Origin of the sequence: Acidipropionibacterium thoenii DSM 20276 (genome assembly GCF_000423445.1) — a bacterium.
Lineage (GTDB): Bacteria > Actinomycetota > Actinomycetes > Propionibacteriales > Propionibacteriaceae > Acidipropionibacterium > Acidipropionibacterium thoenii.
Genome location: NZ_AUHZ01000009.1, coordinates 57672 through 115342, shown reverse-complemented (window position 1 = coordinate 115342; position 57671 = coordinate 57672). Strand labels below are relative to the sequence as shown.

Sequence of the window (57671 nt, the reverse complement as noted above, 5' to 3'; positions counted from 1 at the left end):
GAAGAGTTCGGGGACTGCCGTCATCGGTCCGTCGTACTGGGTTCCCGACATCGGGTGGGAGCTGACATATCGCGACAGGTCCAGACCCCTGCCCTGCAGCTCGGCGAGGACCGCCGACTTCACCGATGCGGTGTCGGTGATCACCGCATTGCGGTGCCAGCGCGACCTCTCCGCGACCGTGGCGGCCACCGCGGCCGGCGGCGTGGCCACCACCACGAGTCGGTAGTCGCGGGGATCCCGCGGTCCCAGGATCCCGGCTCCGCGCCCGGCGGCCACCATCCCATTGGCCGGGTCGAGATCCCACAGATGCACCTCGACCCCCTGACTGGTCAGGGCGCATCCGATGGAGGCCCCGATCAGCCCGGTGCCCACGATCAGCACCGGGGACAGGTCTGCGATGTCGTCGGGGTCGGCGACCGGCAGCGGGCTCATGCCGCGTCCCAGAAGGTGCGGACCCGATCTGCGGCCAACCTGCGGAAGGTCCGCCGACCACCGGTGCGCGGGTCGAGGATGGAGACCTCGAGCTGGTCGGGTACCGGCTCCGAGGAGGCGGTGAGGGCCGCGGCTGCGCAGCGCACGGCGTCATCGAGTGGCGTGGTATCGATGAGGAACTCCTCGACGGTCTCCCGACGGTCAGGGCTCATCGGCCCCAGCACCATCGGCGCGGTCCCCTCCGTGATGGAACCGTCCCAGCTGATCTTGAATATCCGGTCCTGGCTTCGGACCAGGCCCAGCTCGGCGACCGCCAGCTCCACCTCATAGGGCTTCTGGCCCATCGTCGCGAAGGCACCTCCGATCACCTGGGCGTAGGTGGTGGCCAGCGACAGTCCGGTGACGTCGAGGCGGTCGTAGGCATAGCCGCGCAGATCGGCCAGTCGGATGCCGGCCACCCTCAGCTGTTCGGACTCGTCGAATCGGCCCACCGACGCGAACCCGATCCGGTCGTGGATCTCGGAGGTACGGTGCAGGGTTCTTGACGGGTTGAGGGCCACCATGCAGATCCCATCGGCGTACCGGGCCACCACGACGGCATGCTCATCCTCGATACCACGGCGGGCATAGTCGGCCCGGTCACTCATCCACTGATCGGGTGAGACGTAGGCGGGCGTGGTCATGCTGATTGTTCCTCTCGGGGAGCCTGGTGCCGGTTGCGGCTGATCGATGGTCCGGATGGTGGCACCGCCGGCTCAGGCACTCTCGTTGGACCGGGTGACCTCGTCGAGGATGCGTTTGGCAACCAGGGCGACATTCTCGGTGGAGATCTTCGTGACGCCGTCCTCATCGGCGATCAGGACCACCGGGTAGATTCCCCGGTCCAGGTCCGGGCCGGCGGTTGCGGCATCGTCATCGGATGCGTCGTAGATCGCACGCACCGCCAGCTGGACCGCCTCATCGCGGTCCATGTCGAGGCGGTGGAGTTGCTTGAGGGTGGCCTTGGCGAAGATGTCGCCGGAGCCGGCGGTGGAGAAGGCGTACTCCTCGTAACGCCCGCCGGTGCCGTCATAGGAGAAGATCCGCCCGCGATGATGGACGGCGTCCCATCCGGCGAAGACCGGGATGACGGCGATCCCCTGGACTGCCATCGCCAGGTTGGAGCGCACCAGGATGGACAGCCGTGCTGCTCTGCCCTCCAGACTCAGCGCACGTCCCTCGATCTTCTCGTAGTGCTCCAGCTCGGTCTGGAACAGCCGGACCAACTCGATCGCCAGCCCGGCGGCACCGGCCACCCCGATCACCGAGGTGTCATCGGCACCGAAGACCTTCTCGATGTCGTGCTGGACGATCAGGGTGCCCATCGTGGCCCTCCTGTCACCGGCCACCACCACTCCCGAGGAGTACTTGAGGGCGACGACGGTGGTGCCGTGACGCAGCAGCTCAGGCATGCTGGTGTCCAGCGTGGTGGGCGGAAGCAGATCTGGGGCGACGGTTCGGGTGAACTCTGCGAAGGAGTCATTACCGGCCGCCAGGAAGGGCGCCGGAAGCATCGTTCCCCACGGCTGGATCATCGTCCTCCTCGCGTTCATCGCAGACGCCGGCACGGCCGGGTGGCCGCAGCATCCCGCCCCAAGAGTAGCCAACCGGAACTCCCGACGCCCGCAGCGGTATCGTCGGGCTCGCGGCTTGCCCGTTGTCGGGCCAGTCCTCGCTATCCCATGACAGGCAAGGGGGCCCTGATGAGCCACAGTGATGGAACGGCCTCAGGCCAGGTCCGCCTGGTGGTGGTGATGGACATCCTGGCGGTCGTGATCTTCGGGATCATCGGGCGGTTGTCCCATCACGAGAACCTCAGCCCGGGTGGGCTGCTGCGCACCGTGGTGCCCTTCGCGGTGGGGCTGGTGGTGGGCTGGATCATCGTGGTGGCGGTGCGGTTGGTCGCCTCGGGCTGGCCGGCCGGACTGGTGGTGTGGGGCGCCACCCTGGTGCTGGGGATGGTGATCCGCCATCTCACCGGTCAGGGGATCGCGGTCTCCTTCATCATCGTCGCCGGGATCTTCCTGACAGTGGAGCTGATCGGCTGGCGGATCGTCGCCGGCCTCATCCGCAGATTCCGGGCGGCCAGGACGCCGTCCAGACAGTCCTGACGCAGCGAGGTCGGATCAGCAGCCCGCCTCAGCGCTCCTCCTTGGCGGGGCGCCACTGGTCGTGCTCGGTGATGTTGAGCGGCCGGGGGCCGTGGTAATCGGGCCCGTAAGCCCCCGGGGCCGGTCGGCGTTTGCGCATCGGCGCCAGCACTCCCGGGGCCAGCCGCCGTGCGATCACCAGGAACCCGGTGTGCCCGGTGGACCCGTGCGAGGGGCGGATCGACAGCCCCTCGGCATGCCAGTCGCGGATGGTGGTCTCAGTGGCGCTCGGCTCGGTCCAGCCACCCTCGGCGCGCAGGGTGTCCATCACCCGACCCATCTGGGTAGTGGTGGCGACGTAACAGCACAGCACGCCGCCGGGCACCAGCACCCGACCCACGGCCTGGACGCACTCCCAGGGGGCCAGCATGTCCAGCACGGCCCGATCGATCGGTTCGGCGGAGATGTCGGTGGCCAGGTCGGCCAGTCTCAGGTTCCAGCAGGCCGGCTCGGATCCGTAGAAGGTGACGACATTGGAACGGGCCACCTCGGCGAACTCCGGACGCCTCTCGTAGGAGGTGAGTCGGCCGGTCGGCCCGATGGCTCGCAGCAGCGGGATCGACAGGCCGCCCGAGCCGACCCCGGCCTCCAGCACTCGCGCGCCGGGGAAGATGTCGGCCATCATCAGGATCTGCGCCGACTCCTTGGGGTAGATGATGGCCGCCTCCCGGGGCATCGTCACGGTGAACTCGCTGAGGATGGGACGCATCGCCAGGAAGTCCATCCCGCCCGCAGAGGTCACCACCACTGCCTGGGGTGAACCGATCAGATCGTCGTGGCGCACCATCCCTTTGGTGGTGTGGAAGATCCCGCCCTCGGCCAGCACGATGGAGTGGCGGCGTCCCTTGGAATCGGTCAGCGTGACCCTCTCGCCGGGCCGCAGCACTCCACCACCACCGGCAGACATCGGAGCGGCGGGCTGGCCGGCCAGGTGCCACAGCTTGACCAGGTCGGCGAGCTGGAGGCCCTTCAGGTCGTGGCGATGGACACGGTTGGGTCCCGGCGGCGGGGTGGCCAGACCATCCAGGGTCAGGACCCGGGCGCCGGCGGCATGACCTGCCTGGGCTCCTGAGGGCGAGTCCTCGATCACCAGGCAGTCGGCGGCGTCGACCCCCAGCTCTGCGGCGGCCCTGAGGTAGGGGTCGGGTGCCGGTTTGCTGTGGCCCTCGGGAAGGTCGTCGAAGCAGACGATCGAGGAGAACAGGCCCTCCTCGAAGTGCTCGAGAATCGGTTCGATGACCGAGCGCGTGGAGTTGGTCACCAGGGCGCACGGGATTCCGGCGGCCCGCACCTGCTTCAGCAGGTCGTAGGAGCCCGGGCACCAGGGCACCTCCCGTTGCTGGTGGTACTGGCGCACCTGGGCCACCAGCAGGGCGGCGATCTGGTTGGGGTCCGGGTCCCCGCCCAGACCCTCGCTGATCGCGGTGCACGTCGGAGTCATCGGGGTGCCGACGAAGGCCAGGGAGTCCTCCTCCGTCCATGCCAGGCCGTGTGATGTGGCGATCTGGATCTCGGCCTCGATCCAGCGCGGCTCGGTGTTGACGAGAGTCCCGTCCAGATCCCACAGCACAGCTGCCGGGGTCAGCATCTCGGGTTTCCCGGGAGTGGACGGCACCGTTGTCGGCGTCTCATTTGGCGTTGAAATAGCTGGCCTCCGGATGGTGGACGACGAATGCGTCGGTGGACTGCTCTGGGTGCAGCTGGAACTCCTCGGACAACTCGACGCCGATCCGTGAGGGTTCCAGCAGGGCGGCGACCTTGGCGCGATCCTCCAGATCGGGGCAGGCCGCGTAGCCGAAGCTGTAGCGACAGCCGCGGTAGGTCTGGTGGTCGATGGCGGCGGCGATGTCCTCCGGGTCGGCGGCGATACCGAGCTCCTGGCGGATCCGGTGATGCCACATCTCGGCCAGTGCCTCGGCCAGCTGCACCGACAGTCCGTGCAGCTCCAGGTACTCCCGGTAGGCGTTGGCCTCGAAGAGCTCATTGGTGGCCTTGGAGATCTGTTGGCCCATCGTCACCAGCTGGAAGGCGATGATGTCGGGGCCCAGCTCGGCGGCCTCTCCGGCGTCGCGGAAGAAATCGGCCAGGCACAGCCGGCGTCCACCCTGCTGGCGGGGGAACTCGAAGCGGGTGAGCTCGTGGGAGGTGTCGGCCGGATCCAGCACGATGAGGCGACGGCCCTCGGCGACCACCGGCCAGTAGCCGTGCACCACCGCGAACTGGCCGAGGTTCTCGGCGCGGATCTTGTCCAGCAGCATCCGCAACCGCGGCCGGCCGACCTCGTTGACCACCTTCTCGTAGGACCCGTCGGAACGGCTGCCCTTGAGCCCCCAGCGGCCCATGAAGGTGGCCCTCTCGTCGAGCCAGGCGGTGATGTCCCCCAGCGCGATCCCCTTGGTGACGCGGGACCCCCAGAACGGCGGGGCCGGGACATCGACGCCGCCGGCCGGGGTGGGCCGGGCGACATCGGCACGGACATCGGGGGCCGGCACCGCCTCCCGAGCGTCCGGAGCGGCTGCTCCCCCACTTGCACCGGACCCCTCGGTCGCGGCCGCCCTGGCCGGGCGCACCGCGACCCGCCGGGCCCGGATGGCTGGCAGTGCGGCGCCGGGCACCCCGTGCTTGACGGCCATCACGGCATCCATCAGCCGCAACCCCTCGAAGGCGTCCTTGGCGTAACGGACCTCGCCGTCGAACATCTCGTTGAGGTCGTGCTCGACGTAGGAGCGGGTCAACGCCGCGCCCCCCAGCATCACCGGATACTTGCGGGCCAGCCCCTCGTGATTGAGCTCCAGCAGGTTGTCGCGCATCACCATGGTGGATTTCACCAGCAGGCCGGACATCCCGATGGCATCGGCGTCATTGTCCTCGGCGGCCCGGATGATCGCCTGGGCCGGCTGTTTGATGCCCAGATTGACCACCGAGTAGCCGTTGTTGGAGACGATGATGTCGACCAGGTTCTTTCCGATGTCGTGGACATCGCCCTTGACGGTGGCCAGCACCAGGGTGCCCTTGCCGCCGGCGTCGGTCTTCTCCATGTGCGGCTCCAGATGTGCCACCGCGGCCTTCATCACCTCGGCCGACTGCAGCACGAAGGGCAGCTGCATCCGCCCCGAGCCGAACAGCTCGCCGACCACCTGCATGCCCGCCAGCAGGTCCTCGTTGACGATGTCGAGAGCAGCCTTCTGCTCCATCGCCTCGTCGAGATCCTCGACCAGGCCCTTGGCGTTGCCGTCGATGATCCGCTGCTTGAGCCGCTCCAGCAGCGGAAGAGCGGCCAGTTCCGCCTCCCTCTCGGCCTTCATGGAGGCCGTCGTCACCCCTTCGAAGAGCTCCAGGAAACGGGTCAGCGGATCGTAACTCTCGGCTCCGCGGGGAGCCGGCGCGTCGGTGCCGCGGCGGTCCCAGACCAGGTCCAGGGCGACCTCGCGCTGCTCCTCCGGGATCCGGTCGATCGGCAGGATCTTGGCGGCGTGCACGATGGCCGAGTCCAGCCCGGCTTCCACCGCCTCGTGCAGGAATACCGAGTTGAGCACGATCCGGGCCGCCGGGTTGAGCCCGAAGGAGATGTTGGAGACCCCCAGGGTGGTCCGCACCCCTGGGTAGCGCGCCTTGAGCTCTCGGATCGCCTCGATGGTCTCGACCCCGTCACGGCGGGTCTCCTGCTGACCGGTGGCGATCGGGAAGGTGAGGCAGTCGACCAGGATGTCGCCCACTGCCATCCCCCAGTTCGCTGTCAGGTCGTCGATGAGTCGCGAGGCCACCCGCAGTTTCCAGTCCTTGGTACGGGCCTGGCCCTCCTCATCGATGGTCAGCGCCACCACCCCGGTGCCGTACTCGCGCACCAAAGGCATCACCTTTCGGAACCGCGAGTCCGGTCCGTCACCGTCCTCGTAGTTGACCGAGTTGATGATGCAGCGCCCGGCCAGGTGCTCCAGGCCGGCGCGCAGCACATCGGGTTCGGTGGAGTCCAGCACCACCGGAAGGGTCACCGCGGTCGACATCCTGGCAGCCAGGGTGGCCATGTCGGAGGCTCCGTCGCGTCCCACGTAGTCGACGCACAGGTCCAGCAGGTGGGCCCCGTCGCGGGTCTGGGCCTTGGCGATGTCGATGCACTCCTCCCAGTTCTCGGCCAGCATCGCCTCGCGGAAGGCCTTGGATCCGTTGGCATTGGTGCGCTCCCCGATCGCCAGATAGGCGGTGTCCTGGGACAACGGGACCTCGGAGTAGAGGCTGGCCACGGCGTCGACGTGGACCGGATGGCGTTCGGCCACCGGACGCCCGGACAGGGTCTGGGCGATCATCGCGATGTGCTCGGGGGTGGTGCCGCAGCAACCTCCCACCACCGACAGGCCGAATCGCTGGGAGTAGTCCGACAGCGCCTCGGTGAGGTCCTTGGGGCCGAGCGGGTAACGGGCCCCCTCACCGCTGATCACGGGCAGCCCGGCATTGGGCATGCAGGTGACCGGGATCCGCGCACCGCGCGACAGAGTGCGCAGATGCTCGGCCATCTCGGCCGGACCGGTGGCGCAGTTCATCCCGATGGCATCGATTCCCAGCGGTTCCAGCACGGTCAGCGCCGCAGCGGTCTCCGATCCCAGCAGCATGGTGCCGGTGGTCTCCACGGTGATGTCGACCATCACCGGCAGGTCCACCCCGCGGGCGGCAGCGGCCCGGTGGGCAGCGATCACGGCAGCCTTGGCCTGGAGCAGGTCCTGGCAGGTCTCGATCTGGACGGCGTCGGCACCCTGGTCGATCATCGCCTCGATGACCTGCTGGTAGACATCGCGGATGGCGGCGAAGCCGATGTGGCCCAGGGTGGGCAGTTTGGTCCCCGGCCCGATCGAGCCGACCACGAAGCGGGGTCGATCGGGAGTGGACGCGGCATCGGCGCAACCGCGGGCCATCCCGGTGGCAGCGGCGGCGAGTTCCACGGCGCGATCGGAGATGTCGTACTCGCCCAGGGCTGACAGGTTGGCCCCGAAGGTATTGGTCTCGATGAGATCGGCCCCGGCGGCCAGATATCGGTCATGGATGTCACGAATGACATCAGGCCTAGTCACATTGAGAATCTCATTGCACCCGTCGAGGCCGGCGAAGTCGTCATTGGAGAGATCGGCGGCCTGCAGCATGGTGCCCATCGCGCCGTCCAGGATGAGGAGCCGAGATCCCAGGGCGGAGCGAAGAGCCGAAGTCATGGGCTCCAGCCTAGGGCTTGCGGACGACAGAACGGGGATTGCGCCGCCGACTGGACTACTCTTGCGCCATGGCCCGGCACAGTAGTGATCGTCCCTGGGTGATCGTCGGATACACGGGATGGAATGACGCAGGAGGCGCAGCCTCCGAGACGGCGGCCCGTGTCATCCGCCACACTGACGCCACGGAGTGGCGGGTTCTGGACTCCGAGGACTACTACAACTTTCAGGACACCCGGCCGGTGGTCGCGGCGATGGAGGGGATCGAGCTGATCACCTGGCCGGCCACCACCATCTGGAAGGGTCAGTCCGAGGGTCGCACGGTCGTGGTGGTCACCGGTCCCGAACCCGACATGCGTTGGCGGTCATACTGCCGCGAACTGCTCGACACCCTCACCCGACTGGACCCGGTCGGCATCGTGGTGCTCGGCGGGATGGTCGCCGATGTTCCCCACACCCGACAGCTGCCGGTCTCCGGATCGGCGTCCCACCACGATCTCGCCGAGCAGCTGGGACTGGAGGGGATGGACTACACCGGCCCGACCGGGATTCCCGGGGTGCTGGTGAGTCTGGCCGCCGACCGGGGCATGAACGCCGTGGGACTGTGGGCCAATGTCCCCGAGTATGCCTACGAGCCGCCGTGCCCGCCGGCCGTCCAGAGCCTGCTGGTGAGGGTCGAGGAGCTGACCGGGATGTCGGTGCCCCAGGAGGACCTGGTCGAGAGCCGCCAGAAGTGGGTCAGCGACGCCGATCAGATGGTCACCGACAATGACACTCTCAGCGACTACGTCCACGCCCTGGAGCGCCAGCGTGATGCCGAGCTTCCCGAGGGCATCACCGGCGACGTGATCGCGATGGAGTTCCAGCACTACCTGCGGCACCGCTCCTGACCTCCTGACCTGCGGCGGCGTCCTGGCCGGCTCAGTGCTGGCGCTGCTCGGCGAGCATCCGCAGCTCACGCACCATGGCATCGGGATCATCGGAGGAGTAGACCGCCGAGCCCGCCACGAAGGTGTCCGCGCCGGCCTCGGCCGCCCTGCCGATGGTCTCGACCGAGACCCCGCCATCGATCTGCAGCCAGATGTCGGCCCCGGTGGCGTCGATCAGCTGACGGGTGCGCCGGATCTTGGGCAGCACGACGTCCAGGAATGACTGGCCGCCGAAACCTGGCTCCACGGTCATGATGAGGATCTGATCGAACTCGGTGAGGATATCGGCCAGCTGCTCGACCGGGGTGGCGGGCTTGAGGGCCACCGCGGGCCGCGCCCCCATGCCACGGATCTCCCGGGCCAGCCGGACCGGAGCCTTGGCGGCCTCCAGATGGAAAGTCACCGACTCGGCGCCGGCCTCCACGTAGCTGGGTGCCCAGGTGTCGGGATCACTGATCATCAGGTGGATGTCGAAGGGGGTCGTGGTGACCTTGCGCAGGGACTGCACCATCGGCAGTCCCATCGTGAGATTGGGCACGAAGTGGTAGTCCATCACGTCGATGTGGATGCCATCGGCCGAGGGGATCGCAGTGACCTCCTCACCCATCCTCGCGAAATCGGCGTTGAGAATGCTCGGGGTGATTCTGGCGGTCATGCCGTCAGCCTATCGGGCCACCGAATCCGATCCCTCAGCGCCGGCGCAGCAGGGCGCAGAACATCGCATCGGTGCCATGCCGGTGAGGCCACAGCTGGAGGCATCGCAGTTGTGGGCCGGTCGCGGCGCCGGTCACCTCGGGCAGTGCCGCGGGGGTGTCCAGCAGATCCACCTCGAGGTTCGCCAGGGCCCAGGCGATGACGTCGAGGGTCTCGGAGACCACCGGGGAGCAGGTGACGTAACCGACTGTCCCGCCGGGCATGGCGGAGTCCACGGCGGCTGCCAGCAGCTCCTTCTGGAGGGTCTGCAGGTCGGTGATGTCACCGGCGGCACGTCGCCAGCGCGATTCCGGGCGGCGTCTCAACGACCCCAGTCCGGAACACGGCACGTCGGCCATCACCGCGGCGAAGCTGCCAGGGCGCCAGGGCGGACGCCGTCCATCGGCGGTGAGGACCTGGTGGTCGCCGGGGATCGGGGCCAGCGCCTCGCGGACCATCGCTGCCCGGTGCGGGTGGAGTTCGGCGGCCACCAGCAGCCGCCGATCGCTGGCGGCCATCCCGGCGAGCAGGGCAGCCTTGCCACCGGGTCCGGCGCACAGATCCAGCCAGGGGCCGGAGGTGCCGGCGGCCTGTGCGGTTCGCGCCAGGGCCAGCGAGACCAGCTGGCTGCCCTCGTCCTGGACGCCGGCGCGGCCCTGGGCGACCGCCGGGACGTCGGCGGGGTTGCCGGGCCGGGTGGCTCCGTAGGGCGAGTAGAGACAGCCGGTGGCCCCGCACTCGAGGAGCTCGGAGAGTTCGGCCAGGCCCGGGCGTACCACCAGGGTCGGCACCGGTGCCAGATTGTCGGCCTCCAGGGCCCGGGCGGCCTCCTCGATGCCCAGGCGCTGGACGAACTCTGCGGTGATCCAACGCGGGTGACAGCTCAGCAGAGCCAGATCGGTCAGTTCGTCACCGGTGGCCAACTCCCCCGCCCAGCCTGGCAGATCGCGTCGGCCGATCCTGCGGGAGACCGCGTTGACCAGGCCGGTGACCCGTTCGCCGATCTGCCGGCGGGCCAGGTTCACCGAGGAGTCGACGGCTGCCCGAAGAGGAACCCGGGTCGCCAGGATCTGCTGGCAGGCCATTCTCAGCACCACCCGGACGGCGGGCTGAAGGTCCTGGGGGCGGCGCCCGGAGGCTGCCTCCAGGATGGCGTCCCAGCTGCCCTGGCCCCGCGCGGTGCCATCGACGAGCACGGTCGCGAAGGCGGCGTCGCGAGGGCTGAGCTGAGCATGGGAGAGGGCCTCGGACAGCGCCAGGTTCGCGTAGGCCCCCTCGGACTCGACGGCCATCAGAGCCCGGAAGGCGGCGGTGCGGGCCGGATCAGCGGGGCGCGGGGGTCTGCGCGGTCCACCGGACCGACCTCGGCGGGGGCCGTTCCGGCGTCCTTGGCGGGAGCGTTCGTGCTGGTGGTCGCCGTGCTGGGGATCTGGCACGTTCACTCCAGGGTGGCGCCGACGGCGGGCTGGGCGCCGCGTGCCCAGTCGGCACCCGACATCGCCCTCTTGCCGAAGGCCTGAACGGTGACCAGCTCGACGGTGCCCTGGCCGGTGCCCATCAGCAGGTGCTTCTTGGTGGCCTTGAGCTCGCCGGGGGCCAGCCCCTCGTCGGCGTGCCATATCCGGGTGAGAAGCACCTTGAATCGCTCACCGGCCAGCTCCCCCCAAGCACCGGGGGCCGGTGAGCTGCCACGCACCAGGTGGTCGACGTCGGAGGCCGACCAGGACGGGTCCAGGCGGGTGTCGTCGGGGGTGATCTTGGGTGCAGTGGTGATCCCGGCGAGCGGCTGAGGGGTCGGTTCGATCCCCTCGGCGATGTCTCGCAGTGCCGCGGTCACCATGTCGGTGGTCTGCTCCGCGAGCCGTCGCAAGAGGGTTCCGGAAGTGTCGGTGTCACGGATCGGATAGCTGCGGGTGTTGTAGACCGGTCCGGCATCCAGCTGTTCGACGAGTCGGAAGACGGTGGCGCCGGTGGTGGTGTCCCCGGCCATCACCGCCCGCTGCACGGGGGCGGCGCCGCGCCACCGCGGAAGTACCGAGAAGTGCAGGTTGATCCAACCGTGCCTGGGCCGCTCCAGCAGGTCGGCGGGGATGAGGGCACCGTAGGCCACGACCACGGCGACGTCGACGTCCATCGCCGAGATGACCTCTCTGGCCTGGCCCGATCGCAGCGAGCGGGCCTTGAGAACGGGGATCCTGCGCTGGCTCGCCTCCACGGCGACCGGTGAGGGTCTGGGGGTGCGATGGCGACCCTGGGCGGCGTCGGGCCGGGTCAGGGCGGCCACCACCTCGTGGTCGGGGTCCTCGTCCAGAACCGCCAGGGTGGGGCATGCGATTGCGGGGGTGCCGGCGAACAGGATTCTCACCGTTCCACCTTATCGGGGCCTGCAGCGGGGCAGGCGTCCGACGGCGATCCAGTGAGCCGGATCGCCGCGTCGTCGACCCCGGATCCGGCGGTCACAGCTGGCCGACCGGATTGATGCGGACCCGCAGCGGACCGCCCTCCCCGCGCAGGCTGTGGTCGGACCGCAGGGTGCGCAGCATCGGGACCAGCTGAGCTGACAAGGAGGTGTCTGCCCGGATCACGAGTCGGCTCTGGGCCGACTGGGACAGGCCCGAACCCGGCCCGGTGGGCTGACCGCCCTCCGGGGTGACCGGCCCGAGCAGGGACACCTGGCCCTCGGCGAGGCCCGCCTCGGACAGCCGGGTGCCCAACCGTTCGGCAGCTGCCTCGACCGCCTGGGTGCTGCCGTCGATCAGGGCCGCGAAGGCCGCCGGAGGGAACTGGGCTTCGGCACGCTCGGCCATCTCGACCTGTGCCCAGCCGACCGGATCGTTGCGGATCATCGCCTGCACGGCACGGTCCTGCGGAGGTGCGACCACCACCAGCTGACCGTCCTCGTCGCCGGAGCGGACCAGGGAGGCCACCTGGAACCAGTGGTCGAGCACCTGGCAGACGGCGTCCAGGCCCGGGCGTGCCAGCGCCTGACCCGCGTCCAGCAGGATGGCCGCGGCGTACCCGGAGACCGCTCGCGGCTCGGCGCGCGGGGTGGCGACCACCAGGGTCGGTTCGTCGCCGACCTCGGCACGGATGTGATCGGCCGAGGAATCGATCACCGGGACCGAGGGGAAGGACCGGCCCAGCTCGACCGCGGTGGTGCTGGCTCCCACCACACCCGAGCGGACCACCGTGCCCCCGCAGTGGGCGCAGGACCAGCCGTCGATGCGGTGGCCGCACCAACTGCACTCCAGTTCGGTCTGCCCGCCGGCCAGCCGCCTGCCCTTGACCGGGCCATTGCAGACAGGACAACCGATGGGTTCTCGGCAGTCGGCGCAGCAGGGCCGAATCAGGTCCCCGGGTCTGGGCACGCAGACCAGTACCGGGCCCTGCAGCAGGCCTTGCGAGATGGTCCTCATCACCAGGTCCGGCAGCCTGACCCGGGTTGCCAGTGGGTCTCGCTGGATGGCGATCTCGGAGTCACCGGGGGCCCGGACCGGGGCGCACAGGGCCCGTAACCGCCCCCGGGGTGTCTGGATTCCGGCCAGCCAGCCCGAGTCCAGCCAGCCCGCGACCCGAGGGGAGCAGGAGTAGCCGGCCAGCAGCAGCGCGCACTGGTCGGTCTGAGCGCGCAGGGCGGCGACGTCGCGGGCGTTCGGGTAGGGGGCCCGGGGGTCGTCATGGAGGTTGGAGCCCTCGTCCCAGACCACGATGACGCCGAGGCGGGTCATCGGTGCCAGCACCGCAGAGCGGGTGCCGACGACGATGGAGGCCTGGCCTCGCACCACCGCCAGGTAGTTGCGCCAGCGGTCGGCAGTGCTCTGGTCGGCGTGCAGCACCGCCACTGTGCCGGCGCCGAAGGCCTCGCCCAGGGACGCCGCCAGCGCCTCGGCCTGGGCGACGGTGGGCACGCAGCACAGTCCCTGGCGCCCCGATTCCAGCGTGGCTGAGACCACCTGGATGACGCCGAGGCGCCAGTCCCCCAGCCGGTCCCGGTCTGCCGGCCCGGCCACCGGCGCGACCCTCCAGAAGGCTCGCGGCCTGCCTCCGCGGGCGATCAGGTTCAGGTACTGGGAGCCTTCATCGAGCGCCTCCAGGGCACCTGGGATGTCGGCGGGGCGTGGTACCGGCCAGGGCCGGGGCTCGGCCTTCTCGGTGGCGGCGTGCCGGGTCGGCACCGCCCAGCGCAGCACCTCCTCGAGGGTGCCGGCCCACCGGCCAGCTACAGCTCGGGCCATCGCCAGCTGCTCAGCGGTCACCACCACCTCCGCAGAGACCACCCGTTCAAGGGGTCTCAGAGTCACGCCGGCCTGGCGGTCGTGGTCGACGGCGAGCACGATTCCGTCCAGCAGGCGCCCTGCCAGCTTGACCCGGACGCGGACACCGGGGTGGACGTCGGCGGTCATCTGGTCCGGGACCAGGTAGTCGAAGGCACGGTCCAGATGCGCCAGACCGGAGAACACGCAGACGTGGGCCACCCATTCGGTGGGTTCCAGCAGCGCCTCGGTCATGCTCCGATGCTAGAGGCAGGACCCGACAGTTCCGGGTCGCCGGGGTCGGCCGGTCTAGATCCGGCGGTTCGCCAGCACCGGCAGGCCGGCCCGGACATCGTCGACCTGACTCGGGTCGATGTCGATCACCTGTAGTTCCGCAGCACCGCCCAGCTCGGTCAGAACTCGCCCATCGGGTGCCACCACCATGCTGTGTCCGATGCCGGTGGGGGCGCTCGAGGACTTCCGGTCCCCGGCCTCCGAGGCGATCGCGGGGTCGGCCTGACCCACGGCGACGATGAAGCAGGTCGAGTCCAGGGCTCGTGCTCGCACCAGCAGCCGCCACTGGTCCAGCTTGGCGGCATGCTCCTGGGGAGTCGTCCCGGCCCCCCAGGAGGCCGCCACGACGGTGACCACGGCGCCCTGCTCGGCGAGCGTGATGAACAGGTTCGGGAAGCGGATGTCGTAACACACCGCCCACCCCACCCGGGTGCCGCCGATGGTCGTCACGACGGGTCGGGTGCCGGGGGTGACGGTGTCGGACTCGGCGAAGCCGAAGGCGTCGAACAGGTGGATCTTGTGGTAGTCGGCGAGGACTCCCTGCGGGCCGGCGACCAGCAGGGTGTTACGGACGCGCCGCTGTTCTCCGGGGGTGAAGATGCCCACCGCGATGGTGATGTCGCAGCGTCCGGCGAGCTGCTGGACGGCTGTCGCGAACGGCCCGTCGAGGGGCTCGGCGATGTCGGTGAGCCGATGGCCGAAGGCCCGCATGGTGGCCTCCGGGAAGACGATCAACTCGGCCCCCTGAGCCGCGGCGCGCTCGGTCCAGCTACGCACCAGTTCCAGGTTCTGGGCGACGTCCCGGCCGCTGATCAGCTGTGCGAGTGCGACTCTCATGTCACCATCCTGCCGCACCGCGGGAGGAGGTCAGGCAGCGGCGACCTGGACGGTGCGGCCCCCCGTGAGTTCGACAAGCTGCTCGAAGGTCAGCGGCATCACGGTGTGCGGCGTCCCGGCTGCCGCCCAGATGGTCGGATACTCCTGCAGGGCCTCGTCGATGACGGTGGTCACCGGTGCCGGATGGCCGATCGGGGCCACGCCGCCGATGGCCTGACCGGTCACCGCGCGCACCTCCTTGGCCCTGGCCATCGTGATCGAGACCTTGCCGAGCTCGGATGCCAGCAGGTCGGTGTCGACCCGGTGACGCCCGCTGGTCATCACCAGCAGGGGTTCGTCATCGGCGATGAACACCAGGCTGCTCGCGATGGCACCCACCTCACAGTCAAGGGCCGACGCCGCCTCCAGAGCAGTGCGGGTGGACTCCGGCAGTTCGCGGACGGCGATCTCGTACCCGCGATCGCCCAGCTCCTGCTGGATGAGTCGGCTGCGTTCAGGAAGCCCGCGCGTCTCGGTCATCGCCCTGTCCCCTTCGTCGTGCGCACCCACCGGATCGACATCAGACTAGGCCCACTCACCGCTGGCAGACCGGGCACCACCAGATGACCCGCTCCTGGTCGGGCAGGTCGGCGGGACCGAGCCATCCGTTGCGGATCAGGGTCCCGCAGCGCAGGCAGGGCTGGTGGTTGCGGCCGAAGACGAAGGAGCGGTGGCCGGGGCGGTTGTCGCCGGTGCTGGAGCGGAACCGGTTGGTCCGATTGGCCTGCATGAGCCTGGCGACGGCGTCGATCACCACCGCGACGTCGACCCCGCCGGTGGGACGCCTGGGATCCAGCCCCGACAGGAAGCAGACCTCGGCCCGGTACTCATTGCCGACCCCGGCCAGCACGGACTGGTCGAGCAGGGTGACGCCGATCGGACGCCCAGGATCCAACTCCGCCCGGCGGACCGCCTCGTCGCGTCCACTCGGCAGCCACCTGCCCGGCCGGCTCCAGTCGGCCTCCAGAGGATCGGGGCCGAGCCATCCCAGCCGTTGGTCGAGCAGTCCGGCGGGCCACAGCTCCACCAGGCCGAGGTCATGGCCGACCAGTTCCACCTGTGGTCCGCCGGCTCGCGATCCCTCCACTCTCAGCACGACCCGGGCGGTGTGGCCCGGCACACGCCACCGCTGACCGGCCGGGTGCACTCTCCAGCTGCCCTCCATCCTCAGGTGGGTGTGCAGGATCCACTCGCCCGGTTCGGTGAGGTCACCGATGGTCGTGGCTCCCGGGCCGGGGGCGAAGGTCATCAGGAGGTGCTTGCCGTGGGCCCGCACCGCGCTGAGCGTGGAACCGGTCAGATCGGCCACCGCCAGTCGGGGTACCCGCAGCTGGCACCCGGTGACCAGACGTCCGCAGGCCGCTTGCAGCCCCTCGGCGAGCCTGTGGACCGAGTCACCCTCGGGCATGGTCGGCGCCTCTGTCATCAGCTTCCAGCCGCAGCCCCCGGGGGGTGATCGCAGCACCGGCGGCCCTCATCGCGGATGCCAGGTCCAGTCCCAGTACCGGTTGCCCGTTGAGCTTCTCCACGGTGATCGGACGGGTGCCCGACAGACTCAGCCAGCCTCGCAGTGCCCAGGTCACCATGGCGGTGACCTCGCCGGCGTCCACCCCTTCTGGCAGCGCATCGCAGAACAGGCTGAGCCGACGCCCTCCCCGCGACAGATGGGCCAGCAGGAGCCCGTCGGCGATCACCACCAGGGCGCCGGCGGAACGGGAGGGCGAGGCTCCCTCCTGGGCCGGCCATTCCAGCACCGAACCGTAGGGGCTCGCCGGGTCGACCGCGGCCAGCACGCTCACCGGCGGCTGCGAGGCGCCCGAGGGCCACCCGGAGGTATCGGGACCGTCGGCGAACCGACGCAGCCGGTCGACCACCGAGGGGGCGGCGAACTGTGCTCCTCCCAGTCCCTCGACGAGGTATCCCCGGATGACCTTGCCGGCCTCCTCGGCACTACGCAGCACCTGGTAGATCGCCGAGAAGCCACCCTCGACGGCCTCCTCACCGGCGACTCCCCGGGTGATGATGCCATGGCGGTCCAGCATGAACTCGACCAGCCCGGTGAGCCGCTCCGCGGTGGTCCCGGTGCCCGGTTCACAGCGGTGCCAGCGGCCGGCCAGATCCGGCGGGAGGGCACTGGCTCTCGTCCCCGAGCGCAGCGAGTAGCGCGCCATCCGCGCTCGTGATCTCATTCCTCCTCGGCGTGACCGGTGGGCCGCTGCCCCGGTGCGACCGCCGGAGGCGGCACCGACCAGGTGGGCGCGCAGCGGACCGAAACCATCGGGGGCGATGAGGCCCTCGCCGACCAGTCGCCACACCGCTTCGCGGAGCCGGGACCCGGTGAGTCCGAGGCCGCCGACTGTGGCTGGTGCGCCACCGGGCTCCTCGCCACCGGTCCGGTTCAAGGACTCGGCGACGGGGCCCAGCAGCACCGATCCCGTCCCGATCCGGTCCAACAGGGACCGTCCGTCATCGTCGGTGGGACGCGGCAGGTCGATTGGGGAGCACAGTGCCAGGTCCTCGGCGGCGACCAATCGGATCAACGGGTCTGCCGCACCTGAGCCGACGGCCGGCACCACCAGGACCTCCCCGGCGGCGGTGAGCTCGTCCAGCATCGCAGGTGAGTAGTCGGCCACCCGGGTGGGCAGGACAGCCGACTCCCAGGCCGAGGCCGGCAGAGCCACCCCGGCCAGCGTCCCGATCACCTCCAGGACGCCGTCCGCGCCTCGCGGCCGCGGCCTGGCTCCGACCGGTGCCACGCCGTGCCAGTCCAGACTGAACCGGCTCAGGGCGCTGCCCGAGACGGGTTCGATCTCGGAGCGTGCCCGAGCCAGCGCACGGGCCCGGATCCGTGACAGCACCCGGGAATGGCAGTACTGGATGTCGTCGCCGGGTACGAACCGGCCGCGCACCAGTTCTGCCTGGGCCACCAGGCGCTCGATCACCACTGCGGCGGTCGCCACCCCCAGCCCCAGAGCCTCCGCCAGCTGCCCGGCGGCGAAAGGCCCATGAGTGCGTGCCCATCGGGCGATCAGCTGGGTCACTGGGTCACGCCCGGTGGGCGCCACCACCGGATGCCCTGGCGGCACCGGCACCCCCAAGCCGTCTCTCAGCAGCCCCAGATCCTGTCCGGCAGCCAGCTGCGGCAGGCCGGCCAGCCGTACCACCGCGACCCGTTCCCCGAGCCGCTCGATGGCGCCATCCAGATCACTCGCCAGCTCGGGGTCACAGCGCAGCGGCAACTCGTCGAGGGGCACCGGTCCCAACCGTGCCACCAGGTCGGCCAGCCCCTCCTCGTCGCGGGCCCGGCGGTCCTTGCGGGTGTGCTGGAGCTCGGCGACCACCTCGGCGATGACCTCGGGATCGAGCAGCTCGCGCAGATCCACGGTGCCCATCAGTTGGGCGAGCAGCTGAGGGTCCAGGGACAGCGCGGCGGCGCGGCGCTCGGCCAGCGGGGTGTCCTCGGTGTACATGAAGGCGCCGGTGTAGCTGAACAGCAGCGAGGAGGCCAACGGGCTGGGCGCCGATGTCGTCACCTCGGCAACCTGGACCCGGTGGGAAGCCAGAGCTGCCATCAGTTCCTTGAGGGCGTCGAGGTCGTAGACATCGGCCAGGCACTCGCGGGCGGTCTCCACCACGATCGGGAAGTCGTGCTGGTCGCGCACCGCCTCCAGCAACTGGCCGGCCCGCAGCCGCTGCTGCCACAGCGGAGCACGGCGTCCCGGATCCTTGCGGGGCAGCAACAGGGCCCGTGCCGCGCACTCCCGGAACCGCCCGGCGAACAGCGCAGTGTCCCCGATGTGGGCAGCCACGATGTCGGCGATCTCAGCGGGCTCGAAGACGACCAGCTCGGCACCCGGAGGCTGGTCGGTGTCAGGCAGTCTGAGCACCAGCCCGTCGTCCCCCGCCACCGGCTGGGCGTCGATGCCGAGTCTCTCGGTGAGCCGCTGTCCGATCGCCAGCGCCCAGCCGGCGTTGACCGGGCGGCCCCAGGGGCTGTGCACCACCAGACGCCAGTCCCCGACCTCGTCGTGGAACCGTTCCAGCACGATGTGCCGGTCATCGGGCAGCACTCCGGTCGCCTCGGTCTGGGCGTCCAGGAAGGCCAGGATGTTGCCTCGGGACCGCTCCTCCAGGCAGTCCATCCGCGCGACCAGATCGGGATCCTCGTGGGCCTGGCGGGTGAAGGCTCCGATCGCCCGGCCGAGCTCTGCGGGACGCCCCTCGCCCTCCCCCTTCCAGAACGGCAGCCGTCCGGTGTGGCCGGGGGCCGGGGTGACACGCACCTGGTCGTGGGTGATCTCGGCGATCCGCCAGGAGGAGGCGCCCAGGGTGAAGACATCGCCGACCCGCGACTCATAGACCATCTCCTCGTCCAGCTCACCGACCCGGCGACCCTCCCCCTCCCCGACCAGGAAGACGCCGAACATGCCACGATCGGGAATGGTGCCCCCGGAGGTGGCGGCCAGCCGCAGCGCCCCGGGCCGGGCGAGCAGCACCCCATCTGCCAGCACCAGCCTGGCCCGAAGGTCGGACAGGTCGGCCGAGGCGTAGCCGCCGGTGAGCATCGCCACCACCTTGTCCATCGCCTCGGCGGGCAGCTGGGCGTAGGGCCTGGAGCGGCGCACGGTGGCATACCACTCCGCCACGTTCAGCCCGTCGGGGGCCGAGACCGCGGCGGCCACGGTCTGCTGGGCGAGCACGTCGAGCGGGTTGCGGGGGATGTGAAGGGCCTCGATGCGTCCTTCCAGCATCCGGCTGGTGACGACTGCGGCATGGATCAGGTCGAGCCGGGTCTTGGGATACACCGACCCCGCCGAGACCGCGCCCACCGCGTGGCCGGCCCGCCCGATCCGCTGCAGGGCGCTGGCCACCGACGGCGGGGACTCGATCTGGATGACGCGATCGACCAGGCCCATGTCGATGCCCAGCTCCAGCGAGGAGGTGGCCACCACACACCGCAGCTCCCCCGAGCGCAGCCCCTCCTCGGTGCGCTGGCGCTCCAGTTTGGACACCGACCCGTGATGGGCCCGGGCGATCACCGCCGGCGCCCGTCCCACCTCGTCGGCCGGTGGCATCATCTCGGCGGGCAGCCGCCGGGTCGGCGCCGCCAGCGAGTCCGGGTCGTGTTCTGCGGCCCACAGCTCGTTGAGCCGACTGGTGAGCCGCTCAGCGACCCGTCGGGCGTTGACGAAGACCAGCGTCGAGCGGCCGGCCTGCACCTCGGCGTAGACCTCCTTCTCGATCCACGGCCACAGCGACGCCCGGGTGGGCAGGGCCGAGTCGGAGACATCGGTGACCAGGGTGTCGGTTCCGCCACCGGCCAGCAACGGGTCGGCGAGCAGACCCTGGTCATCGGCCGGTGAGTCCGGGAGATCGGACATGTCATCGACCGGCACCTTCACCTGGACATCCCAGTTCTTGTGAGCCGGTGGGTGGACGACGCTCACCGGTCGGTCGCCGGCGAGGAAGGCGGCCACCTCGTCGATCGGGCGGACGGTGGCCGACAGCCCGATCCGTTGGACGTCGTGACCCGCCAGGGCGTCCATGCGCTCCAGGGACAGTGCCAGATGGGTGCCGCGTTTGGACCCGGCGACGGCATGGACCTCATCGACGATGACAGTGCGGACACCCGCCAGCACCCTGCGCACCTGGGAGGTCAGCATCAGGTACAGGGTCTCCGGTGTGGTGATGAGGACATCGGGAGGCCGCCGTGCGATCCGGGCCCGCTCGGCCGGAGTGGTGTCCCCGGTGCGCACCGCCACGCTCACCGGGCGGTACGGCCGGCCCAACCTCTCGGAGGTGTTGCGGATCCCGGCCAGCGGGGCCCGCAGATTCTTCTCGATATCGGTTCCCAGGGCCTTCAGCGGGGAGATGTAGAGCACTCTGACGCCGTGGTCGGGCTGGCCTCGCAGGGGCTCGACGGGGTCTGTCGGGCGGTCCGGATCCGTCAGCCGGTCGAGGGCCCACAGGAATGCCGCCAAGGTCTTGCCGGAGCCGGTGGGCGCCACCACAAGGGCGTGGCTGCCCTGGGACACCGCCTGCCAGGTGGCGACCTGGACCGGGGTGGGAGCGGTGAAGACGTCGGCGAACCAGCGACGCACCGGCTCGCGGAAGGCCTCCATCCCCTCGATCATGGGGCCCACGCTAGTCGGGGCCACCGACAGTTCCGCGAGGGCGGATCCGACGATGGCCCCGAGGCGTGAGAACGGCGGCTCAGACAGCCGAACGAAGGGCGTCCACCCGGTCGGTGATCTCCCAGCGCACCCCGGGCAGGGTGCGCCCGAAGTGGCCGCCGGCCACCAACTGGGCGTAGATCGGATGACGCAGGTCCAGGTCGGCGATGATGGCCGCTGGGCGCAGATCGAAGACCTCGCCGACCGCCCTCTCGATGTCGACCTCGGGGACCGTGGAGGTACCGAAGGTCTCCACCCGCAGGCTCACCGGGTGGGCCCGGCCGATGGCGTAGGCGACCTGGCACTCGCAACGCGAGGCCAGCCCGGCGGCGACCACATTCTTGGCCACCCAGCGCATCGCGTAGGAGGCCGAACGGTCCACCTTGGAGGGATCCTTGCCGGAGAAGGCGCCGCCGCCGTGGCGGGCCATCCCGCCGTAGGTGTCGACGATGATCTTGCGGCCGGTCAGGCCGGCGTCTCCCATCGGACCGCCGATCACGAACTTGCCGGTCGGGTTGACCAGCACCTCCAGCCCCTCCGCCGACAGCTCGTAGCGCTCCAGCACCGGGTCGATGACGTGGCGGCGCAGGTCGGGCGCGATCGTCGACTCGATGCTCACACCGTCTCGGTGCTGGGTCGAGATGACGATGGTCCTCACCCCGACGGGCCGGCCCGCCTCGTCGTAGCCGATGGTGACCTGGGTCTTGCCGTCGGGCCACAGATAGTCCAGGGTGCCGTCCTTGCGCACCTTGGTGAGCTGCAGGGACAGCGCATGGGCCAGGTCGATCGGCAGCGGCATCAGCGAGGCCGTGTCGGTGCAGGCGTAGCCGAACATCAGGCCCTGGTCCCCGGCGCCCTGGGCATCGATGGCATCGGTGGAACCGTGCCGGGCCTCGTATGCGGTGTTGACCCCTTGGGCGATGTCGGGGCTCTGGGCGTCGATGGCCACCGACACCCCGCAGGATGCCCCGTCGAATCCCTTGCGGGAGGAGTCGTAGCCGATCTCCAGGATCTTGGCCCGGGCGATGTCGGCGATACCGACGTAGGCCTCGGTGGTGACCTCGCCGCAGACCATCACCTGACCGGTGGTGACCAGGGTCTCCACCGCGACGTGGGACTGGGGATCGTCGCGCAGCATGGCGTCGAGAACCGAGTCGGAGATGGCGTCCGCGATCTTGTCGGGGTGGCCCTCGGTGACCGACTCGGAGCTGAAGAGCCTGGTCGCTGGACCGGTGGCGCTGTGACTGGACATCTGTACTTCCTGACCGCGCGGCGAAGAGCCGCGCATTGTGGCCCCGAGTCGGGGCCGGGTGGGTACCTGCTCAGGACTCCGGTGAATCAGCGGTGCCGATGGCAGGGGCCAGCAGTGAGCGGGCCTCGTCCAGGACCGCATTCGCGGCCAGGATCTTGGAGCCCATGACGCGCCGACCGGGTCCCTGCTGGCGGACCACGGTGACGTCGGTGTCGACCTTACCGAAGACCTTGCCGGCACTCACATCGTTGACCACCAGCAGATCACAGCCCTTGCGCGCCAGCTTCGCGGTGGCCAGTTGGAGCAACTCCCCCCGGTCGGAGGCGGTCTCGGCGGCGAAACCGACGATCACCTGCCCGTCCCTGCGGTGCGCGCTGATCGAGGCCAGCACATCGGGGGTCTGTGCCAGGTCGATCCGGGTGCCGAGGCCCACCGCATCATGGCCCTCGTGCTTCTTGATCTTGACCGGGGAGCTGGCCGCCGGGGCGAAGTCGGCGGCCGCCACCGCCATCACGACGATGTCGCAGCCCGGAGCCAGATCCGACATTGCCTGGGCCAGATCCTCAGTGCTGGAGATCTGGACCGAGTCGACGCAGGAGGGGGCCGGCACCTCGACATGGGCGCTGACCAGGGTGACATGGGCGCCTCGGGCGGCCGCCAGCTGGGCCAGGGCGTGGCCCATCCGACCCGAGGAGGAGTTGCCGAGGTAGCGCACCGGATCGAGCGCCTCGCGGGTCCCACCGGAGCTGATCACCACCCGGCGCCCGGAGAGATCCTGGGCGGCCAGCTGGTGGGCAGCCTGCGGATCCTCCAGCAGGAAGGCGGCCATTTCGGCAAGTTCCTCGGGTTCGGGAAGACGCCCCGGACCCGAGTCGGGGCCGGTGAGCCGGCCGACCGCAGGGTCCTTGACGACGATCCCGCGGCGTCTCAGGGTGGCCACGTTGTCGCGGGTGGCCGGGTTCTGCCACATCGCGGTGTGCATCGCGGGGGCCACCAGCACCGGGGCACGGGTGGCCAGAATGGTGGCGGTGAGAAGGTCGTCGGCGGCGCCGCAGGCCACTCGGGAGAGAAGGTCGGCGGTGGCCGGTGCGACCACCACCAGGTCGGCCTGCTCGCCGAGGCGGACATGCTCGACGCCGGGGACGTCGTCGAAGACGCCGGTGTGGACCGGGTGGCCCGACAGCGCCTCCCAGGTCGGCCGGCCAACGAACCTCAGGGCGGCCTCGGTGGGCACCACCCGCACGTCGTGGCCGGCTGCGGTCAGTCGGCGGACCAGGTAGCACGACTTGTAGGCGGCGATACCGCCGGCCACGCCTACCAGAACTGTGCTCATGGACGACTCACAACGTGTCGACAGAACGCCTCGAACTGGCCGATCAGGCCGGCGGGGTGAGGTCGGCGAAGGGGTCGTCGAGTTCGACGGCGGGTGCCTGCTGAGCGGCCGCGGCCTCGGCGGCGACCTCCTCGGGGTTCATCTGGTGAGCCTCGATGACGCCGGCCTGGATCTCACGCAGCGCAATCGACAGCGGCTTCTCCTGATTGGAGACCTCGACCAGCGGGCCGACGTTCTCCAACAGGCCCTCGGCCAGCTGGGAGTAGTAGGCGTTGATCTGGCGGGCCCGCTTGGAGGCGAACAGCACCAGCCGGTACTTGGAGTCGACGTGCTCAAGAAGCTGATCGATCGGGGGGTTGACGATGCCCTCGGGGATGCTCTCGCTCAAGGAATGTCCTCACATGTTGATGGGGTGCGGCCTGACAACACCGGTGGGCGTTGAGATTGGACGCACCAAGTCACAGACCTAGTAAGTCTACCAATGCGCTGACGGCATGGTCAACGGTGTCGTTGACGACCACAGCGTCGAACTCGCCAGCTGCGGCCAACTCCTTGCGGGCGGTGCGCAGTCTGCGGGCCTGCTGCTCGGGAGTCTCGGTGCCCCTCCCGATGAGTCGGCGCTTGAGCTCCTGCCAGGAGGGCGGGGTCAGGAAGATGTGCTCGGCCTGCGGATAGCTGGTGCGGACCTGGCGGGCCCCCTGCATGTCGATCTCCAGCACGATGGTGCGGCCGGCCGCCACCGCCTCCTCGACGAGCTGGCGCGGGGTCCCGTAACGGTGACTGTTGTGAACCAGGGCCCATTCCAGCAGTCCGTCGGAGGCGATCAACTGGTCGAACCGGGCATCGGAGACGAAATCGTACTCGACCCCATCGGTCTCACCGGGGCGTGGCGGCCGGGTGGTCGCCGAACGGGAGACCAGGATCTCGGGATGGGCCCGCCTCAGTGCGGCGACCACGGTTCCCTTGCCGACCGCTGTCGGGCCGGAGACCACCGCCACGCTCACCGGCTCGGGATGTCTGAGCCCTCGTGGCTGCGGAATCTCGGGTGCCGGGTCCGGATCGATCTCCATGGCGGCCACCCTAGAGCATCGGGCCGGTGCACCGACGAGCACCTCAGCCCGGGAACTCGCTGCGCAGACCTTCCTCCTGATGGCACCCCAGCCCACGGATCCGCCTGTTCTGGGCGATGTCGAGACGGTCCATGATCTCGGCGGCGCGCTTGTCGCCGACCCTGGGAAGGGCCTTGAGCAGGTCGACCACCTTGACGTGGGCCAGCACATCATTGGCGGCGGCCTCGTCCAGGGCCTGGCCGAGGCTGATCTCCCCGCTGCGCACCCGCGACTTGAGGTCGGCCCTGGCACGCCGCGCCTGGGTGGCCGCCTCGCGAGCGGCGCTAAGCTGTTCCGGGGTCAGGCTTGGGATGGACACGTCAGCTCCAATCTGATGTCAGTGGACCTGCCATAGGTCCCCGGGCGTCGACGGTTGCCTCATCGTGCCCGTGCCTGCACAGTAGACCCTCAGCTAGGGGTTCCGCTGCTGGTCAGGCCAAACTGAGTAGCAGATTTCAGCTGCGCTCCCGATCCCCCGATCCATCGGTGTGATCGGCCGCCGGTGCGGGCTGCTGCTCGTCCGGCGAGGAGGCGTCCTCGGTGGTCTGCAGATCGGTGCTCCCGCCCGTCGCGGAGTCGGCCGGGGCCACCGCCTCCGCGGGCTCCGTTTCGGGAAGGGTGCCGGCCCGGGATGCCTCGGAGATCCCGGTGAGCAACCCGTTGAGAAAGACCGCCGAGTCGTCGGTGGAGAACTCCCCACCCAGCTCCACCGCCTCGGCGACCGCACTGGGATTGGGGACGTCGGTGTGCAGGATCTCGTAGCTGGCGATCCTCGCCAGGATCCGGTCGACCCGGGGCATCCGCTCCAGGGTCCAGCCGGTCGCCAGGCAGGAGGCGATGACGGCGTCCAGGCTCGACCGGTACTCGCTGACGCCGCGCACCAGTCCGGCTGCGAAGTCACGCACCGGGTTGTCGACGACGGTGGGGCGAAGGGCCAGCACGTCGATCGGGTCGGTACCCATCAGGTCGGCCTCGAAGAGGATGTCGAGGGCCTGCTTTCGGGCCTTGGACCGCGTGGACAGGTCGGCATGCTTCTGGACATCACCGGAGATCCTCTCGACCTCCAGCTCGCCGATCCACTCGGTCTGGTGTGCCGGGACCTGCTGCGGCGTCTCGCCGCCGGACTGCTGACTCACTTGTCGGAGATGCGGCCGAGGTAGTCGCCGTTGCGGGTGTCGACCTTGACGACCTCACCCTCGCTGATGAACAGCGGCACCTGGATCTCGCGGCCGGTCTCCAGGGTGGCGGGCTTGGTGCCGCCGGTGGAGCGATCGCCCTGCAGGCCGGGCTCGGTGTAGGTGACCTTCAGCTCGACCGAGGCGGGCAGATCGATGTAGAGCGCGTTGCCCTCGTGCAGGGCGATGGTGGCGGTCTGGTTCTCCAGCATGAAGTCCTTGGCGTCCCCGACGGTCTCGGCGGGGATCGGGAGCTGCTCGAAGCTGCTCTCGTCCATGAAGATGTAGTTGTCGCCGTCGTTGTACAGGTACTGCATGTCGCGGCGGTCCACCTCGGCGGACTCCACCTTGGTGTCGGAGTTGAAGGTGCGGTCGACGACCTTGCCGGACAGCACATGCTTCAGCTTGGTGCGCACCACGGTGTTGCCCTTGCCCGGCTTGTGGTGCTGGAACCAGATGACGTTCCAGAGCTGGCCGTCGAGGTCCAGCACGGTGCCGTTCTTGATGTCATTGGTGGAGATGACCACAGGTCGCTGCCTTTCGAGATTCTGATGTCAACACTCATATGTCAACGCACGGGCCGTCGAACGGCCCAGACTGCCCGATCCTACCGCAGCCGACGACTCCGGCTCCACACCGCAGGCGCTGCACGGCGATCCCTCGGCCGGCCGCCGTATCCTTCGGCCCATGGTCAGATCGACGAGGCGCGTACCGGGCCCGCGAGCTCCGGCTGCTGCCAGGTTGCCGGGGTCGTTGCAGGTTCGCCCCGATCAACCGCCCCGGCCCGATGAGTTGATCGAGGACGCCGAGATCACCGGCGCGCAGTGGTCGGACGCCGACTTCTCCGGGTGTGTCCTGGAGCTGCCCGAACTGTGGAGGCTCAGGTCAGTCGACCACCGGGGCCAGGGTCGCGAAACACTCCTCGAGCTCATGTTCGTCGGGGCCCTCGATCATCGCCACATGACCGGGGGCGCTGATCCCCACGAACCTCAGCATGGTGCCGCGGGTCTTCTTGTCCAGGTTCATGGTGGCCCGCAGCTTGGCCCACTCGGTGCCCTCGAAGGTGGTGGGCAGGCCGAGCCCGGCCATGATCTCGCGGGTGCGGTCGACGACCTGGCGGTCCAGTCCGAGCTCACGGGCCGACAGCTCGGCGGCGAAGATCATGCCGACCGCATCGGCCTCGCCGTGACGCCAGGTGAAGTGCTCATGGGCCTCGATGGCGTGGGCCAGGGTGTGTCCGTAGTTGAGCCGCTCGCGGCCCACGTCGGTGCCGCGCGAGGTGGACTCGGTGAGGTCTGCGGCGACCACCGAGGCCTTGACCTGAACCGCTCGCGTGAGGACCTCGTGGAAGGCGTCGGAGGCAGGGTCCAGCACCGCCACCGGGTCGTTCTCGACGATCGACAGGATCCTCGGGTCGTTGATGAACCCGCACTTGACGATCTCGGCCATCCCCGAGCGCATCTCCCGCAGCGGCAGATGGGCCAGCGCATCGGTGTCGCACAGCACCGCCTTCGGCTCATGGAAGGCGCCGACCAGGTTCTTGCCCGCGGTGATGTTGATCCCGGTCTTGCCGCCGACGGCGGCGTCGGCCATCCCGAGCACGGTGGTGGGCACCTGGATCAGGGTGACGCCGCGCATCCAGGTGGCGGCGACGAACCCGGCCAGGTCGGTGGTCGCTCCCCCTCCCAGCCCGACCACGACGTCACCACGGGTCATCCCCTCGGCGGCCAGCCGGTCCCAGCAGGCTGCCAGCACGGTGGCGGTCTTGGCGGCCTCGGCATCGGGCACCTCGATGTCGAAGACTCTGTCCAGGCTCTCGCGCAACGGCCCGGCCATGAACTCGACGGAGGCCGGATGGATCAGTGCCACCCGCGATCCGACGGTCAGATCCGCCAGCCCGCGGGAGACCGCGGCCCCGATCCGCACCTGGTAGGGGGATGGTCCGTTGACCTCGACGACACTCATGACTGCTCCTTGTCCTGGAGTCCGGCGATGATCTCGTCGACCACCTGTGCCGGGCTCAACTCGTCGGTGACCACGTGGATGTCGGCCAGTGCCGCGTAGACCGGACGCCGGTCGGCCAGCAACTTGACCATCCGGGAGTGCACATTGCCCAGCAGCAACGGGCGGGTGGCGCCGTTGAGTCCGACCCGTCCCGAGGCGGTGCGGGCGCTGACCTCCAGCCACACCGTGGTCACCGCCATCAGGTGCTCGCCGATCCGGGGGGTCAGCGGGGCACCACCGCCCAGCGACACGACTCCCCCTCCGCCCAGGGCGGCCAGTGTGTGGCGGGCCTCGATCCGACGGAAGTAGGGCTCCCCGTCGGTACCGAAGATGTCGGTGATCTCGCGCCCCTCGGCCGCCGCGATCAAGGCGTCGACGTCGACGAAGTCGACTCCCAGCCGGGCTGCCAGCAGCGGGCCGACGGTCGACTTGCCCGATCCGGGGGCGCCGATGATGGCGATCACCGGGGCCGGTTGCGGAGTCAACCCCTCGGGGGCGGGTCGGCCTGACTCACTCATGAGGGGCGATCTCCAGATGACGCTCATCCAGACGTGCCAGGTAGGAGTCCAGATTGCGCCGGGTCTCGGCCACCGAGTCGCCGCCGAACTTCTCCAGGGCGCACTCGGCCAGCACCAGGGCGACCATCGCCTCGGCCACCACCCCGGCGGCCGGCACCGCGGTGATGTCGGATCGCTGATGGTTGGCCCGAGCGGGCTCCCCGGTGGCGGTGTCGATGGTGCGCAGCGCCCTGGGCACGGTGGCGATCGGCTTCATGGCCACCCGCACCCTCAGCAGCTCGCCGGTGCTGATGCCCCCCTCGGTACCACCGGAGTGGTCGGTGAGTCGGTGCACCCCGGCAGGGGTCGGCTCCATCTCGTCGTGGGCGGCCGAACCTCGCACCCCGGCCAGGGCGAACCCATCGCCGAGTTCGACCCCCTTGATGGCCTGGATCCCCATCAGCGCGCCGGCCAGCCGGGAGTCCAGACGCCGGTTCCCCTGGGTGTGGGATCCCAGGCCGGCCGGCAGTCCCCAGGCCAGTACCTCGACGACACCACCCATGGTGTCCCCCTCGCAACGGCAGGCCTCCACCTCCTCGATCATCCGGGCAGAGGTCGCCGGGTCCGCGCAGCGCACCGGGTCGGCGTCGATCGCCGCCAGGTCCTCAGGGCCCGGACGAAGCCCGGCAGGAGTGGTGACCGGGCCGAGCTGGACGACATGGGAGAGCACCTGGATACCGAGAGCCTGCTGAATGAACGCCTTGGCGATCGCTCCCAGGGCCACCCGGGCGGCGGTCTCGCGGGCCGAGGCCCGCTCCAGGATCGGCCGGGCCTCGTCGAAGTCGTACTTCTGCATCCCGGCGAGATCGGCATGTCCGGGCCGCGGCCTGGTCAGCGCCTCACCGCGGGCCAGCCCGGCCAGGACCTCGGGATCGACCGGTCCGGGGTTCATCACCTGCTGCCACTTGGGCCACTCGGTATTGCCGATCCGAAGTGCGATCGGGGAGCCCAGCGTCTCGCCGTGACGGAAACCGGCCAGCATGGCCAGATCGTCGGCCTCAAACTTCATCCGGGCGCCGCGCCCGACGCCGAGCCTGCGCCGCCTCAGTTCCTCGGAGATCTGCTCGGCACCGATCCGGACGTGGGCCGGGATCCCCTCCATGGTGGCGACCAGGGCCTCGCCGTGGGACTCCCCGGCGGTGATGTAACGCAGCATGTCCTCTACTCTTCCAGAAATCAGCTCAGGCTCGCGATGACCCGGGTGAGACGGTCAGGTCCGGGCGCGGGCCGCGAGTTCATCGCGGCCGGCCGCCCACAACAGCTCCATCGGCACCTGGTGGCCGGTCATCAGGGCGATCTGCCCGACGGCCTGCCCGGCCAGCAGGTCCAACCCATTGATGAGCGGGCGACCGGCCGATGCGGCGGCCCGGGCCAGCGGGGTGGGCCAGGGATCGTAGATGACGTCGAACACCGCCTGCGCCCGGGCCACCAGCGCTTCGGCCAGGCTCTCCAGTGCTGCAGCGGGCACCGTGGAGATCAGCAGATCCGACTCGGGCAGGTTCTCGGCGGTGTCCCGGTCCAAGGGCAGCCACTGGCACTCCATCCCCAGCTCGACGGCCAGACCCAGGGCCCGGCCGGACCGCTCCAGGGACCGTGAGACGATAGTGGTGCTGCTGGCTCCCATCAAGGCTGCGCCCGCCAGGGCGGAACGAGCGGTCGCTCCGGCTCCCACCACCACCACGCGATCGATGGCCTCCACCCCGTGGTCGCCGCAGGCACGCACCAGTCCCTCGACATCGGTGTTGGCGACGATCGCGCCGTCATCGGTACGCACCCAGGTGTTGGCCACTCCGAGCTGGTGAACCGTCCGGTCGGGAGTACCCAGCTGAACCAGATCGACCTTGTGCGGCATCGTCACCGACAGCCCCCGCCAGCTGGCGTCCAATCCGTTGACGAATGCGGCCAACCCGCCGGGGGCCACGTCGACCACCTGGTAGTTCCAGTCCAGTCCCAGCGCCCGGTAGGCCGCCCGGTGCATCACCGGTGACAGTGAATGGGCGACCGGGTGACCGACGACGGCGCAGGTCCGCCGGCCGGCGTGCTCCCCCGCTGGCTCAGCACTTCTCGGCGGCACCCCTCAGCACTTCCCCTTGTTGGCCTGGCACCAAGCCTGGAACTTGGCGACATTCTTGTTGTGATCGGTGATGGTCGTCGCGTAGGCCGTGGTGCCCTTGGAGGGATCGACGACCACCCAGTAGAGGTAATTGCTCTTGGTGGGGCTCACCGCAGCCTCCATCGACGCGGCACCGGGATTGTTGATCGGGGTGGGCGGAAGACCCTTGACCAGATAGGTGTTGTAGGGCGACTTCTTCTTGCGCTGGGCATCGGTGGTGGTCAGCTTCGAGGTCGCGTTGTTGGCGAACAGCACGGTGGCGTCGGACTGCAGCGGCATTCCCTTGGCCAACCGGTTGTAGATGATCCCGGCGATGACCTTCTTGTCGTTGGGCGTCTTGCCCTCCTTCTCCAGGATGGAGGCGACGATGAGGGCGTCATAGGGAGTGCGCTTGATATTGCCGGCCTGACCGGTGAAGTTCATCGTGTTGGACACCTTGGTGAACTGCCGGGTCTGCTGCTGGAGGATCCCCAGTGCGGTCGGCTTGTCGGCCACCTCGTAGGTGTCGGGGAACATGAACCCCTCGGGGTTGCCCTTGGCCCAGTTGGGAAGGCCGAGTTTGCTGGTGTTCGAGATCGCCTTGGTGAACTGGGCCACCGGCAGGCTGGTGCCCTTGGCCAGCACGGTGGCCTGCTCGGCGACGGTCAGACCCTCGGTGATGGTGACCCTGGTGTGCTGGATGTTGGCCGGGTCAGAGAGGATCTCCAAGGCGTTCTCGGCGCTCATCTGGGTCTTCAGCTTGTACTGGCCGGCCTGGATGGTGGGGTCGCTGCTGGCGTTGCGGACCGCTGCCTTGAACGCCTTCATCGACTTGATGACATCGGCGTCCAGCAGGATGTCGCCCACCTCGGTGACCGAGGCACCATCGGGGACCCTCACCAACACCGGGGTGACGCCGTCGCCCAGGTAGTCGTCGGTGGACTTGTAGGCGATGTAGGCACCGTGTGCCCGGTCGGCGACGAACCAGCCGCCCCCGACCAGCACCGCCAGGGACATGATGACGGCGACGGCCGACCGGAAGCGGTACCAGAACTCCTTGCGCGGGTCGCGTTCGGGATCATCGCTGAACGGTCCACTCATGCGCCGTCTCCTCCCTCGCCCGTGGTCCGGGCTTGTTCCAGTACCTGCTCCAGAATGGCCACGGCGGCGGCCTGGTCGATCACCGAACGCTGGTGGCGGGCATCCCGGCCGACGTCGTGAAGGGCTCTGGCGGCGGTTCTGGTGGTCATTCTCTCATCGACGAAGCGGACCGGCACCGGTGCGATCGCCTCGGCCAGGCGGGCCCCCTGCCGACGGACATCACGGGCAGCGATCTGCTCGGTCCCGTCCAAGGCTATGGGCAGCCCCATAATCACCTCCACGGGCTCGTACTCGGCGACGATCGCCGCCAACCGCTCGATGGGGCGGTCCCGGGTGGCCACCGTCTCGACCGGGTAGGCCAGAATCCCACGAGGATCGCAGGCTGCCACCCCGATCCTGGCCTTGCCCCAGTCGACGGCGATGCGGGTGCCGATCAGGCTCATGTGCGCTGGTCTCTCAGTCCTCGGCCGACAGTCTGGCTGACAGCTGGGAGGCCACCAGCCGCAGCGCGGCCTCGATGCCACTGGCATCGGTGCCGGCACCCTGGGCCATGTCGTCCTTACCTCCGCCACGGCCATTGATGGGTGCGACGGCCGATCGCAGCAGGGCACCGGCCCGGGCTCCCAGAGCACGGGCGGCGGCGGTGGCGGCCACGATGATGGCAGGCTTGTCGGAGGGCCCCCCGATCAGCACCACGACACCCGGCCGATCTCCCAGCCGGGTGCGCACCTCGGTGGCCAGACTGCGCAGATCCGACCCGCTCACCCCGGGCACCTTGCCGGCGACCAGGTCGAAGGGACCGGCCGCCACCACCTTGGCCAGCAGCGACTCGGCCCGGCCCAGCACCTCACGGGAGCGGGCCGCGGCCAGCTTGCGGTCGGCCTCCTTGAGCTCGGCGACCAGCTTGGCGACCCGGTCGGTGAGCTGATCGGGCTGCACCTTGAGGATGCCGGTGAGCTCGTTGACCAGGGCTCGTTCGGCGGCCATCTGGTGGAAGGCGTCGGTGGAGACCAGCGCCTCCACCCGCCGGGTGCCCGAGCCGACCGACTGCTCACCGAGCAGTTCCAGCAGTCCGATCCGCCCGGTGGAGGCCACGTGGGTGCCACCGCAGAGCTCTCGCGACCAGGGCCCGTTGAGCTCGACCATCCGCACGATCGGCGGGTACTTCTCCCCGAACATCGCCATCGCACCCATCGCCTTGGCCTCCTCCAGGGGCATCTGGGTGTCGCTCACCTCGAAGTCGTCGTGGATCGCCTCGTTGCAGCGCTCCTCGATCTCGGTGCGCAGCTGCGGGGACAGTCCCTCGCGGGCCGAGAAGTCGAAGCGCAGGTAGCCGGGTTTGTTGTAGGAGCCGGCCTGGGTGGCGGTGGGGCCGACCAGTTCGCGCAGGGCTGCGTGGATCACGTGAGTGGCGGTGTGGGCCTGGCAGGCGCCGAACCGGTTGACCGGGTCCACCTCGGCGTCGACCGCGTCGCCCACTGCCAGGTCTCCGTCGAGACGGACCTTGTGCACCACCAGGCCTGGCACCGGGCGCTGGACGTCGAGGACCTCCAGGTCGAAACCGGAGGCCTTGATGATACCGGTGTCGGAGTCCTGGCCGCCCATCTCGGCGTAGAACGGGGTCTCGGCGAGTACCACCTCGACCACCGAACCCGAGGGTGCGCTGGTGACCGAGACCCCGTCGGAGATGATTCCGGTGACGGTGGTGGGCACCGACAGGTCGGTGTAGCCGAGGAACGGCGTCTCGCCCTTGGTGCGCAACTGGGTGTAGGCCTCGGTGTCGGTGATGAGGCCCTTCTTGGCGCGCGCGTCGGCCTTGGCGCGTTGCTTCTGCTGGGCCATCAGCGTGGTGAAGGTCTCCCGGTCGACGTCCAGGCCCTGCTCGGCAGCCATCTCGAGGGTGAGGTCGATCGGGAAGCCGTAGGTGTCGTGGAGCTGGAAGGCCTTCTCTCCCGACAGTGTCCTGGAGCCGGCGGACTTGGTGGCCTCGACGGCGGTGTCCAGCATCGTGGTACCGGCCGACAGGGTGCGCCGGAAGGTCTCCTCCTCGGCGGTGGCCGCGTCGATGACACGGTCCCACTGGACCAGGATGTCGGGGAAGGTCGACGACATCAGGTCGCGGGAGACCGGCAGCAGAGCTGGCAGCACCGGCTCGTCGACGCCGAGCAGTTTCATGGCACGCACCACCCGGCGCAGCAGCCGGCGCAGCACGTAGCCGCGGGCCTCGTTGCCGGGGGTCACGCCGTCGGTCATCAGCATCAGTGCGGAACGAACGTGGTCGGCCACCACCCTCATCCGCACGTCATCGGCATGGTCGGCGCCGTAGCGCTTGCCCGACAGCTCCGCGGCCTTGGCGATCACCGGGTACACCTGGTCGATCTCGTACATGTTGTCGACTCCCTGCAGCAGCAGGGCGATTCGCTCCAGGCCGGCGCCGGTATCGATGTTGAGGCTCTTGAGCGGCCCGGCGATGTCGAAATCGTCCTTGGCGCGCACCACCGAGAGATCCTCGGTCTCGAAGACCAGGTTCCAGATCTCCAGGTAGCGGTCCTCGTCGGCCTCCGGGCCACCCTCGCGGCCGTACTCGGGGCCGCGGTCGATGTAGATCTCCGAGCAGGGGCCACCAGGGCCCGGGATGCCCATGTGCCAGTAGTTGTCCTTGAGGCTGCGGCCCTGGATGTGGTCCTCGGCGACGCCGACCTTCAGCCAGGTCTCCTTGGCCTCGATGTCCCCCTCGGGGTAGTCGGGGTGGAAGCCGGGGCCGAGCACGGTGACCCAGATCGACTCCGGGTCGAAGCCGAAACCGCCCTGGTCCTGCGGGGTGGTGACCAGCTCCCAGGCGTAGGAGATGGCCTCCTTCTTGAAGTAGTCGCCGAAGGAGAAATTGCCGAGCATCTGGAAGAAGGTGCCGTGCCGGGTGGTCTTGCCGACCTCCTCGATGTCGAGGGTACGGACACACTTCTGAATGCTGGTGGCCCGTTTCCACGGCGAGGGCTCGACGCCCATCAGGTAGTGCTTGAAGGGCACCATCCCGGCGTTGACGAACAGCAGGGTCGGGTCGTTGTAGAGCAGCGAGGCGCTGGGGACGACGGTGTGGCCCTTCTTCTCGAAGAAGTCGAGGAATCGCTGTCCGATCTCCGCAGTTCTCATACCCGTCCTAGCTCAAGTGGTGCTACGTCCGCCGGCACGGCGGAACCGGTGGGCAAGCCTACCGCGCCACTGGCGGCTGCCCGGCGGTCCGCCCGGTGGATGAGTTGTCGTCCGGTGTCTCAGCCCTGCTCGTCCATCCCCAGCCGGGCGCGCAGCTCGGACTGCTTGGCGGCTGACTCGTCGGAGACGATCCGGACGAAGTCACGGGCCTGTGATGCCAGATCGGCGACCTGTTCGCCCAGCCTGGCCAGCCCTGCCGAGACCGCGGAGCCGGCCCCGTTGGTGGGACGCGCAGCGTTGCCACGGAGTACCGGGAGCCGCGATCCCGCCAGCTCACCGGTGCGTCCGGCGCCCAGCTCCCCCGACCGGGCGGCCCGGACGACGGCTGCGGCGACGGTACCGGCGACTGCGGCGCCGGCCGCGGCCAGCAGCCAACCTCGTGCGCTCATGCTGAGTGGTCCTTTCGTCCCAGATTTCCAGACCTTCGGACGGCATTGGCCCTGCGGACCCCGTGGGCCAGTCCGGCGACCTTGATCATCGGGGTCGCGACGGTCTCGGTGACGACCTTCGACAGTTCATTGGTGCGGGCCGACATCTCGGTGACGTGCTCGGAGACGGTGTGCACATCGGAGGTGACGTCTCCGATCTTGGCGATCTCCTCATTGGTGACGGTGACAGTCGCCTTGAGCTCCTCGAGGATCGGCACCGTGGAGTCGTCGAGGTTGCGCACCGCTGCGCGCAGCTGATCGAGCACCCCGCCGAGTTTGAGCAGCGGGATGGCCAGCAGCCCCACCAGGGCCACGACGGCCAAGGCTGCGATGAGAGCCGCGATCTGGCCAACTGTCATGGGGTCTGCTCCAATCAGAGGGGGGACGACGCCGTCACACTCTAGTCGGGCTCACGGCCCAGCAGGTGACGCAGCTGGGCCCATCGCTGCCCGATCTTCTCCTCGTTACCGTGGTCGGTGGGACGGTAGTAGCGCGCGCCGGCGAGGCTGTCGGGAAGGTACTGCTGGGCGGCGACGCCGTGCGGGAAGTCATGGGCGTACTTGTAGCCGATGCCATGGCCGAGATCTGAGGCGCTGGAGTAGTGGGCGTCTCTGAGGTGCAACGGCACCTCACCGCCCTTGCCGGCGCGCACATCGGCCAGGGCGGCGTCGATTCCCAGGATGACCGCATTGGACTTGGGGGCGGTGGCAGCGGCGATCGTCGCGTGGGCCAGATTGATGCGGGCCTCCGGCATCCCGATGAGCTGGACCGCCTGGGCTGCGGCCACACAGGTCTGCAGGACGCTGGGGGCGGCCATCCCGATGTCCTCGGAGGCCAGCACAATGAGACGCCGCGCGATGAAGCGGGCATCCTCGCCGGCCTCGATCATCCGGGCCAGCCAGTGCAGGGCGGCGTCGGCGTCGGAGCCGCGGACCGACTTGATGAAGGCACTGATGACGTCGTAGTGCTGGTCTCCATCCTTGTCGTAGCGCACCGCGGCGCGGTCCACGGCGGTGGCAACGATCTGCGGGGTGATCGTGTCGGTGCCCGACGCGGTGGCCCCCGCGGCGGCCTCCTCAAGGTAGGTGAGTACCCGGCGGGCATCCCCGCCGGCCATCTGGAGCAGGTCCGCACGCCCCTGATCGGTGAGCTGGTAGTGGCCGTCGTCCGGGGTGTGGAGCCCCCGCGGGTCCTCCAGGGCTCGGTCGACCAGGGTGGAGATGTCCTCAGATGTCAGCGGCTTGAGGGTCAGCAGCAGCGACCGCGACAGCAGCGGGGAGATCACCGAGAAGGAGGGATTCTCGGTGGTGGCCGCGACCAGAGTGACGATGCGGTTCTCCACCGCTGGCAGCAGGACGTCCTGCTGGGCCTTGTTGAACCGGTGCACCTCATCGACGAAGAGCACGGTGGGACGTCCCATCGCCAGCTCCCGGCGGGCGGTCTCCAGCTCGCGGCGGACGTCCTTGACCCCGGCGGTGACCGCCGACAGTTCCACGAAGCGCCGGTTCGAGGCGTGCGAGATGACGCTGGCGATGGTGGTCTTACCGACTCCAGGAGGTCCCCACAGGAAGACGCTCATCGCCGCGCTGCCCTCGGCCAGCCGCCGCAGCGGGGAGCCGGGGCCCAGCAGGTGCTGCTGGCCGACGATCTCGTCGATGGTGCGCGGCCGCATTCGCACCGCCAGCGGCGCCGACGGGTTGAGGGCGTCCGACAGGGAACCGCCGGCGGCGGGTGATCCGGACCCAGCGATGCCGTCGCCCACCGGGTTGCCGAACAGATCCTCACTCATCGCGTGCTCGGGCCGGCTCTCAGTCGGTCAGCAGATGGGATTCGAGGACTGCCTGGTCCTCGGCCGTCCAGCCGATCCGGTCCAGGTAGTCGGCGACGCTGCCGTAGCGGTCGTCGATGTGGGCCAGCAGCCCGGCGATGATCTCGGGCGGGCAGGTCTGCTCGGATCCCGAGTAGGCCCCTTGGCTGGCCGAACCGGCGGCGGCCGCCTCGCCGAGGCTGGCCATGATCCGATCAAGGCGCTGGTTGGTGGCCTCGTAGTCGGCCTGGATCGCCTCCTGCGGCACCCCCAGGGTCGACAGCACGACGGCCATCAGGGTGCCGGTGCGGTCCTTTCCGGCGGCGCAGTGGATATCGGTGGCGCCCTGCGCCGAGCCCAGCACCCGCATGTCGGCGAGCACGGTGTCGGGGCGGACCTCCAGGTACTCCATGTAATGGGCGGCCATCGCCTCATTGCGGGTGGCCGGGGTCATCGCGCTCATCTCCTCGCGCCAGGGCGGGACGAGGGCGTCCGGGTCGTCCTCGGGGTAGAACGAGCCGGTGGTGACCCTCACCCGCGGATCGGTGCGCAGCGGACCCGAGCCGATCCGGGCCAGTTCATAGTTGGTGCGCAGATCGATGACGTCGGTGAGATCGTGGTTGTTGACCAGGGTATCGATGCCCGCCGGGGTGAGGCGGTCCAGGTTGTCGGATCGCAGCAGCCGGTTGGCGGCGATCCTCCGGCCGTCCTTGGCCGGGGTGCCCACCAGGTCGCGCATGTTGTTCACGCCCCTGACGTCGATCCAGGTGATCGTGGTGGTGATGGTCATGCCCCCACCCTAACGAGGTGGGCTGACACTGGTGGCGAGACGCGGGTGCGGCAGGTCGTCCGCGGATCCTGAGCCGGCACCGGCGCGCCAACGCGATACTCAGCCAGGTAGAAGTCCGACCTGGACGATCCTGTGAAACCGGGATGCTCAAGAACACTGCCCACTGCGGCATGGGCCACCTCGGGCGTGGAGAACATGCCGAGAGTCTTGGCTCTGGCGTCATCCTCATCCGGCCAATGCGACAACAGCCAGACCCTTCCCGGAGAAATCACGGTCAACTCACTTTCCGTCGTCATCGACGACGACTATGGAGCGCGGAACAAGTCGTTGAAGCCTGGTCCGGGGCCGGCAGACCCGTTCTCGCATGTGATGGCCCCGGTAGTCCACATAGCTCAGCTCAATCCACTCTCTCCAGCGCCCCTGTCCTGCAAGGCTGGCGCGCATGTACTCAACCCAGGCCCCTGCCCTCTCGGAGTAGAACCCGTTCTGATATCCGCCGAGGTCATCCCATGAGTTCATGATGGTCTGACCACCCATCGGGTCACCCCGTCGACCAACTCCACAGGATCACCTCCGCATCACATTGCCAGGCCGCTGTGCCTCCACGCCATCATGGCAGTGCCCCCTTGGGAATCTAGAGTACGGGGATGCACGAGCGGACCTGGCCGTTTGAGTGGCTGTCTCCGGCACGTCAGAAGGTCCTCCTGGCGGCCGCCTCCGGCGACCACCGGGGTCTGGTCGTCCTCGGAAGAGCAGGTCACGGGAAGACCTCCCTGGCCCGCCAGTGGCTACGTGGCCATCCCTCAGGACACATGTTCGCAGGCACCGTCGCAGCGCAGGCGGTACCCGCCGGAGCCTTCATCGCACTGCTCGGCGGTTCGGCGGGGAGCATCACCGAGCAGTTGCGCACCGCCGGGGCGGTGCTGTCGACGGGCGAACGTACCCGTATCGCGGTGGATGACGCGCACCTTCTCGACCCCGCCTCGGCCTCCTTCCTCCACCACGTCGTGGTGGAGCATCTCGCCGACGTACTGGTGACGGTGCGCGCCGGCCATCAGGCCCCAGACGCCGTGCGGGCACTGTGGAAGGACGAGCTGTTGCCCCGGGTGGACCTGCTCCCGTTGTCACGAGCTGAGACCGCCCAGCTCTGCACGGTCGCGCTGGGCGCCGCCCTGGAGCCCTCCTCCGTCGAGCGCATCCACGCCGCGGCACGGAGAAATCCGCTGTTCCTGAGACACCTCATCGAGACCGGCCTGGACACCGGAGACCTGCAACGGGCGGGGGCGCTGTGGCGGTTGGAACGGTTGCCCGATCTCGACCAGCAACTCGACGACTTCATCGCGGCGGAGCTGTCGACGCTGTCTCCGGCTGCCGTCGAGGCGGCCGCCCTGGTGGCTATCGGGGAGCCGGTGCGGGTCGACGATCTGGTTGCCGCCTCCCAGGTGCCGGCGATCGAGGAGGCCGAGACGGCCGGCGTCATCGAACTGGTCCCGCGGGCCGACGAGGTCGTCGTCCGGTTGGCCCATCCATTGCACGGCAAGCATCTGCACGCCCACCTCGGGAGGATGCGGGCTCGCCGGCTGCGAGGACTGCTCATGGAGGCCGCACTGTCGGGTCCGCAGACCTCCATGGATCCCACCCGGGTCGCACTTCTCAGCCTGTCCAGCGACCATCCCGCACCGCTGGACTTCCTCCAGAAGGCCGCCCGCCATGCCATGTCGGCCTCCGATCTCACCTCGGGCGAGCAGATCGCCCGAGCCGCACTGGACCGCGGCGGCGGATTTGCCAGCGGCACCGTCCTCGCCCACGCGCTCAGCTGGCAGGGCAGAGGCGCCGCAGCCGAGGAACTGCTGAGCTCGCTTCAGCCCACCACAGGCGAGGAGTTCCTCGCCTGGTCCAGCCTGAGAATCACGAACCTGTTCTGGGCCCTGGACGATCCACCCCGGGCCCGCGCCGCCCTGGATGCGGCGAGAGCGGCACCACCGACCAAGGCCAGCGGTGCCGCCATCGATGCGGTGGAGGCCTCCATGGCTCTCTACCAGGGAGACCTGGCCAGAGCCCACCGGATGGCCGATCAGGTCCTGGAGATCGACGCCCTGCCGCCACCCGCAGTGGTACGCGCCGCGACCACCCTCGCCATCGCCTCAGCCCTGTCAGGCAGCAGCGGCACAGTCGCGTCGCTGGTCGAACGGGTCCGGGCGGTCGAACGCAGGTTCGACACCGGATTCCTGGCAGACCATGCCGGCCTGGCGGCCGCGCTGGCGTCGGTGCTCGCCGGACCTCTGCCCCCAGCGGCCACCGCGCAGCCACCGTCGGGCCACACAGGGACCGCACCGCGATCTCAGCCGCAGCCGATCCAACTCCTCTGCAGGGCGCTGCAGGCCGGCGCGGCCGGCGACCCCCGGGCCGCCGAATGGTTCAGCCAGGCAGCCGCCGGGCTGCACAGCTGCGACGTGACGGGCTGCTACCAGCTGGCGCAGATCGGTCGAGCCGAGGCTCTGGCGCTGGCCGGCCGCAGTGATGCCGCCCAGCAGGTGCTCGAACAGCTGGCCGAGCGACGGGCCGCCAGCGGCCTGCTGGCACCGATGTATGAACTGGCCCGAGCCGCGGTGAAGGTGGAGCGGGTCAGGCGAGCTCGGCCATCGCCGGAGCGCGCCGGGCCGCGAGCCTGGCCATCGACTCCCGGCAGACTGCTGTGGCCTGCGTCGCGCTGCACCGGGCACTGCGATACGGCGACTCCTCGGTGGTCCGATCACTGGTTGCCATCGCCGACCCGTGCGAGGGACCCCTGCCCCAGGTCATGGCGATCCACGCCCGAGCTCTGTGCCGACATGATCCCGAACTGCTGGAGAGTGCCTCCCGTCGATTCGCCGATCTCGGATTCCGCCTCCTCGCCCTCGACGCCGCCATCCACGCCGCCGGGGAGTTCGACCGTCAGGCACGCACGGATCGCCAGTTCGCTCTTCGCAGCCGGATCGACGATCTCGACGATGCCCTGGGCCACCCCTGCACCGTGGCGGCACTACGTCACCGACGCCCACTGCCACTGACCGATCGGGAGCGCGAGGTGGCGCGCCTGGTGGGCCGTAGGCTCAGCAGCCGTGAGATCGCCGACCTGCTCGGAGTCTCCGTACGCACCATCGAGGGCCACGTCTACCACTGTTGTATGAAGCTCAATCTGAATGGCAAGCGTGCTCTGGAGCGGGCCCGCATCGACGCCCACCAGTAACGCGCCAGTCACATCCGGTCGGCCCTCCCGGTCGGGCCGGACGCGTTGACCCGGGACTCAACGGCGCGGGGTCGTCACCTGGACGACGCTGCCCGGCCCCTGCTGGGACAGGTCGACGGTGGCGGCCCACAGCGAACCATCCCTTGCAGTCTCCACCGCCACCACTCCGGGCAGTGTGACGAAGGTCTGCTTCTTGCCGTGCCGGACCTCCGTGATCCTTCCACGGTAGAGCTCTGCGACGTAGATCTCGCCATGGCGCCCGAGGGCCAGGTTGGTGGCCCCTGAGAACCCGGTGACGATCTTGGTGTACCTGCCGGTGCGGGGGTTGACCCTCCAGAGGGCTCCTTGAGCGTTCTGCGGACTCTCCACCCCGCCGGGCAGGGTCGTCACGTAGAGGTAGCCGTCGCGGCCGACCTCCACGTCGGTGGGCACCGACTCGGACAGATAGGTCACACCGATGGTGCAGGCCGCCAGCCCGTTCGCCTTGGCGATCGCCGAGGTGATGACGACGGGAGCCGGTGGCAGCACTGCCAGGGTCGAGACCTTGCCCCTCGCGCTCACCTTCCACAGCGTGTTGGAGCCCGCATCGGCCACCATCCAGCTGTGACCGTAGGAGGCGACCGAGTAGGAGTGGGAGTCCACCTGGCCCTTGTAGTACACCGGCCCGGCGCCGAGCTTCTCGATGGAGTCCTTGACGCACTTGGAGGCGTTCCTGACGCCGTAGAAGTAGTTGCTGTCGGGATTGTGCTTCTTCTCGTAGGCCAGGGTGTCTGCATAGATGCGGGTGCCCCGGGGCCCCAGCAGGTTGAGCCCGCTGGCGGTGTTCGTGAAGGTGGCGTAGTCGGTCTTGGTCACGGCGACGGCCAGCCACCGGCCGTCCCGCAAGGTGGCGACCCCTGAGGCACCCGGCTGGTCGGCGACCACCGTCCTGGTGGCGCCGCCGGGCCTGAGCTGGCCGACCTGGTTGGACCCCCCGTCGGCGATGAGGACCCTGCCGCGATCCAGCTCGAGGTTGAAGGGCATCACCACCTTGGTGGACTTCACCGTCACCTTCGGCCGGGGTGCGCTCCGCTGGTGAGCCTGGGCGGGGGCGACGGTGAATCCCGCCACCAGTGCCGTCGTCACGGCTGCCACCGCGAGCGACCTCCCGATCGTCCGCCTGGAAGGGATCTTCGTCCCGTTGAGTCCTGGTTGCTGGGTAGTCATCGGTTCCTGCCTTGGGTGAGGTGGGTGTCGATCTGTCAACCCGGCCACTGTGGCCCGCTCCTGCAGTCAGGCGCACGCGTAGTCGACTACCTGACCTGTTACCGGGTCATCCCCAGCCCAGTTCGTGCAGGCGTTCGTCACTGACGCCGAAGTGATGGGCCACCTCGTGGATGACCGTGACCTTGATCTGCTCGACCAGCTGCTGCCTGCTGGCACAGATCCTCTTCAGCGGTCCTGAGAAGATCGTGATGACATCGGGAGGCACGAATCCCCAGTGGGAGTCTCGTCGGATCAGTGGCACACCTTCGTACAGGCCCAGAAGGGTCGACGGCTGGTCCTCGCCGGGTTCATCGGCCACCTGGATGGCGACATTGTCGATCGCATCGGTCAGCGCGGGCGGGATCAGATCCAGGGCATCATCCATGCACGCCTCGAACTCGGCGTCGGTCATCTCCACCATGAGTCTCTCCTGCCCCTCGGGCGGCCTCGGATGCCCCGGCTGCCAGATGCAGTGCTGCCCGGGTGACAGCACCACCCGGGCAGGACGCGCATCTGGAGGAGGCCGAGGGATCACCCCTTCGCAGGGTCCTCCGCTGACTTCTCGGCAGACTCCTTCTTCTCACCCTTCTTGACCGGCTTGGCATCCACCCCGGCCTCGCGGCGCTGGGCCGCGGTGATCGGGGCCGGAGCCTGGGTCAACGGGTCGTACCCGTTACCGGTCTTCGGGAAGGCGATGACGTCGCGGATCGAGTCGAAGCCGCCCAGCAGCATCACCAGCCGGTCCAGGCCCCAGGCGATGCCGCCGTGCGGCGGGGCGCCGAACTTGAAGGCGTCCAGCAGGAAGCCGAACTTCTGCTGGGCCTCCTCGGCGCCGATCCCCATCACCTTGAAGACTCGCTCCTGGACATCGCGGCGGTGGATACGGATCGATCCGCCGCCCACCTCATTGCCATTGCACACGAAGTCGTAGCCGTAGCTCAGCGCCGACCCGGGATCGGTGTCGAAGGTGTCCAGGCACTCGGGCTTGGGGCTGGTGAAGGCGTGGTGGACAGCAGTCCACTCGCCACCGCCGACGGCCACATCACCCTCGGCCTCGGCCTCCTTGGTGGGCTTGAACATCGGGGCATCGACCACCCAGCAGAAGGCCCAGTCGGCCGGGTCGTAGAGCTTGCACCGCGAGCCGATCTCCAGCCGGGCGGCACCCAACAGCTCCTGGGAGGCGGTCCGGGCTCCGGCGGCGAAGAAGATCGCATCCCCGGGCTGGGCGCCGACCTTCTCGGCAATGCCGGCCTTCTCGGCGGCCGAGATGTTCTTGGCCACCGGGCCGGCCAGCTGACCGTCCTCCTGAACTGTGATGTAGGCCAGCCCCTTGGCGCCGCGGGTGCGTGCCCACTCCTGCCATGCGTCGAACTGGCGGCGCGGCAGCGACGCCCCACCGGGCATCACCACAGCGCCGACATAGGGCGCCTGGAAGACCCGGAACGGCGTGCCGGCGAAGAAGTCGGTCACCTCGGTGATCTCATTGCCGAAGCGCAGGTCCGGCTTGTCGGAGCCGTACCGGTTCATTGCGTCATGCCAGGTGATCCGTGGCATCGGACGTGGGATGTCGACGCCGATCAGCTTCCAGCACTCGGCCATCACCTCCTCACCCAGGGCCATCACATCGTCCTGGTCGACGAAGCTCATCTCGACATCGAGCTGGGTGAACTCGGGCTGACGGTCCGCCCGGAAGTCCTCGTCGCGGTAGCAGCGGGCGATCTGGTAGTAGCGCTCCATGCCGGCCACCATGAGCAGCTGCTTGAACAGCTGGGGGCTCTGGGGCAGGGCGTACCAGGAACCAGGTGCCAGCCGGGCCGGCACCAGGAAGTCGCGGGCACCCTCGGGGGTGGAGCGGGTCAGGGTCGGCGTCTCGATGTCGTAGAAACCGTGCCGGTCCAGCACCTCGCGGATCCTGTGAGTCACCTGGGAACGCAGCACCAGGGCGGCATGCTGGCGGGGGCGTCGCAGGTCCAGATAGCGGTACCGCAGCCGCGCGTCCTCCCCGACGCTGACGTGTTCGTCGATCTGGAAGGGCAGCGGGGCCGATCGGTTGAGGACCTCGAGATCGGAGATCGCGACCTCGATCTCGCCCGAGGGCAGGTTCGGGTTGGCATTGCCGTCGGGGCGGGCCTCGACGACGCCGGTGACCTTGATGCAGAACTCGTTGCGCAGATCGTGGGCTCCTGATGAGGCCAGGATCTCGTCACGGATGACGACCTGGGCCAGCCCGGAGGCATCTCGCAGGTCGATGAAGGCCACGCCGCCATGATCGCGCCGGTGTCCGACCCATCCAGCCAGGGTCACCTCCTTGCCGATGTCGCTGGCTCGCAGGGTGCCTGCCTCATGGGTTCGCAGCACGAACGTGATCCTTCCGGTGTCGGGGCCTCGCATAGACGGTGCGGGCCTTCGTCCGAGCCTATCCCTCCCCACCCCGCAGCTTCCAGATGAGGCCTGGCGTCCGGATCGGTTCAGCCCACCTCGGGGAACCAGTCGGTGATCTGGGCACGCAGCGCCTCGTTGCCCTCGGCGCGGGTGTGGGCTCCCAGGATCCACTCCGACAGTGACCCGCCGGCCGACTCGTCGACGGCCTTGCGGGCCGCGGCCGGATCGCTCAGCACGTCGGCGAGCATATCGGCAGCCTGATTCTCGGTGGCGTAGAGATAGGGGTAGAAGGCCGGCACCAGGTGCGCTGCCCAGGGCTGGTGGGGGAAGATGCCGATCGCCCCGGCCAGCAGCGCCTCCAGGTACTCCAACCCGTAGGCCTCCTCCTGGGCGGTGGCCAGGAATGCGGTGGCATGGGACAGCGACTCCCAGTACTCCTCCTTCTCGCCGAACAGCGGGGAGACCTTCGCCCACCGCGGCGAGGACATCTTCATCGCCATCACGCTGGCCAGGTCCCGCTGCGCCAGCCGGGCCTCCATGGTCAGCGGCACCCGGCCGGCGACCTCGCGGACCACCTTGAGGAAGACCTTGGGCTTCTTGGCCTCGGTGAGATGGATCGCCGGGTAGAGCACCACGGGCACCTCCAGATCGGTGTGCGGCTTGACCAGATCGTCGCGGATGCCCGGCTGGAACCAGCCGATCCGCGCCTGGTGGGCCAGCGGCGGGATGGTCCAGCGGCGCACGATCTCGGCCACCTCGCCGGCGGTCCGCTCCCCCGAGCACAGCGTCGGGAAGAGCGCGAATGACAGTCCCATCGCCGCGAAGTTCACCTTGTGGTGGTAGTGGGAGGGGGGCAGCCACTGCAGGTTGAGGATCTTCGGCTCGGCACCGCCGCGGTGCAGCCTCTGGAACAGCCCGATCGAGTCCAGGACGTCGAGGTTGATGATGAGGTCACCACGAGGGTCCAGATTCTCCAGGCGTCTCATCGTGATGTTGCCGTACTGGCCGTCCTGGGGGCCGATCAGCACGGCATCGGGAAAGATCGTGAAGAGCCGGCCGGCGATCGCCCCGCCCGCCCCGCGGGCCGCGAAACTGCCCTTCTCATCGACCACCGGGTCGTCGTCGAGGAAACCGATCTTGATCGCAATCGTCATGGCGAAGCCCCTTCTGTGGGTGAGCCTGGTGGCATCCTGCACTCGTCGCGCCTCACCTGTGCACGACGCCTCACTGCATGTGCTACTGAACTTGTGTTACGACTCGCGCATCCTTGCGCGTGAGCACCACTCTAGCCAGATACCGGCCGGTCGGGGGCCGGACCGGTGAGCACCTGCTGGAGGCACGGCCCCTCCCGGGCCACCAGCTCCTCCCCCGGCAACTGGGCCAGTGCGTCCAACCCCACGATGTAACGGGTGGTGAACAGTCCCAGCAGCCGGGCCAGCCCGATGGTGGCGCGGAGCTCGGCCTCGGCATGGTCGAAGCGATCGTCCAGCACGGCCACGATCGGGTCGATGAGCGCCTTCTGGTACAGCTCGTTGACCTGCTCGAAGGCCTCAGGCTGGGTGACCATCGCCTGGACGACCCCTTGCAGGGTTGCCGAGCCCCGCTCGGTGAACTCCCCCACATGGCCGTCCCAGGCCTGCACGAAGGCCCGGATCAGGGTTTCCCCGAGGTGATCGGCGTCACACCGGTCGCAGACCCTGGCGATGATGAGGTGAGGTCCGCTGGGAAGGGCCATCGCCTCGTTGTACAGATCCTGCTTGGTGCCGAAGTAGTAGCGCACCAGTCCGGTGTCCACCCCGGCCTCCCGGGCGATGGCACGCATACTGACCGCGCTGAACTCCGAGTCGACGAAGAGCGTGCGGGCAGCTGCCAGGATCGCGGCGCGGGCCTGGCCGGACTCGGGACGTGGGCCACGACGCGGCGCGGTCCGCCGCGATGGGCCGGTGGTGTCTGCGGCACCGGCATTGCGAGCCGTGGTGGTCATGGCCTCAAGGGTAGGCAACGGGTCTGTGCGCCAATTGGGGGGGTGGTGTGCAGGAGCGGATTTCCATGGTGTTGAAATAGGCCCATGGACACCGGGAGAGCAGATCTGCGGATGGGCCTGGACATCGGCTCGACCACCATCAAGGCCGTTGTCTTCGATGGTGACCCCCTCAACGGCGCCGACATCGTCTTCGAGGACTACCGGCGTCACCACGCCGATATCACCGGCGCCATCTCCTCGCTGCTGGGCGATGTCTCCGCGGCGCTGCCGGCCGCGATGGTGCGGGTCTCGGTGACCGGGTCGGCCGGACTGGGCACCGCCGATGCCCTCGACGTCCCTTTCATCCAGGAGGTGATGGCCGAGACCGCCGCCGTCCAGCACTGGAATCCCGATGCCGACGTGCTGCTGGAGCTGGGCGGCGAGGACGCCAAGATCACCTACCTCAAGCCGGTCCCCGAGCAGCGGATGAACGGCTCCTGCGCCGGCGGCACCGGGGCCTTCATCGACCAGATGGCCACTCTGCTGCACACCGACGCACCGGGCCTCGACGAGCTGGCGCTGCACGCCACCACCACCCATCCGATCGCCTCGCGCTGCGGGGTGTTCGCCAAGTCCGACCTCCAGCCGCTGCTCAACGAGGGGGCCCGCCACGAGGATCTGGCCGCCTCGGTGATGAAGGCGGTGGCCACCCAGTGCATCGCAGGTCTGGCCTGCGGGCGTCCGATCCGCGGCCAGGTGATCTTCCTGGGCGGTCCGCTGCACTTCATGCCGAGCCTGCGCAAGGCCTTCGCCGGTCTGCTGGACGGCAAGGCCGACAGCTTCGTGACGCCGCGCCGCGCCCAGCTCTACGTCGCGATGGGAGCGGCTCTGAGGGCCGAGTCCTCGCCGATCAGCCTGGCCGATCTGGCCCGCCGGGCCACCACCGCCCGCACCGCCACCGGGGTGAGCCAGTCGATGCCCCCGCTGTTCCACGACCAGGCGGAGCTGGACTCCTTCCACGCCCGTCACGCGCGCACCAAGCTGCCGGTCAAGCCGCTGTCGGCGGCCCGCGGTGATCTGTTCCTGGGCATCGACGCCGGATCGACCACCATCAAGTCGGTGCTGCTGGACGAGTCGCTGACCATCGTGGCCTCCCACTACGCCTCCAACCAGGGCGATCCGGTCAACGCCGCGGTGGAGATCCTCGCCGACCTCTACGACAGTCTTCCCGAGGGTGCCCGGATCGCCCGGACCTGCACCACCGGTTACGGGGAGGGTCTGGTCAAGGCCGCCCTGGGGGCCGAGGACGGCGAGGTCGAGACGATGGCCCACTACCGGGCTGCTGAGCACCTGTGCCCCGGCGTCACCTCGATCATCGACATCGGCGGCCAGGACATGAAGTACCTCAAGGTCTTCGACGACTGCATCGACTCGATCAGCGTCAACGAGGCCTGCTCCTCGGGTTGCGGCTCCTTCCTGCAGACCTTCGCCGCCGGGATGGACACCGACATCCGCAGCTTCGCCCGGATGAGCCTTCTCGCCGAGCATCCGGTGGATCTGGGCAGCCGCTGCACCGTGTTCATGAACTCCTCGGTCAAGCAGGCCCAGAAGGAGGGCGCCACCCCCAGTGACATCGCCGCCGGACTGTCCTACTCGGTGATCCGCAACGCTCTCTACAAGGTCATCAAGCTCACCGATCCGGCCCAGCTGGGCGAGCGGGTCGTCGTCCAGGGCGGGACCTTCCTCAATGACGCCGTGCTGAGAGCCTTCGAGCTGCTCACCGGCCACGAGGTGGTCCGCCCCAATGAGGCCGGTCTGATGGGGGCCTTCGGGGCCGCGATGACGGCCCGGGCCCGGTTCCACGCCGGTGAGCCCAGCACGACGCCGGGGCTGCGTCAGCGCGCCGAGCTCGACGGGTTCGCGGTGGAGACCCACCGCGACGACTGCACGCTGTGCCAGAACCACTGCCAGCGCACCATCTCCACCTTCTCCGACGGGCGGGTGTTCGTCTCGGGCAACCGCTGCGACCGGGGTGCCGAGGTCGACAACAAGGCGGCCGGGCGGCGTCCCAAGTCCGAGCTCCCGAATGTCTTCGAGGCCAAGTACAAGCGGCTCTTCTCCTACCGGCGTCTCACCGCCAAGAAGGCCTTCCGTGGCGATCTCGGCCTGCCGCGGGCGCTCAACATGTACGAGAACTACCCCTTCTGGTTCACCACCCTGTCGGCCCTGGGGTATCGGGTGATGATCTCCGGGCGCTCCTCCCATGAGCTCTTCGACAAGGGCATGGAGTCGATCGCCTCGGAGAACATCTGCTATCCCGCCAAGCTGAACAATGGCCACATCGAGGACCTCATCGAGCGCGGCGTCACCCGCATCTTCGACCCCTGCATCCGCTTCGAGCAGCAGACCGTGGCGGCGGCCGACAACCACTTCAACTGCCCGGTGGTGGCCTCCTATCCCGAGGTGCTGCGAGCCAATGTGGAGGATCTGCGCGACAAGGACGTCGAACTCATCTCGCCCTTCCTGTCGCTGGCCGATCCCGAGAAGCTCGCTGAGCGGCTCGCCGAGGTCTTCGGCGACGACGGGGTGAGTTACGAGGAGGCCCGCGAGGCCATCGACAAGGGACTGGCCGAGGACCGGGCATTCCATGCCGACGTCCGCAGGATGGGTGAGGACGCGCTGGCCTACATGGAACAGCACCATGTGCCGGGAATCGTGCTGGCCGGACGGCCCTACCACGTGGATCCCGAGATCCACCACGGCATTCCCGAGATGGCCAACTCGCTGGGTCTGGCGGTGCTCACCGAGGACTCGGTGGCCCACCTGGGCGCCGATCTGCTGGAGCGACCGCTGCGGGTGCGCGACCAGTGGATGTTCCACTCTCGGCTCTACCAGGCCGCCGCCTTCGTGGCCTCGCGCCCCGATCTGGAGATCGTCCAGCTCAACTCCTTCGGCTGCGGGCTGGACGCCATCACCACCGATCAGGTGCGCGAGATCATGTCCGCGCGTGACCGGATCTACACCAGTCTCAAGATCGACGAGGTCTCCAACCTGGGTGCTGCCCGGATCCGGTTGCGCTCCCTCAAGGCCGCCGCGAAGGATCGACGCAGTCACGAGCGGCCGCTGGTCGCCCATCCCGTCAGCGACGACCGGGTGCCCTTCACCAAGGAGATGAGGGCCACCCACACGATCCTCATCCCGCAGCTGGCGCCCTACCAGACCGCGCTGGCCGAGGCGGCCCTGCAGGCCGCCGGGTACCGGGTGGAGGTGCTCAGGACCGCTCCGAGGTCCGACATCGAGTACGGCCTGTCGCTGGTCAACAATGACGCCTGCTTCCCCGCAGTGGTGGTCATCGGACAGCTGGTCGGCGCCCTGAGATCGGGGCGCTACGACCTGGACCACACCACCTTGTTCCTCACCCAGACCGGTGGGATGTGCCGGGCGACCAACTACATCGCACTGCTGCGCAAGGGACTCAAGGACGCCGGCTTCGGCCACATCCCGGTGATCGCGGCCAGCCTTCAAGGGGTCGAGGAGAATCCGGGCTTCTCGCTGACCGCACCCCTGGTCCACAAGATGATCCAGGCGATCTCGCTGGGCGACCTGCTGCAGAAGGTGCACCTGCGCACCCGTCCCTACGAGACGGTCGCCGGGTCGGCCGACGCCCTGATGGAGCACTGGACGGTGATCTGCCGGGAACACTTCCTCACCGGTCGGCATTCCCAGACGCTGGGGGCCTCGACCTCCTACAAGAAGCTGATCCGGTGGATCGTCGAGGACTTCGATCGGCTGGAGCTGCGCGATGTCCCCCGCAAGCCACGGGTCGGGGTGCTCGGCGAGATCCTCGTGCAGTTCCACCCCGATGCCAACAATCACATCGTCGAGACCATCGAGTCCGAGGACTGCGAGGCCGTGCTGCCCGGGCTGATGTGGTTCGTCTACAACTGCCTGTCCTCCGGCGACTACAACTACAAGACCTTCGGCACCGACAAATGGGGCCGGCACGTCAAGAAGGCCTTCCGGGCGCTGCTGATGCAGTACCAGAAGCCGATTGACGCCGAGCTGGCCCGCAGCCGGCGGTTCGAGCCGGCCACCCCGATCACCACCTTGATGGAGGAGGCCCAGAAGATCGTCCAGCTGGGCAACCAGGCCGGTGAGGGTTGGTACCTGGTGGGCGAGATGGTCGACATGATCCGCGAGGATGTGCCCAATATCGCCTGCGTGCAGCCGTTCGCCTGCCTGCCGAACCATGTCACCGGACGCGGCATCTTCCGGGAGCTGCGACGTCAGTACCCGCAGGCCAATATTGTCTCGGTGGACTACGACCCCGGGGCATCCCAGGTGAACCAGCTCAACCGGATCAAGCTGATGGCCGCCACCGCCCGCGACCGCAATGCCGGCCAGGACCAGGACATCCCCACCTCACCGGCGACGGCCTCGCTCGCTCCTCACGAGATGGCCGAGGTCTGAGACCGGGTCTCGGCGGCGCGGCTGCTCTCCCCGGCCGAGAGGTCACCATCGCCACCTGATATACCGACAATCATGTGCCATGGTGGATCAGCCCTCGCCCGGATTATTCGCGAGATACGGGCCGGTATTGCCCTCAATATCGGCGTCGACACCGTGGGAAGCATTTCCTATGCGTTACTTCCGGCGCTCACCGGAATGCTGGTGGATGATGTTCTGATCCACCATCGGGTCAGCCTGATGAGCATTGCCATGAAATATCTGGTGCTGCTGCTCGTGGGACTTCTCTGTGAGATCGTGGCGCAGTTGATCTGGTGGCGGGTCTCCGTGCGATTCGACCGCTCCGCCAAGCAGCAGTACTTCCTGGCGTTCCTGGGTCAGCCACCGGAGGACTGGCACAGTGCTGAGGGCGCTGGCGCCGAACTCTCGCAGGTCACCAACAACGTCACCAAACTCGAGCAGGACTATCTGACTCCGCTGGTCGCCATCGTCAAGGACTGCATCGCGATGCTGGTCTACGGCGTGGTCCTGGCCTGGTACACCAGTCCCCTGATCGCAGTCACGATCTTCGCGATGTCCCTGGTCGCCCTGGCGGTCCCCCGGCCGTTCCGGACCCGGCTGTCAGCAGCAGCCAGCCGGTACTACTCGGTGCTGCAGGACTACACGACCCGCATCGAGGAGTTCCTGCGCGCTCGTCTGCAGATCCCACCGCGGGCACAATCGGCCTTCGCCAGCACGCACTGGAGCCAGGCCAGCAGCGTTGCCCGGGCCAGATTCGGCTACGGCAGACGCAAGACCATTGCCGACGGAGCATCGGGAACCTGTACCGAGCTGGTGTACTTCCTGTCCTTCGTGGTGGCTGGCGCCGCCTGCCTCCGGGGCCAGATATCCGTGGGTGCGGTGGCGGCGACCCTGGGCTACGCCAAGGCTTTCCTCTCCCCGCTGGGCGATGTGCTCTACAGCATCAACGCCATCCACTCCACCGATGAGATCAGGGCCCAGTTCGAGACGGTGGCCGGGAAGGTCTCCTGGCGGCCGTCGATCGACGCGGGGGTCGGCAGGTTACGGTGCCGGGAGGTGCCAGTCCAGGGAGTGTCGGTGAGGACCGGCGGCCGCTCCCCCGATTCCTCGGTCTCGTCCGAGGACAGTGGCCTGGTTCTTCCCCGGCTCAGCCTGGCCCCCGGCGACAGGGTGCTGCTGTGCGGGCCGTCCGGTTCGGGCAAGACCACACTTCTCAAGTCGATCTACTTCTCCCCGGCTGACAGCGGCGTCGTCACCGTGGCCGGTGGCACGCTCGCCGATCCCCGCGACGCCGTCTTCTACTCCGGTGACGGCTCCCCGGTCTTCCACTCCTCATTCCGCGACAATGCGACCTACTACGGGGCCTTCGACTGGGATGAGGCGCTGCTGACTCGGCTGTCGGGTGGCACCGGGTTCTATCAGAGGCTGGCAGGGCTGCCGGACATCACGGTGGCCTCGAGGGGCGAGAGGCAGTTCACCCTGCTGGCACGGGGGTTGCTGTCGGGGTCATCGGTCTACCTTCTCGATGAGGCCATCTCGGCCATCGACGTGGACACCGCGGTGGCACTGCTGGACTCCTTCCTGGAGCTGACGGCAGGCGCGTCGGTGGTGCTGGTGAGCCACCATGCGGAGCTGCTGGGCCTGGCCGGCTGGCGACGGATCGAGGTGTCGCCGGACCACGCCGGCGTCGGCGGATCAGTCGTTGATGTCTCGGACCGGCGGGCGAAGCGGTAACGTTGAGCCCGTCCATATACCCCCTGCGGGTATGAAGAGAAGGGTTCTCAACATCGTGTCCGACCATGGGGAGTCATTGGCGCACGAGCACGGCGGTCATGGCGTCTCACGGCGTCGCCTGACGGCTGCCCTGGCGGTGACCGTCGTCGTGCTGGTCGTCGAGCTGGTCGGAGCGGTGGTGACCGGGTCGCTGGCATTGGCAGCCGACGCCGGGCACATGGCCGTCGACTCCACCGGTCTGGTGATCGCCCTGATCGCCACGGTGCTGATGGCCAGGCCGCGCGATGACCGGCACACCTGGGGGTGGGAACGGTCCGAGGTGATCGCCGCCGCCCTGCAGGCCGGAATGCTGCTCATCATCTGCCTGCTGGTCGCCTGGGAGGCCGTCCAGAAGCTGCTGTCCCCGACACCGGTGGATGCCGGTGCGATGCTGGCGATCGGCGTCATCGGGCTGGTGGCCAATGCCGTGTCGCTTCTGATTCTCTCGGGCGGGCGCGGAGACTCCCTCAACATGCGGGCGGCCTTCCTGGAGGTCGCCAATGACGCGCTGGGATCGCTGGCCGTGATCGTCGCAGCGACAGTCGCGGTGACCACCGGTTGGCACTACGGCGACGCCGTGGCCGCCCTGTTCATCGCAGCCCTGATGGCCCCGCGGGCGGCGATCCTGTTGCGTCGTTCGCTGCGGATCCTCATGGAGGAGACGCCGGAGGGGCTTGAGCTCTCGGAGGTCCGTGAGCACATCCTCTCGGTGCCCGGGATCAACGACGTCCATGACCTGCACGTCACCACCATCTCCACCGGCAATGTGGCCCTGACCGCTCACGTCACCGTGAGCGCGCAGATCGACGAGCACTCGCGTGTCCAGATGGTCCACAGCCTCCAGCAGTGCGTGGCCTCCCACTTCCCGGTGGCTGTCACGCACTCGACCTTCCAGGTCGACTCCCCCGAGCATCGCGACCACGAGCATCTTCGCCACTGAGGACTCGGGCGGGCGTCGGTAGGCTCACGGGCGTGAATCACCTGGGAACCATCACTCTGGCCACCGACCGCCTGGTGCTGCGGCGGCTGTCCGTCGATGATGCCCAGGAGATGTACGACAACTGGGCGTCCGATCCGCAGGTGACCCGGCATCTGGGCTGGCTCGCCCATCCCGACGTGGATGAGTCCAGATCAGTGCTCACCGACTGGACATCCCACTACCTCGAGCCCGACTGGTACGCCTGGGGCGTCACTCTGAGAGACTCCGGCGTGCTGATCGGCACCATCAACGTGGTCGCGTTGGTGAGAGCCGCCGCCCTCTTCCAGATCGGATACTGCTACGGACGCCAGTGGTGGGGCCAGGGTCTGGCCACTGAGGCACTTCGAGCCGTCACCGATTTCCTCATCGGTCAGGTCGGAGCCCACAAGGTGGAATCGGTCCACGACCCCCGCAATCCCGCCTCCGGACGGGTCATGACGAAGGCAGGGCTGCGCCAGGAGGGCATCAGACGCCAGGCTCACCACTCCTCCCTGGGGATCTGCGACTCCTGCTATCACGGCATCCTTGCGACGGAATGGCGAGCGGCCCAGCCTGACTGAGGAGCTTCAGCTGCACGTCACGGTGGCTACTGTCCGGGCAGTCGGTGGGTGTGGCCGTTGACCACGGCGAAGCGCATTCCGGTCGGTGAGGTCCACAGGTAGAGGCCCTGGGCGGGTTGCTCGACAGTCCAGGCGCCGTTGGTCTTGGCGCGGTGCTCGGATCGGGAGAGCGGACCGAGGTTGGAGGTCCGGGTCTGGCCCGGCGGGGCCGGGCTGCCGGGCCTGAACGGCTCGGTGTGATCCAGGTCGCATCCCCACGACCTGCGTGACGAGTACGGGAACACCGAGGTGTCCTCCCGCAGCTGCATCTGCATCCTCATCCGGGTGGGGATCTGATACCCGTCGAAGGTGAGGTCCTGATTGAGGTCGATGACCGGGACCACCCGGATCCTGAAGTGCCCCAGCAGGTCAGCCAGCTGGGGCAGCAGCACAGGTCCGACGTCCCCGCCCCGAGTGGCGACCTGGGCGAGGCTTCCGGCCCACGTCGTGGGGTCGAGATCCTCTGCGCTGATGTGAACCATCACATCGGCCAGCGGCAGCACCGGTGCCGGACTCGCGGTCGACAGGCCACCGGCTCCTTCGGGGAGGTAAGGGGTGGCGATCATCTCCAGGGCCTTGGCCCTCAGGAAGGGCAACGCCTCCTGGGCGCCCTCCGCAATGAGATGATCGGCCAGCCGGCCCAGCGAGTCCTCCAGGTGCAGCGCCGCTGCGGTGGCGATCCTGGCGATCACCATGGAGGTGGAGTCACCGTTGTGCCTGATCGAGACATACCTCTCGTCATGGGCCGCCTTGGCCTTCCTGAGCGCCAGGGCCTTGTCGGCGGTGACGATGTATCCCCTGGCCCTCTTCTCGATCATGCCGAATCCCAGACCCGAACCCCAGTGACGAGACAGCTTTCGGTCCACCTCCAGAGCCGCCTCCAGGGAGAGCTCCCGGCAGGCTGTCACGATCCTGCGTGCCTGCCACACCTCCACCTGCAGATCCTGGACCTGCTGCCACATCAGCGGGTGACGGGAGCGCAGGTTCGCGGCGCCATGCACCAGCATCCAGGCCGCCGGCTCGGAGACTCCCAGGGCAGCCGCGACCTCAAGGGTCACGAACTGACCCACCTCTCCAGCACCAGCAGCCCCGGCCGGGACATGACGCTCGGCGACGGGATGCCCGATGTCCAGCTCTTCAGGAATCGGCCAGATATCAATCATCTCCAGCACCGCGTGGATTTTCTCCACCTCGGCCCGCCGAACAGCTATCTGCGCGTCGGCCAGTCTTTGCCTGGCCGACCGCGCAGCGATTCCTCCTGCCCAGTCATCGAGGGGTTCGGTTTCCATGTATCAATTGAACCAGGCAGCACTGACACTTTTTCCGCCGGAATCCCGCCGATCTCATGATCTGGACAATTCCCCGCAGCAATTATCCCGCACCAATTATTCAGAGCAACCGGTGGCCGGCGAGCTCACCTCACCACTGACCGACGACACCGGGGTGCAGGTCCTCGGCCGGGGGCTCCCAGACCGCCGCGTCGGCGTCGCGCTGATCCCCGGAGCGGATGTCCTTGACCTGGTCGGAGCCGACCTTGCCGACAACTCCCGGGAACCACACGAAGGGGATCCCGCGCCGGTCTGCATGCTTGATCTGCTTGCCGTACTTGTCGGCCCTCGGTGCCACCTCGCAGGCGATTCCACGGGTCCGCAGGGAACGTGCGACAGCCTCGGAGACCCCGCGCTCCTCCTCGGTGTTGACCGCCACCAGCACCGCGCTGGGGACCGCGCGGGTGGAACCGAGCTGCCCCTTGGAGATCACCGGTGCCAGCAGCCGGGTCAGTCCCAGCGAGATCCCGACGCCGGGGTAGGTGTGCTTGCCGTCGGAGGCCAGCGAGTCGTAGCGCCCGCCGGACGACACCGAACCCATCGACTCGTGGCCGACCAGTTCGGTCTCGTAGACGGTGCCGGTGTAGTAGTCCAGTCCGCGGGCGATCTTGAGGTCGGCGACCATCCGGCCGGGCACCACCTTGTTGACCGCGGTGACGACCCGGTCGAGAGAGTCCAGCCCCTCCTCGAGCATCTCGTTGGCCACCCCGAGCTCGCGCACCTGATCGATGAAGGAGTGGTCGGCAGCGGAGATCCCTGCCAGTGCCACACACTTGTCGGCCTGCTCGGTGCTCAACCCCAGCTCATCGGTGAGCAGCTCGTGGACCGCCTCGGGACCGATCTTGTCGTACTTGTCGACCCGCTGCAGCACTGCGGCGGGCTCCTCGATGCCCAGCCCCCGGTAGAACCCCTCCGAGAGCTTGCGGTTGTTGACATGCATCAGTACCGGCGGGAAGCCCAGCTCCACGTGCAGCCTCTCGAGAGCCTTCAGCATCACCAGCGGGGCCTCGACGTCGTGGTGCTCGGCCAGCGTCTCGGAGCCGACGATGTCGATGTCGGCCTGGGTGAACTCCCGGTAGCGGCCCTCCTGGGGCCGCTCGCCACGCCAGACCTTCTGGATCTGGTAGCGCCGGAAGGGGAAGTCCAGGTGACCGGCATTCTCCAGCACGTAACGGGCGAACGGCACCGTGAGGTCGAAGTGCAGGCCGAGCTGGTCCTTGTCCTTGTGGGAGTCGTGCTCATCGGCCTGCAGCCGGGAGACGACGTAGACCTCCTTGTCGATCTCACCCTTGCGGGTCAGCGACTCCATGGTCTCCACCGCGCGAGTGGTCACCGGGGCGAATCCGTGCAGCTCGAAGGTGTCCTCAAGAATCCGGACGACATGGTTCTCCACCATCTGCCCCTGCGGCAGGAACTCGGGAAAACCGGACAGCGGCTTGAGGCGGGACATCAATGATTCCTTCGGGTCTTGTGACGGACTGGGCTGGTTCTCAACTGAGCTGGTCGATCCGCCGAGTCGCTCGGCCGATCTGATGAATGTCTACACGGTGCAGCAGACGAGACGCAGGGCGTCTCAGCCCAGCCCCTGGAGATAGGGATTGGTCTGGCGCTCGTAGGCCATCGTGGTGGCCGGGCCATGGCCGGGCAGCAGCTGGCTGGCATCATCCAGCCCGGCGACGACCTCGGCCAGACTGTGAGCCATCACGGTGGCATCGCCACCGGGCAGGTCGGTGCGTCCGATGGAACCCGCGAAGACGACATCACCGGACATCACGATCGGTCCGTACTCCTGG

47 protein-coding genes (2 of these 47 cut by a window edge) are annotated in these 57671 nt (G+C 68.7%); 8 read left to right on the top strand and 39 right to left on the bottom strand.

Annotated elements, in window-relative coordinates; translation table 11 throughout:
• The 3 genes from G554_RS0104155 to prcB form a co-directional block, all read right to left on the bottom strand.
• On the bottom strand, positions 1-432 hold the 5' portion of the coding sequence (locus G554_RS0104155; RefSeq protein ID WP_051232403.1) for a prephenate dehydrogenase. The gene continues 663 nt to the left of window position 1, outside the view; only the first 432 of its 1095 coding nucleotides appear in the window; it begins with the start codon at positions 430-432; the stop codon falls past the left edge of the window.
• On the bottom strand, positions 429-1115 hold the full coding sequence (prcA, locus tag G554_RS0104150; RefSeq protein WP_027586927.1) for a proteasome subunit alpha: 687 nt from the start codon (positions 1113-1115) through the stop codon (positions 429-431). Before prcA ends, G554_RS0104155 begins: the two co-directional genes overlap by 4 nt.
• A 72-nt stretch (positions 1116-1187) precedes the next feature.
• On the bottom strand, positions 1188-2006 hold the full coding sequence (gene prcB / locus G554_RS0104145; RefSeq protein ID WP_051232400.1) for a proteasome subunit beta: 819 nt from the start codon (positions 2004-2006) through the stop codon (positions 1188-1190).
• Between the two features lie 168 nt (positions 2007-2174).
• On the opposite strand from prcB, the gene G554_RS0104140 reads away from it, so the two are divergent.
• Positions 2175-2582 (top strand): DUF3054 domain-containing protein, encoded by a 408-nt coding sequence (locus tag G554_RS0104140; RefSeq protein WP_036924510.1) that lies wholly within the window; start codon positions 2175-2177, stop codon positions 2580-2582.
• Between the two features lie 28 nt (positions 2583-2610).
• On the opposite strand, the gene G554_RS0104135 is transcribed toward G554_RS0104140, so the two are convergent.
• Positions 2611-4209 carry an HAD-IA family hydrolase gene (locus G554_RS0104135; protein WP_027586924.1) on the bottom strand — a complete coding sequence of 533 codons (1599 nt, stop codon included), beginning with the start codon at positions 4207-4209 and terminating at the stop codon, positions 2611-2613.
• 40 nt (positions 4210-4249) lie between these two features.
• Complete coding sequence (metH, locus tag G554_RS0104130) at positions 4250-7819, bottom strand: methionine synthase (RefSeq protein WP_027586923.1); 3570 nt, start codon at positions 7817-7819, stop codon at positions 4250-4252.
• Positions 7820-7887: 68 nt separating this feature from the next.
• On the opposite strand from metH, the gene G554_RS0104125 reads away from it, so the two are divergent.
• A complete protein-coding gene (locus G554_RS0104125; RefSeq protein WP_036924507.1) occupies positions 7888-8706 on the top strand; it encodes a proteasome assembly chaperone family protein in 819 nt (272 codons plus the stop codon).
• Between the two features lie 31 nt (positions 8707-8737).
• Here the strand turns inward: G554_RS0104125 and rpe are convergent, their stop codons facing one another.
• The 26 genes from rpe to G554_RS14545 all read right to left on the bottom strand — a co-directional run bounded on the left by rpe (position 8738) and on the right by G554_RS14545 (position 37892).
• Complete coding sequence (gene rpe / locus G554_RS0104120; RefSeq protein WP_027586921.1) at positions 8738-9400, bottom strand: ribulose-phosphate 3-epimerase; 663 nt, start codon at positions 9398-9400, stop codon at positions 8738-8740.
• Positions 9401-9434: 34 nt separating this feature from the next.
• Positions 9435-10874, bottom strand: coding sequence for an RsmB/NOP family class I SAM-dependent RNA methyltransferase (locus tag G554_RS14565; protein ID WP_084648300.1), 1440 nt, complete (start codon positions 10872-10874; stop codon positions 9435-9437).
• Positions 10875-10876: 2 nt separating this feature from the next.
• A complete protein-coding gene (gene fmt / locus G554_RS0104110) occupies positions 10877-11803 on the bottom strand; it encodes a methionyl-tRNA formyltransferase (RefSeq protein ID WP_027586920.1) in 927 nt (308 codons plus the stop codon).
• 91 nt (positions 11804-11894) lie between these two features.
• Positions 11895-13946 (bottom strand): primosomal protein N' family DNA-binding protein, encoded by a 2052-nt coding sequence (locus G554_RS0104105; RefSeq protein ID WP_027586919.1) that lies wholly within the window; start codon positions 13944-13946, stop codon positions 11895-11897.
• A gap of 54 nt (positions 13947-14000) precedes the next feature.
• Positions 14001-14822: a carbon-nitrogen hydrolase family protein gene (locus G554_RS0104100; RefSeq protein ID WP_027586918.1), complete on the bottom strand. Its 822-nt coding sequence runs from the start codon at positions 14820-14822 to the stop codon at positions 14001-14003.
• Positions 14823-14852: 30 nt separating this feature from the next.
• On the bottom strand, positions 14853-15341 hold the full coding sequence (locus tag G554_RS0104095) for a YbaK/EbsC family protein (protein WP_027586917.1): 489 nt from the start codon (positions 15339-15341) through the stop codon (positions 14853-14855).
• A 55-nt stretch (positions 15342-15396) separates the two neighbouring features.
• A complete protein-coding gene (locus tag G554_RS0104090) occupies positions 15397-16269 on the bottom strand; it encodes a DNA-formamidopyrimidine glycosylase family protein (RefSeq protein ID WP_027586916.1) in 873 nt (290 codons plus the stop codon).
• Positions 16256-20995 carry an ATP-dependent helicase gene (locus G554_RS14560; RefSeq protein WP_051232396.1) on the bottom strand — a complete coding sequence of 1580 codons (4740 nt, stop codon included), beginning with the start codon at positions 20993-20995 and terminating at the stop codon, positions 16256-16258. Before G554_RS14560 ends, G554_RS0104090 begins: the two co-directional genes overlap by 14 nt.
• 79 nt (positions 20996-21074) lie before the next feature.
• Positions 21075-22286, bottom strand: a complete 1212-nt coding sequence (metK, locus tag G554_RS0104080) for a methionine adenosyltransferase (protein WP_027586915.1) — start codon at positions 22284-22286, stop codon at positions 21075-21077.
• A 70-nt stretch (positions 22287-22356) separates the two neighbouring features.
• The gene (gene coaBC, locus G554_RS0104075; RefSeq protein WP_027586914.1) at positions 22357-23619 is read right to left on the bottom strand and encodes a bifunctional phosphopantothenoylcysteine decarboxylase/phosphopantothenate--cysteine ligase CoaBC; all 1263 of its coding nucleotides are present in this window, start codon (positions 23617-23619) and stop codon (positions 22357-22359) included.
• A 43-nt stretch (positions 23620-23662) separates the two neighbouring features.
• Positions 23663-24007 carry a DNA-directed RNA polymerase subunit omega gene (gene rpoZ, locus G554_RS0104070; protein ID WP_027586913.1) on the bottom strand — a complete coding sequence of 115 codons (345 nt, stop codon included), beginning with the start codon at positions 24005-24007 and terminating at the stop codon, positions 23663-23665.
• Between the two features lie 70 nt (positions 24008-24077).
• Positions 24078-24689, bottom strand: a complete 612-nt coding sequence (gmk, locus tag G554_RS0104065; RefSeq protein WP_027586912.1) for a guanylate kinase — start codon at positions 24687-24689, stop codon at positions 24078-24080.
• 43 nt (positions 24690-24732) lie between these two features.
• Positions 24733-25047 carry an integration host factor, actinobacterial type gene (mihF, locus tag G554_RS0104060; RefSeq protein WP_027586911.1) on the bottom strand — a complete coding sequence of 105 codons (315 nt, stop codon included), beginning with the start codon at positions 25045-25047 and terminating at the stop codon, positions 24733-24735.
• A 136-nt stretch (positions 25048-25183) separates the two neighbouring features.
• Complete coding sequence (gene nusB / locus G554_RS14555; RefSeq protein ID WP_084648299.1) at positions 25184-25864, bottom strand: transcription antitermination factor NusB; 681 nt, start codon at positions 25862-25864, stop codon at positions 25184-25186.
• Complete coding sequence (gene efp / locus G554_RS0104050) at positions 25861-26430, bottom strand: elongation factor P (RefSeq protein WP_027586910.1); 570 nt, start codon at positions 26428-26430, stop codon at positions 25861-25863. Before efp ends, nusB begins: the two co-directional genes overlap by 4 nt.
• A 358-nt stretch (positions 26431-26788) precedes the next feature.
• Positions 26789-27868 carry a 3-dehydroquinate synthase gene (aroB, locus tag G554_RS0104045; RefSeq protein WP_027586909.1) on the bottom strand — a complete coding sequence of 360 codons (1080 nt, stop codon included), beginning with the start codon at positions 27866-27868 and terminating at the stop codon, positions 26789-26791.
• Positions 27865-28371: a shikimate kinase gene (locus G554_RS0104040; protein ID WP_027586908.1), complete on the bottom strand. Its 507-nt coding sequence runs from the start codon at positions 28369-28371 to the stop codon at positions 27865-27867. The genes aroB and G554_RS0104040 overlap by 4 nt, the downstream gene beginning before the upstream one ends.
• Positions 28372-28417: 46 nt before the next feature.
• On the bottom strand, positions 28418-29620 hold the full coding sequence (gene aroC, locus G554_RS0104035; protein ID WP_027586907.1) for a chorismate synthase: 1203 nt from the start codon (positions 29618-29620) through the stop codon (positions 28418-28420).
• A gap of 54 nt (positions 29621-29674) precedes the next feature.
• On the bottom strand, positions 29675-30538 hold the full coding sequence (locus G554_RS0104030; RefSeq protein ID WP_027586906.1) for a shikimate dehydrogenase: 864 nt from the start codon (positions 30536-30538) through the stop codon (positions 29675-29677).
• A gap of 3 nt (positions 30539-30541) precedes the next feature.
• Positions 30542-31657, bottom strand: coding sequence for an endolytic transglycosylase MltG (gene mltG / locus G554_RS0104025; protein WP_027586905.1), 1116 nt, complete (start codon positions 31655-31657; stop codon positions 30542-30544).
• Positions 31654-32100 carry a Holliday junction resolvase RuvX gene (gene ruvX / locus G554_RS0104020; protein WP_027586904.1) on the bottom strand — a complete coding sequence of 149 codons (447 nt, stop codon included), beginning with the start codon at positions 32098-32100 and terminating at the stop codon, positions 31654-31656. Before ruvX ends, mltG begins: the two co-directional genes overlap by 4 nt.
• Before the next feature lie 13 nt (positions 32101-32113).
• On the bottom strand, positions 32114-34807 hold the full coding sequence (alaS, locus tag G554_RS0104015) for an alanine--tRNA ligase (protein WP_027586903.1): 2694 nt from the start codon (positions 34805-34807) through the stop codon (positions 32114-32116).
• Between the two features lie 119 nt (positions 34808-34926).
• The gene (locus G554_RS0104010; RefSeq protein ID WP_027586902.1) at positions 34927-35256 is read right to left on the bottom strand and encodes a hypothetical protein; all 330 of its coding nucleotides are present in this window, start codon (positions 35254-35256) and stop codon (positions 34927-34929) included.
• A complete protein-coding gene (locus tag G554_RS14550; protein WP_036924503.1) occupies positions 35253-35654 on the bottom strand; it encodes a DUF948 domain-containing protein in 402 nt (133 codons plus the stop codon). The genes G554_RS0104010 and G554_RS14550 overlap by 4 nt, the downstream gene beginning before the upstream one ends.
• 41 nt (positions 35655-35695) lie before the next feature.
• A complete protein-coding gene (locus G554_RS0104000) occupies positions 35696-37084 on the bottom strand; it encodes a replication-associated recombination protein A (protein WP_027586901.1) in 1389 nt (462 codons plus the stop codon).
• 19 nt (positions 37085-37103) lie between these two features.
• Positions 37104-37892 (bottom strand): tyrosine-protein phosphatase, encoded by a 789-nt coding sequence (locus tag G554_RS14545; RefSeq protein ID WP_051232392.1) that lies wholly within the window; start codon positions 37890-37892, stop codon positions 37104-37106.
• A 647-nt stretch (positions 37893-38539) separates the two neighbouring features.
• On the opposite strand from G554_RS14545, the gene G554_RS17790 reads away from it, so the two are divergent.
• Positions 38540-40942: an ATP-binding protein gene (locus G554_RS17790; RefSeq protein ID WP_027586899.1), complete on the top strand. Its 2403-nt coding sequence runs from the start codon at positions 38540-38542 to the stop codon at positions 40940-40942.
• Positions 40943-40959: 17 nt separating this feature from the next.
• Entirely contained in the window at positions 40960-41121 is a 162-nt protein-coding gene (locus tag G554_RS17785) for a LuxR C-terminal-related transcriptional regulator (RefSeq protein ID WP_161626460.1), read from the top strand.
• A 57-nt stretch (positions 41122-41178) separates the two neighbouring features.
• Here G554_RS17785 and G554_RS14540 read toward each other — a convergent pair whose 3' ends face one another.
• The 5 genes from G554_RS14540 to G554_RS0103955 all read right to left on the bottom strand — a co-directional run bounded on the left by G554_RS14540 (position 41179) and on the right by G554_RS0103955 (position 46732).
• The gene (locus tag G554_RS14540) at positions 41179-42327 is read right to left on the bottom strand and encodes a ScyD/ScyE family protein (RefSeq protein ID WP_154654166.1); all 1149 of its coding nucleotides are present in this window, start codon (positions 42325-42327) and stop codon (positions 41179-41181) included.
• A 106-nt stretch (positions 42328-42433) separates the two neighbouring features.
• Positions 42434-42787 carry a metallopeptidase family protein gene (locus tag G554_RS0103970; protein ID WP_027586898.1) on the bottom strand — a complete coding sequence of 118 codons (354 nt, stop codon included), beginning with the start codon at positions 42785-42787 and terminating at the stop codon, positions 42434-42436.
• A gap of 110 nt (positions 42788-42897) precedes the next feature.
• On the bottom strand, positions 42898-44724 hold the full coding sequence (gene aspS, locus G554_RS0103965) for an aspartate--tRNA ligase (RefSeq protein WP_027586897.1): 1827 nt from the start codon (positions 44722-44724) through the stop codon (positions 42898-42900).
• 110 nt (positions 44725-44834) lie between these two features.
• Positions 44835-45902: a hypothetical protein gene (locus G554_RS0103960; protein WP_027586896.1), complete on the bottom strand. Its 1068-nt coding sequence runs from the start codon at positions 45900-45902 to the stop codon at positions 44835-44837.
• Between the two features lie 131 nt (positions 45903-46033).
• Positions 46034-46732 carry a TetR/AcrR family transcriptional regulator gene (locus tag G554_RS0103955; RefSeq protein WP_084648297.1) on the bottom strand — a complete coding sequence of 233 codons (699 nt, stop codon included), beginning with the start codon at positions 46730-46732 and terminating at the stop codon, positions 46034-46036.
• Between the two features lie 84 nt (positions 46733-46816).
• Between G554_RS0103955 and G554_RS0103950 the strand changes: the two genes are divergently transcribed.
• The 4 genes from G554_RS0103950 to G554_RS0103935 all read left to right on the top strand — a co-directional run bounded on the left by G554_RS0103950 (position 46817) and on the right by G554_RS0103935 (position 54511).
• A complete protein-coding gene (locus G554_RS0103950; RefSeq protein ID WP_027586894.1) occupies positions 46817-51181 on the top strand; it encodes an acyl-CoA dehydratase activase-related protein in 4365 nt (1454 codons plus the stop codon).
• Between the two features lie 72 nt (positions 51182-51253).
• Positions 51254-52933 carry an ATP-binding cassette domain-containing protein gene (locus G554_RS0103945; RefSeq protein WP_084648296.1) on the top strand — a complete coding sequence of 560 codons (1680 nt, stop codon included), beginning with the start codon at positions 51254-51256 and terminating at the stop codon, positions 52931-52933.
• 31 nt (positions 52934-52964) lie between these two features.
• Positions 52965-53912, top strand: coding sequence for a cation diffusion facilitator family transporter (locus G554_RS0103940; protein ID WP_071162147.1), 948 nt, complete (start codon positions 52965-52967; stop codon positions 53910-53912).
• Between the two features lie 32 nt (positions 53913-53944).
• Complete coding sequence (locus tag G554_RS0103935; RefSeq protein ID WP_027586891.1) at positions 53945-54511, top strand: GNAT family N-acetyltransferase; 567 nt, start codon at positions 53945-53947, stop codon at positions 54509-54511.
• A 26-nt stretch (positions 54512-54537) separates the two neighbouring features.
• On the opposite strand, the gene G554_RS0103930 is transcribed toward G554_RS0103935, so the two are convergent.
• From G554_RS0103930 to G554_RS0103920, 3 genes are all read right to left on the bottom strand, one after another.
• Positions 54538-55839 carry a DUF222 domain-containing protein gene (locus G554_RS0103930; RefSeq protein ID WP_084648294.1) on the bottom strand — a complete coding sequence of 434 codons (1302 nt, stop codon included), beginning with the start codon at positions 55837-55839 and terminating at the stop codon, positions 54538-54540.
• A gap of 130 nt (positions 55840-55969) precedes the next feature.
• A complete protein-coding gene (gene hisS / locus G554_RS0103925) occupies positions 55970-57328 on the bottom strand; it encodes a histidine--tRNA ligase (protein ID WP_027586889.1) in 1359 nt (452 codons plus the stop codon).
• A gap of 123 nt (positions 57329-57451) precedes the next feature.
• Positions 57452-57671, bottom strand: the 3' end of a protein-coding gene (locus G554_RS0103920; protein ID WP_027586888.1) for an MBL fold metallo-hydrolase. It continues 455 nt past the right edge of the window; only the last 220 of its 675 coding nucleotides appear in the window; the start codon falls outside the window, past its right edge; its stop codon occupies positions 57452-57454.

Excerpts from the sequence above, each read along its gene's own strand:
- metH (WP_027586923.1), bottom strand. The coding sequence starts at position 7,819 with ATGACTTCGGCTCTTCGCTCCGCCCTGGGATCTCGGCTCCTCATCCTG.
- ruvX (WP_027586904.1), bottom strand. The coding sequence starts at position 32,100 with ATGAGCCTGATCGGCACCCGCATCGCCGTCGACTGGGGCAAGGCCAGG.
- G554_RS0104090 (WP_027586916.1), bottom strand. The coding sequence starts at position 16,269 with ATGCCCGAGGGTGACTCGGTCCACAGGCTCGCCGAGGGGCTGCAAGCG.
- hisS (WP_027586889.1), bottom strand. The coding sequence starts at position 57,328 with ATGTCCCGCCTCAAGCCGCTGTCCGGTTTTCCCGAGTTCCTGCCGCAG.
- prcB (WP_051232400.1), bottom strand. The coding sequence starts at position 2,006 with ATGATCCAGCCGTGGGGAACGATGCTTCCGGCGCCCTTCCTGGCGGCC.
- G554_RS0103930 (WP_084648294.1), bottom strand. The coding sequence starts at position 55,839 with ATGGAAACCGAACCCCTCGATGACTGGGCAGGAGGAATCGCTGCGCGG.
- G554_RS14545 (WP_051232392.1), bottom strand. The coding sequence starts at position 37,892 with ATGACCATCACCACCACGATCACCTGGATCGACGTCAGGGGCGTGAAC.
- G554_RS14560 (WP_051232396.1), bottom strand. The coding sequence starts at position 20,995 with ATGATCGAGGGGATGGAGGCCTTCCGCGAGCCGGTGCGTCGCTGGTTC.
- G554_RS17790 (WP_027586899.1), top strand. The coding sequence starts at position 38,540 with ATGCACGAGCGGACCTGGCCGTTTGAGTGGCTGTCTCCGGCACGTCAG.
- G554_RS0104010 (WP_027586902.1), bottom strand. The coding sequence starts at position 35,256 with ATGAGCGCACGAGGTTGGCTGCTGGCCGCGGCCGGCGCCGCAGTCGCC.
- G554_RS14540 (WP_154654166.1), bottom strand. The coding sequence starts at position 42,327 with ATGACTACCCAGCAACCAGGACTCAACGGGACGAAGATCCCTTCCAGG.
- gmk (WP_027586912.1), bottom strand. The coding sequence starts at position 24,689 with ATGGAGATCGATCCGGACCCGGCACCCGAGATTCCGCAGCCACGAGGG.
- rpe (WP_027586921.1), bottom strand. The coding sequence starts at position 9,400 with ATGACCGCCAGAATCACCCCGAGCATTCTCAACGCCGATTTCGCGAGG.
- aroB (WP_027586909.1), bottom strand. The coding sequence starts at position 27,868 with ATGAGTGTCGTCGAGGTCAACGGACCATCCCCCTACCAGGTGCGGATC.
- G554_RS0103940 (WP_071162147.1), top strand. The coding sequence starts at position 52,965 with ATGAAGAGAAGGGTTCTCAACATCGTGTCCGACCATGGGGAGTCATTG.
- mltG (WP_027586905.1), bottom strand. The coding sequence starts at position 31,657 with ATGAGTGGACCGTTCAGCGATGATCCCGAACGCGACCCGCGCAAGGAG.
- metK (WP_027586915.1), bottom strand. The coding sequence starts at position 22,286 with ATGTCCAGTCACAGCGCCACCGGTCCAGCGACCAGGCTCTTCAGCTCC.
- G554_RS0103950 (WP_027586894.1), top strand. The coding sequence starts at position 46,817 with ATGGACACCGGGAGAGCAGATCTGCGGATGGGCCTGGACATCGGCTCG.
- prcA (WP_027586927.1), bottom strand. The coding sequence starts at position 1,115 with ATGACCACGCCCGCCTACGTCTCACCCGATCAGTGGATGAGTGACCGG.
- G554_RS0104095 (WP_027586917.1), bottom strand. The coding sequence starts at position 15,341 with ATGACCGAGACGCGCGGGCTTCCTGAACGCAGCCGACTCATCCAGCAG.
- G554_RS0104135 (WP_027586924.1), bottom strand. The coding sequence starts at position 4,209 with ATGCTGACCCCGGCAGCTGTGCTGTGGGATCTGGACGGGACTCTCGTC.
- coaBC (WP_027586914.1), bottom strand. The coding sequence starts at position 23,619 with ATGAGCACAGTTCTGGTAGGCGTGGCCGGCGGTATCGCCGCCTACAAG.
- G554_RS0103970 (WP_027586898.1), bottom strand. The coding sequence starts at position 42,787 with ATGGTGGAGATGACCGACGCCGAGTTCGAGGCGTGCATGGATGATGCC.
- aroC (WP_027586907.1), bottom strand. The coding sequence starts at position 29,620 with ATGCTGCGTTACATCACCGCCGGGGAGTCCCACGGCGAGGCCCTGGTC.
- G554_RS0104140 (WP_036924510.1), top strand. The coding sequence starts at position 2,175 with ATGAGCCACAGTGATGGAACGGCCTCAGGCCAGGTCCGCCTGGTGGTG.
- G554_RS0103955 (WP_084648297.1), bottom strand. The coding sequence starts at position 46,732 with ATGACCACCACGGCTCGCAATGCCGGTGCCGCAGACACCACCGGCCCA.
- G554_RS0104100 (WP_027586918.1), bottom strand. The coding sequence starts at position 14,822 with ATGAGAGTCGCACTCGCACAGCTGATCAGCGGCCGGGACGTCGCCCAG.
- G554_RS0104125 (WP_036924507.1), top strand. The coding sequence starts at position 7,888 with ATGGCCCGGCACAGTAGTGATCGTCCCTGGGTGATCGTCGGATACACG.
- G554_RS0103945 (WP_084648296.1), top strand. The coding sequence starts at position 51,254 with ATGTGCCATGGTGGATCAGCCCTCGCCCGGATTATTCGCGAGATACGG.
- G554_RS0104105 (WP_027586919.1), bottom strand. The coding sequence starts at position 13,946 with ATGACCGAGGCGCTGCTGGAACCCACCGAATGGGTGGCCCACGTCTGC.
- G554_RS0103960 (WP_027586896.1), bottom strand. The coding sequence starts at position 45,902 with ATGACGATTGCGATCAAGATCGGTTTCCTCGACGACGACCCGGTGGTC.
- G554_RS14550 (WP_036924503.1), bottom strand. The coding sequence starts at position 35,654 with ATGACAGTTGGCCAGATCGCGGCTCTCATCGCAGCCTTGGCCGTCGTG.
- alaS (WP_027586903.1), bottom strand. The coding sequence starts at position 34,807 with ATGAGAACTGCGGAGATCGGACAGCGATTCCTCGACTTCTTCGAGAAG.
- G554_RS0104000 (WP_027586901.1), bottom strand. The coding sequence starts at position 37,084 with ATGAGTGAGGATCTGTTCGGCAACCCGGTGGGCGACGGCATCGCTGGG.